Annotated in this window: 49 protein-coding genes and 1 tRNA gene (1 of these 50 only partly in view); 25 read left to right on the top strand and 25 right to left on the bottom strand. The window is 70.5% G+C overall.

Features of this window, described 5'->3' with window-relative positions; translation table 11 throughout:
* Positions 1–132: 132 nt before the first annotated feature.
* Positions 133–951: a phosphate/phosphite/phosphonate ABC transporter substrate-binding protein gene (locus AC3WXD_RS17940; protein ID WP_492324324.1), complete on the bottom strand. Its 819-nt coding sequence runs from the start codon at positions 949–951 to the stop codon at positions 133–135.
* The gene (locus tag AC3WXD_RS17935; RefSeq protein ID WP_454733652.1) at positions 948–1,949 is read right to left on the bottom strand and encodes an ornithine cyclodeaminase family protein; all 1,002 of its coding nucleotides are present in this window, start codon (positions 1,947–1,949) and stop codon (positions 948–950) included. Before AC3WXD_RS17935 ends, AC3WXD_RS17940 begins: the two co-directional genes overlap by 4 nt.
* Positions 1,950–2,226: 277 nt before the next feature.
* Here AC3WXD_RS17935 and AC3WXD_RS17930 point away from each other — a divergent pair, with 277 nt between their 5' ends.
* The 9 genes from AC3WXD_RS17930 to AC3WXD_RS17890 all read left to right on the top strand — a co-directional run bounded on the left by AC3WXD_RS17930 (position 2,227) and on the right by AC3WXD_RS17890 (position 10,356).
* Positions 2,227–3,114, top strand: coding sequence for a LysR substrate-binding domain-containing protein (locus tag AC3WXD_RS17930; protein WP_059412614.1), 888 nt, complete (start codon positions 2,227–2,229; stop codon positions 3,112–3,114).
* 190 nt (positions 3,115–3,304) lie between these two features.
* Positions 3,305–4,390 (top strand): ABC transporter substrate-binding protein, encoded by a 1,086-nt coding sequence (locus AC3WXD_RS17925; protein ID WP_492324323.1) that lies wholly within the window; start codon positions 3,305–3,307, stop codon positions 4,388–4,390.
* A 13-nt stretch (positions 4,391–4,403) separates the two neighbouring features.
* On the top strand, positions 4,404–5,357 hold the full coding sequence (locus tag AC3WXD_RS17920) for an ABC transporter ATP-binding protein (protein WP_492324322.1): 954 nt from the start codon (positions 4,404–4,406) through the stop codon (positions 5,355–5,357).
* A 71-nt stretch (positions 5,358–5,428) separates the two neighbouring features.
* The gene (locus tag AC3WXD_RS17915) at positions 5,429–6,202 is read left to right on the top strand and encodes an ABC transporter permease (protein ID WP_155888001.1); all 774 of its coding nucleotides are present in this window, start codon (positions 5,429–5,431) and stop codon (positions 6,200–6,202) included.
* 13 nt (positions 6,203–6,215) lie between these two features.
* Positions 6,216–7,181: a type 2 periplasmic-binding domain-containing protein gene (locus AC3WXD_RS17910; RefSeq protein ID WP_492324321.1), complete on the top strand. Its 966-nt coding sequence runs from the start codon at positions 6,216–6,218 to the stop codon at positions 7,179–7,181.
* Between the two features lie 149 nt (positions 7,182–7,330).
* Positions 7,331–8,581: a SpoIIE family protein phosphatase gene (locus tag AC3WXD_RS17905; RefSeq protein WP_029043365.1), complete on the top strand. Its 1,251-nt coding sequence runs from the start codon at positions 7,331–7,333 to the stop codon at positions 8,579–8,581.
* Positions 8,582–8,624: 43 nt separating this feature from the next.
* A complete protein-coding gene (locus AC3WXD_RS17900; protein WP_020201916.1) occupies positions 8,625–9,194 on the top strand; it encodes a SiaB family protein kinase in 570 nt (189 codons plus the stop codon).
* Between the two features lie 22 nt (positions 9,195–9,216).
* Entirely contained in the window at positions 9,217–9,606 is a 390-nt protein-coding gene (locus AC3WXD_RS17895) for a DUF1987 domain-containing protein (RefSeq protein ID WP_020201917.1), read from the top strand.
* Between the two features lie 18 nt (positions 9,607–9,624).
* A complete protein-coding gene (locus AC3WXD_RS17890; protein WP_020201918.1) occupies positions 9,625–10,356 on the top strand; it encodes a GGDEF domain-containing protein in 732 nt (243 codons plus the stop codon).
* Between the two features lie 96 nt (positions 10,357–10,452).
* Here the strand turns inward: AC3WXD_RS17890 and AC3WXD_RS17885 are convergent, their stop codons facing one another.
* Together AC3WXD_RS17885 and lhpI are read right to left on the bottom strand one after the other, a co-directional pair.
* Positions 10,453–10,809, bottom strand: coding sequence for a RidA family protein (locus tag AC3WXD_RS17885; protein WP_029043366.1), 357 nt, complete (start codon positions 10,807–10,809; stop codon positions 10,453–10,455).
* Between the two features lie 32 nt (positions 10,810–10,841).
* Positions 10,842–11,795 (bottom strand): bifunctional Delta(1)-pyrroline-2-carboxylate/Delta(1)-piperideine-2-carboxylate reductase, encoded by a 954-nt coding sequence (gene lhpI / locus AC3WXD_RS17880; RefSeq protein ID WP_492324320.1) that lies wholly within the window; start codon positions 11,793–11,795, stop codon positions 10,842–10,844.
* A 232-nt stretch (positions 11,796–12,027) separates the two neighbouring features.
* Between lhpI and leuC the strand changes: the two genes are divergently transcribed.
* The 6 genes from leuC to AC3WXD_RS17850 all read left to right on the top strand — a co-directional run bounded on the left by leuC (position 12,028) and on the right by AC3WXD_RS17850 (position 19,213).
* Positions 12,028–13,464 (top strand): 3-isopropylmalate dehydratase large subunit, encoded by a 1,437-nt coding sequence (gene leuC / locus AC3WXD_RS17875; protein WP_020201921.1) that lies wholly within the window; start codon positions 12,028–12,030, stop codon positions 13,462–13,464.
* Positions 13,451–14,047: a 3-isopropylmalate dehydratase small subunit gene (gene leuD / locus AC3WXD_RS17870; protein ID WP_059412470.1), complete on the top strand. Its 597-nt coding sequence runs from the start codon at positions 13,451–13,453 to the stop codon at positions 14,045–14,047. The genes leuC and leuD overlap by 14 nt, the downstream gene beginning before the upstream one ends.
* Before the next feature lie 29 nt (positions 14,048–14,076).
* Positions 14,077–15,147: a 3-isopropylmalate dehydrogenase gene (gene leuB / locus AC3WXD_RS17865; RefSeq protein WP_492324319.1), complete on the top strand. Its 1,071-nt coding sequence runs from the start codon at positions 14,077–14,079 to the stop codon at positions 15,145–15,147.
* Between the two features lie 151 nt (positions 15,148–15,298).
* On the top strand, positions 15,299–16,378 hold the full coding sequence (locus AC3WXD_RS17860; protein WP_082079576.1) for a putative 2-aminoethylphosphonate ABC transporter substrate-binding protein: 1,080 nt from the start codon (positions 15,299–15,301) through the stop codon (positions 16,376–16,378).
* A gap of 13 nt (positions 16,379–16,391) precedes the next feature.
* Positions 16,392–17,489 carry a putative 2-aminoethylphosphonate ABC transporter ATP-binding protein gene (locus AC3WXD_RS17855; protein WP_492324318.1) on the top strand — a complete coding sequence of 366 codons (1,098 nt, stop codon included), beginning with the start codon at positions 16,392–16,394 and terminating at the stop codon, positions 17,487–17,489.
* On the top strand, positions 17,486–19,213 hold the full coding sequence (locus AC3WXD_RS17850; RefSeq protein WP_020201926.1) for a putative 2-aminoethylphosphonate ABC transporter permease subunit: 1,728 nt from the start codon (positions 17,486–17,488) through the stop codon (positions 19,211–19,213). The genes AC3WXD_RS17855 and AC3WXD_RS17850 overlap by 4 nt, the downstream gene beginning before the upstream one ends.
* Positions 19,214–19,240: 27 nt before the next feature.
* Here the strand turns inward: AC3WXD_RS17850 and AC3WXD_RS17845 are convergent, their stop codons facing one another.
* Positions 19,241–20,230, bottom strand: coding sequence for a LysR family transcriptional regulator (locus tag AC3WXD_RS17845; protein WP_020201927.1), 990 nt, complete (start codon positions 20,228–20,230; stop codon positions 19,241–19,243).
* A 308-nt stretch (positions 20,231–20,538) separates the two neighbouring features.
* Here AC3WXD_RS17845 and AC3WXD_RS17840 point away from each other — a divergent pair, with 308 nt between their 5' ends.
* The gene (locus AC3WXD_RS17840; protein WP_492324317.1) at positions 20,539–21,564 is read left to right on the top strand and encodes a Bug family tripartite tricarboxylate transporter substrate binding protein; all 1,026 of its coding nucleotides are present in this window, start codon (positions 20,539–20,541) and stop codon (positions 21,562–21,564) included.
* Positions 21,565–21,594: 30 nt separating this feature from the next.
* On the opposite strand, the gene AC3WXD_RS17835 is transcribed toward AC3WXD_RS17840, so the two are convergent.
* On the bottom strand, positions 21,595–22,554 hold the full coding sequence (locus AC3WXD_RS17835; protein ID WP_029043371.1) for an ABC transporter substrate-binding protein: 960 nt from the start codon (positions 22,552–22,554) through the stop codon (positions 21,595–21,597).
* A gap of 62 nt (positions 22,555–22,616) precedes the next feature.
* Entirely contained in the window at positions 22,617–23,702 is a 1,086-nt protein-coding gene (locus AC3WXD_RS17830; protein WP_059412465.1) for an LLM class flavin-dependent oxidoreductase, read from the bottom strand.
* 298 nt (positions 23,703–24,000) lie between these two features.
* Here AC3WXD_RS17830 and AC3WXD_RS17825 point away from each other — a divergent pair, with 298 nt between their 5' ends.
* Positions 24,001–24,225, top strand: a complete 225-nt coding sequence (locus tag AC3WXD_RS17825) for a hypothetical protein (protein WP_020201931.1) — start codon at positions 24,001–24,003, stop codon at positions 24,223–24,225.
* Positions 24,226–24,306: 81 nt separating this feature from the next.
* Here AC3WXD_RS17825 and AC3WXD_RS17820 read toward each other — a convergent pair whose 3' ends face one another.
* From AC3WXD_RS17820 to AC3WXD_RS17795, 6 genes are all read right to left on the bottom strand, one after another.
* Positions 24,307–25,077, bottom strand: coding sequence for a ferredoxin--NADP reductase (locus AC3WXD_RS17820; RefSeq protein ID WP_020201932.1), 771 nt, complete (start codon positions 25,075–25,077; stop codon positions 24,307–24,309).
* A 261-nt stretch (positions 25,078–25,338) separates the two neighbouring features.
* Positions 25,339–27,213 carry a family 2A encapsulin nanocompartment cargo protein cysteine desulfurase gene (locus AC3WXD_RS17815; protein ID WP_492324316.1) on the bottom strand — a complete coding sequence of 625 codons (1,875 nt, stop codon included), beginning with the start codon at positions 27,211–27,213 and terminating at the stop codon, positions 25,339–25,341.
* Positions 27,188–28,120, bottom strand: coding sequence for a family 2A encapsulin nanocompartment shell protein (locus AC3WXD_RS17810; RefSeq protein ID WP_020201934.1), 933 nt, complete (start codon positions 28,118–28,120; stop codon positions 27,188–27,190). The genes AC3WXD_RS17815 and AC3WXD_RS17810 overlap by 26 nt, the downstream gene beginning before the upstream one ends.
* Before the next feature lie 174 nt (positions 28,121–28,294).
* On the bottom strand, positions 28,295–28,546 hold the full coding sequence (locus AC3WXD_RS17805) for a helix-turn-helix domain-containing protein (RefSeq protein ID WP_454733660.1): 252 nt from the start codon (positions 28,544–28,546) through the stop codon (positions 28,295–28,297).
* The gene (epsC, locus tag AC3WXD_RS17800) at positions 28,543–29,514 is read right to left on the bottom strand and encodes a serine O-acetyltransferase EpsC (protein WP_059412462.1); all 972 of its coding nucleotides are present in this window, start codon (positions 29,512–29,514) and stop codon (positions 28,543–28,545) included. The genes AC3WXD_RS17805 and epsC overlap by 4 nt, the downstream gene beginning before the upstream one ends.
* A gap of 133 nt (positions 29,515–29,647) precedes the next feature.
* A complete protein-coding gene (locus AC3WXD_RS17795) occupies positions 29,648–30,115 on the bottom strand; it encodes a rhodanese-like domain-containing protein (protein WP_029043373.1) in 468 nt (155 codons plus the stop codon).
* Positions 30,116–30,407: 292 nt separating this feature from the next.
* On the opposite strand from AC3WXD_RS17795, the gene AC3WXD_RS17790 reads away from it, so the two are divergent.
* Positions 30,408–31,271 (top strand): class I SAM-dependent methyltransferase, encoded by an 864-nt coding sequence (locus AC3WXD_RS17790; RefSeq protein WP_020201938.1) that lies wholly within the window; start codon positions 30,408–30,410, stop codon positions 31,269–31,271.
* Positions 31,272–31,406: 135 nt separating this feature from the next.
* Positions 31,407–32,207, top strand: a complete 801-nt coding sequence (hpaI, locus tag AC3WXD_RS17785) for a 4-hydroxy-2-oxoheptanedioate aldolase (protein WP_454733661.1) — start codon at positions 31,407–31,409, stop codon at positions 32,205–32,207.
* A 28-nt stretch (positions 32,208–32,235) separates the two neighbouring features.
* On the opposite strand, the gene AC3WXD_RS17780 is transcribed toward hpaI, so the two are convergent.
* Positions 32,236–33,039, bottom strand: a complete 804-nt coding sequence (locus AC3WXD_RS17780; RefSeq protein WP_020201940.1) for a 5'-3' exonuclease — start codon at positions 33,037–33,039, stop codon at positions 32,236–32,238.
* A 246-nt stretch (positions 33,040–33,285) separates the two neighbouring features.
* Here AC3WXD_RS17780 and AC3WXD_RS17775 point away from each other — a divergent pair, with 246 nt between their 5' ends.
* Entirely contained in the window at positions 33,286–33,528 is a 243-nt protein-coding gene (locus AC3WXD_RS17775) for a hypothetical protein (protein WP_020201941.1), read from the top strand.
* Positions 33,529–33,813: 285 nt separating this feature from the next.
* Positions 33,814–33,889, top strand: a tRNA-Met gene (locus tag AC3WXD_RS17770).
* 113 nt (positions 33,890–34,002) lie between these two features.
* Here AC3WXD_RS17770 and AC3WXD_RS17765 read toward each other — a convergent pair.
* The 5 genes from AC3WXD_RS17765 to AC3WXD_RS17745 all read right to left on the bottom strand — a co-directional run bounded on the left by AC3WXD_RS17765 (position 34,003) and on the right by AC3WXD_RS17745 (position 38,994).
* On the bottom strand, positions 34,003–34,704 hold the full coding sequence (locus tag AC3WXD_RS17765; protein WP_454733662.1) for an RraA family protein: 702 nt from the start codon (positions 34,702–34,704) through the stop codon (positions 34,003–34,005).
* A gap of 40 nt (positions 34,705–34,744) precedes the next feature.
* Positions 34,745–35,947 carry an aspartate transaminase gene (locus AC3WXD_RS17760; RefSeq protein ID WP_492324315.1) on the bottom strand — a complete coding sequence of 401 codons (1,203 nt, stop codon included), beginning with the start codon at positions 35,945–35,947 and terminating at the stop codon, positions 34,745–34,747.
* Positions 35,948–36,009: 62 nt separating this feature from the next.
* Entirely contained in the window at positions 36,010–36,603 is a 594-nt protein-coding gene (locus AC3WXD_RS17755) for a LeuD/DmdB family oxidoreductase small subunit (RefSeq protein ID WP_082079573.1), read from the bottom strand.
* 76 nt (positions 36,604–36,679) lie between these two features.
* The gene (locus tag AC3WXD_RS17750; RefSeq protein ID WP_492324314.1) at positions 36,680–37,975 is read right to left on the bottom strand and encodes a 3-isopropylmalate dehydratase large subunit; all 1,296 of its coding nucleotides are present in this window, start codon (positions 37,973–37,975) and stop codon (positions 36,680–36,682) included.
* A 35-nt stretch (positions 37,976–38,010) separates the two neighbouring features.
* A complete protein-coding gene (locus AC3WXD_RS17745; RefSeq protein WP_029043374.1) occupies positions 38,011–38,994 on the bottom strand; it encodes a Bug family tripartite tricarboxylate transporter substrate binding protein in 984 nt (327 codons plus the stop codon).
* A gap of 221 nt (positions 38,995–39,215) precedes the next feature.
* Between AC3WXD_RS17745 and AC3WXD_RS17740 the strand changes: the two genes are divergently transcribed.
* The gene (locus tag AC3WXD_RS17740) at positions 39,216–40,163 is read left to right on the top strand and encodes a LysR family transcriptional regulator (protein WP_492324313.1); all 948 of its coding nucleotides are present in this window, start codon (positions 39,216–39,218) and stop codon (positions 40,161–40,163) included.
* 53 nt (positions 40,164–40,216) lie between these two features.
* Here the strand turns inward: AC3WXD_RS17740 and AC3WXD_RS17735 are convergent, their stop codons facing one another.
* Both AC3WXD_RS17735 and AC3WXD_RS17730 read right to left on the bottom strand, forming a co-directional pair.
* Complete coding sequence (locus AC3WXD_RS17735) at positions 40,217–40,642, bottom strand: hypothetical protein (RefSeq protein WP_155888003.1); 426 nt, start codon at positions 40,640–40,642, stop codon at positions 40,217–40,219.
* Complete coding sequence (locus AC3WXD_RS17730) at positions 40,630–41,235, bottom strand: peptidoglycan recognition protein family protein (RefSeq protein WP_082079571.1); 606 nt, start codon at positions 41,233–41,235, stop codon at positions 40,630–40,632. Before AC3WXD_RS17730 ends, AC3WXD_RS17735 begins: the two co-directional genes overlap by 13 nt.
* 314 nt (positions 41,236–41,549) lie before the next feature.
* Between AC3WXD_RS17730 and AC3WXD_RS17725 the strand changes: the two genes are divergently transcribed.
* Positions 41,550–42,527, top strand: coding sequence for an aldo/keto reductase (locus tag AC3WXD_RS17725; protein WP_029043375.1), 978 nt, complete (start codon positions 41,550–41,552; stop codon positions 42,525–42,527).
* Between the two features lie 33 nt (positions 42,528–42,560).
* On the opposite strand, the gene AC3WXD_RS17720 is transcribed toward AC3WXD_RS17725, so the two are convergent.
* Positions 42,561–43,913 (bottom strand): MFS transporter, encoded by a 1,353-nt coding sequence (locus tag AC3WXD_RS17720; RefSeq protein WP_454733668.1) that lies wholly within the window; start codon positions 43,911–43,913, stop codon positions 42,561–42,563.
* A 578-nt stretch (positions 43,914–44,491) separates the two neighbouring features.
* Here AC3WXD_RS17720 and AC3WXD_RS17715 point away from each other — a divergent pair.
* The gene (locus AC3WXD_RS17715; RefSeq protein WP_059412456.1) at positions 44,492–44,962 is read left to right on the top strand and encodes a hypothetical protein; all 471 of its coding nucleotides are present in this window, start codon (positions 44,492–44,494) and stop codon (positions 44,960–44,962) included.
* A 316-nt stretch (positions 44,963–45,278) separates the two neighbouring features.
* Here AC3WXD_RS17715 and AC3WXD_RS17710 read toward each other — a convergent pair whose 3' ends face one another.
* From AC3WXD_RS17710 to AC3WXD_RS17700, 3 genes are all read right to left on the bottom strand, one after another.
* Positions 45,279–45,596 (bottom strand): high-potential iron-sulfur protein, encoded by a 318-nt coding sequence (locus AC3WXD_RS17710; RefSeq protein ID WP_029043453.1) that lies wholly within the window; start codon positions 45,594–45,596, stop codon positions 45,279–45,281.
* A gap of 408 nt (positions 45,597–46,004) precedes the next feature.
* Positions 46,005–46,364 (bottom strand): RcnB family protein, encoded by a 360-nt coding sequence (locus AC3WXD_RS17705; RefSeq protein WP_043366126.1) that lies wholly within the window; start codon positions 46,362–46,364, stop codon positions 46,005–46,007.
* Positions 46,365–46,792: 428 nt separating this feature from the next.
* Positions 46,793–47,923, bottom strand: a complete 1,131-nt coding sequence (locus AC3WXD_RS17700; RefSeq protein WP_492324312.1) for a methyl-accepting chemotaxis protein — start codon at positions 47,921–47,923, stop codon at positions 46,793–46,795.
* Positions 47,924–48,806: 883 nt separating this feature from the next.
* On the opposite strand from AC3WXD_RS17700, the gene AC3WXD_RS17695 reads away from it, so the two are divergent.
* On the top strand, positions 48,807–49,897 hold the 5' portion of the coding sequence (locus AC3WXD_RS17695; protein WP_492324311.1) for a gamma-glutamyltransferase family protein. Its footprint extends 919 nt past the window's final position; 1,091 of the gene's 2,010 nt are visible here — the first part of the coding sequence; the start codon lies at positions 48,807–48,809; the stop codon falls past the right edge of the window.

The following is a 49,897-nucleotide window of genomic DNA, read 5'->3' as shown; positions in this document are numbered from 1 at the left end:
GCGAAAGCCGGCTGGGCGGCAGGTGGCCGGCCTAAGTGGTGCCGCTGGTCAGCGAGATCAACAGCCTGCTGGGGCGCATTGCCGACGCGCTGGCGCGCGCGCGCCGGCAGGCCGCCGGCGCGCGCGCGATGGTCAGGGAACGCCAGTGCCGGTCAGCGCGAAGCCGGCGGCGTCGGCCTCGCGCGCGTAGCCGGCGAGCACGGCGTAGTCGGCCTCCTCCACCAGCGCGAAGCGCGCCAGGCACAGGCTGGCCAGCAGCGCCGCGTTGCCGGCGTCGCGGTGCAGGTCGAGCAGCGCCATGCGGATGCGCGCGGCGGCGGTGTCGCCCAGCGCGGGCGAGGCCACCAGCGCCGGCACCGGCGACGCCGGCGTCGCCGCCAGCGTCCTGAGCCGCGCCATGCGCGCGGGCGCGTGCAGGCGCAGCAGGTCCAGCACGTAGCTATCCACCACGCCCACGTCCGCGCGGCCGGCGAGCACGGCATCGATCACTTCGTTGGGCGTCGGCGTGGGCGTGTCGGCCGGGCGGTACGGCGCGCGCGTGCCGGGCGCGGCCTGGCGCAGCAGAAAATGGCGCGGCGCGTTGTAGCCCGAGTTGGACTCCGGCAGCATGTGCGCGAGCCGCATGCCGAAGGTGTCCGCCAGCGCCGCGGCCGGCGCGTCGGCCCGCACGATGAACTCGGTGAAATACACCGGGCACTGCCCGTAGCGCTCGGGCGAGGGCACCGGCGCGGCCAGCAGGCGCGGCCGCACCGCGGCGTTCACGTAGGGGAAGCCGCACATGAACACGCAGCCGCAGTCGGGCCGCGCCCACAGGGCGCTGACCGGCGCCGGCGCGGCATGCTCCAGGTACGGCAGGTCCACGCCGGCGCGTTGCGCCACGCGCGCGAACAGCTCCCGCCACGCCTGCGCCACCGGCGCGGCCACCGAGTACATGCGTGCGTTGGCGATCATGCGTAGACCAGCCTCTGGCCCAGCCCCATGCGCTCGGCCTTCTTCAGGATGGCGTGGCCCAGCGCGATGTCGCTCAGCGACAGGCCGCGGTGCCAGAACAGGTTGGTCTCGGCGTCGCTCTGCCGGCCCGGCTTGCGGCCGGCGACGATCTCGCCGAGCTCGCCGTACAGGGTCTGCTCGGACAGCTTGCCGGCTTCCACGTGCGCGCGCAGCGAGCCGAGCACGCCGCCCTTGCACTGGCCCCAGTCGTCCACCACCAGCTTGTCCATGATGTCGGTCAGCGACAGCTCGACCGCGCTCATGGTGCCGTAGGGCACCACGAACGCGCCGGGCTTGATCCATTCGGTCTTGAGCATCGGCGTGGGGCGCTCCAGGCGCGAGGCTTCCACCACGATGTCGGCGCCGCGCACGCACGACTCCCAGTCCTGCGTGACCACGATCTTCTTGCCGAGGTCGCGCGCCAGGCGCTCGGCGAAGGCGTTACGGCTTTCCGGGCGGCGCGAGTGCACGCGGATCTCGTCGAAGTCATAGAGGCTGTCGAGCAGGCGCACGTTCCAGTACGCGGTGCCGCGCGCGCCGATGTGGCCCAGCACCTTGCTGTCGCGGCGGGCCAGGTGGCGCGCGCCGAGCGCGGTGACGGCGCCGGTGCGCGCGTCGGTGATGAAGGTGGCGTCGATCATCGCCACCGGCATGCCGGTGCGCGGGTCGAACAGGTTGAGCATGGCCATCTCGGACGGCAGCCCCAGCTTGTAGTTGTCGACGTAGTCGCCGACGATCTTCACGCCGGCCAGCCCCAGCGGCGCCACGTAGCCGCGCAGCACGTTGAAGTGCCCGTTGAACGCCGGGTCCGGCGTCAGGTGCACGCGCGGCTCGATCACGGTCTGCCCGTTGCCCTGCGCCAGCAGGCCCTGCTCGACCGCATCGAGGATCTCCGCGTCGGTCATCGCCAGTCTGGCGATGTCGGGACCGTTGATGTAGGTCAGATGAATGTCGCTCATGCCGTCTCCTGTCTTCAGGTTTCAAGTAAGTGAATGCACGCGCCCGGTGCGTCGCGCGCGGCGCCCGGTGCATCGGCGCCCCATCGGCGTGCCCGGCGGAACCACTGTGGTGCGCGTCTGCCGCCGCGGCGGAAATGCCCGGCGTGGGGCGCCTTCGAGAGCAAGTTTAGGTATCGCGGCCATGAATGTCGTATGCTTATTTGTCCATCTGACTTAACACCATGTTATGGACTGGCGGGGCCCGCCGCGGGCCTTCGCCGGCCGCCCCGCGACCACGATGAAACTCAATCTCCGGCAGATCGAAGTCTTCCGCGCCGTCATGCTCACCGGCTCGATCAGCGCCGCCTCCAAGCTGCTCTACGTGTCGCAGCCGGCCATCAGCCGCCTCATGTCGCACACCGAGCAGCGCCTGGGGCTGGCGCTGTTCGAGCGCATCAAGGGCCGCCTCTACCCGACGCCCGAGGCGCGCCGCCTGCTCGGCGAGGTCAATGCCGTGTACGAGGGCATCGAGCGCGTCAACGAGATCGCCGAGGACCTCGCCGCCAAGCGCACCGGCAGTCTGCGCGTGTCGTGCAACCCCAACCTCGGCCAGACCGTGCTGCCGCGCGCGATCGCCGCGTTCCGCGCGGCGCACCCCGACATCCGCATCGTGGTGCGCACGCAGATCCCCGCCAACATGCTGCGCGCGCTGCTGTCCGGCCAGGTCGAGCTGGCGATCTCCAACATGCCGCTGGCGCACCCCAACCTGGCCGCGCGGCTGCTGGTGCGCAACCCCATCGTGGCGCTGGTGCCGGCCGGCCACCGGCTCGCCGCGCGCGCCTCGGTGCGGCCCGCCGAGCTGGCCGGCGAGCCGCTGATCGGCTACGGCGCCGACGTGCCGTTCGGGCTGCTGGTGCGCGAGATGTTCGGCGGCGAGGACGACCAGCCCGACATGCGCGTGCAGGTGGAACAGGCCCACGTGGCGCGCGCGCTGGCGCAGGCGGGCGCCGGCATCGCGCTGGTGGACGCCATGACCGTGTTCGGCCAGGACTGGCCGGGCATCGTGGCGGTGCCGGTCCGGACCAAGGTCAGCGGCTCGGTGCAGATCTTCCATGTGCAGACCGAGCCGCTGTCGCGGCTGGCGCAGGATTTCGTGGAGACGCTCCGGCGGCTGATGAAGAAGTGAGTGAAGACAAATGAGTGAGGACGCGAGGCCGGTCGCGCGCCGGCTGCATCCACCTGATATTCATAGTTGAAAGCCTTCGTTGGTGGCGCGCCCGCGCTGGCCGATACTCCGGGCTGATCCCCGTCCGCCATCGACGCGCAGGATGCATGCGCTCCCGCGCCGGCAGGACATTCCGACAGGACAACTTCGAATGCCAGCGCCCTCCTCCGTCCCCGGCTCCCGCCGCCTCGTTCTCAAGCAACTGGCCTCGCTGGCCGCCGCCGGCGGCTTCGGCTCCCTGCTGGCGGCCTGCTCGCGCGAAGGCGCGCCGCAGGCGGCCGGCGGCGGCGCGGCAAATGGCGCGGCCGGCGGCGCGCCGGCGGTGGTGGCCAAGGTGGGCGACAAGGTGCGCTTCCGCTACCCGGACAACCCGACCTTCGACCTGGTCTACCTGGCCGAGCAGCTCGGCTATTTCGAGGGCACCAACACGCGCCCGCAGTACATCGGCAAGGTCGCCGCGCCGCAGATCATTCCACTGACCGGCACCGGCGAGATCGACTTCGGCTCGCGCATGGTGCCGCTAGTAATTTCCGCGGTGGCCAGCGGCGCCGACATCAAGGTGGTGGCGGCCGGCAACAAGACGCTGCAGGACGCGCCGCACATGAAGTACTTCGTGCGCAAGGCCTCCGGCATCCGCCAGCCCAAGGACCTCGAAGGCAAGACCATCGGCATCAACAGCTTCGGCGCGTGCGCGGAGTTCGTCACCAAGACCTACCTGCGCCAGAAGGGCGTGGACGTCACCAAGATCAACTTCGTGGTGATCCCCGACGACCAGGCCGAGCAGACGCTGGCCACCGGCAATACCGACCTGGCCATCATCCACGCGCCGTTCTCGGGCCGCGCCGACCATGCCGACAAGCTGGTGCGCCTGTGGAGCGACTTCGACCTCGACGGCGGCCTGGGCGGCATGCAGCCGTACAGCGCGCACGGCAAGTTCATCCGCGAGCATCCCGAGTCGGTGCGCGACGTGGTGACGGCGCTGGCCAAGGCCGCCAACTGGGTCAACGCCAACCCGGAGGACGCGCGCAAGCTGGTGTCCGAGCGCATCAAGCTGCAGCTCGACTACGTGGACCGCTATGCCTACGTGGACAACCTGGTGGTGACCGAGCCGCCGATCCAGTACTACATCGACGTGCTGGAAGCCGAGGGCAAGCTGGCCAAGGGCAAGGTGACGGCCGCCAGCATCTACACCAACGAGTTCAACCCGTTCGCGGCCAAGGCCCAGGCGAAGGCCTGAGAGGCAGCGCATCATGACCGACAAGATCCTCGCGCGCGGCGTGCAGATGGACTACGCCGTGCGCGGCGAGAACGGACGGCCCGAGAACGTGGCCGTGCTGCAGGACTTCAACCTCGCCATCCGCAACGGCGAGTTCCTTTCCGTGCTGGGCCCGTCCGGCTGCGGCAAGTCCACCTTCCTGAGCATCCTGGCCGGGCTGACCGAGCGCACCGGCGGCCACATCGCCATCGACGGCAAGCCGCTGGCCGGCATCAGCCGCGACCAGGGCGTGGTGTTCCAGGGCTATGCGCTGTTCCCGTGGCGCACGGTGCTGCAGAACATCGAGGTCGGGCTGGAGATCCGCGGCGTCAAGCGCGCCGAGCGGCGCCGCATCGCGCAGGAGCATCTGGAACTGGTCGGGCTGGAAGGCTTCGGCGAGCGCTACCCGCACGAGATCTCGGGCGGCATGAAGCAGCGCGTGGCGATCGCGCGCTCGCTGGCCTACAAGCCCGAGGTGCTGCTGATGGACGAGCCGTTCGCCGCGCTCGACGCGCAGACGCGCGAGATCCTGCAGGGCGAGCTGCTGCGGATCTGGGAGCAGTACCGCAAGACCATCGTCTTCATCACGCACAGCCTGGACGAGGCCATCTTCCTGTCCGACCGCATCGCCGTGATGACGCGCCGGCCCGGCGCGGTCAAGGCCATCATCGACGTGCCGCTGCCGCGCCCGCGCCAGCCCGAGCTGCGCAACTCCGAGGCATTCGTGCGGCTGCGCCAGCAGGCCTGGGACATCCTCAAGGACGAGGTCCAGTTCAGCGCCGCAGTGCCGCGCCCGCTCGGCGCCACCGCGAACCCGGGCGAGCGCGTGGCGGGCGAGCCTGCCGCGTCCCTTGCGTCCGCTACGTCCGCCGCGTCCACCACATCCGCCGCGCGCGCCGCCACCCCGGCGCCGCTGGCGGCCACCACCGAAGCCAAGGCCGTCCTGTGAGCGATCCCGCCGTCAGCACTTCCGCGGCGCGCCATCCGGCCGCCGCCATCCGCCGGCTTGCCGGCCCTTCGCTGGCCGCCCGCCTGGGCGACCGCGCGCTGGGCCTGGTCGGCATCGTCGGCTTCCTGCTGCTGTGGGAGCTGGTGCCGCGCGCCGGCATCGTCAGCGAGGCCTACCTGAGCCCGCCGTCGCAGATCCTGCCGGCCATCTGGCAGATGGCGCAGAGCGGCGAGCTGCTCAAGCACGTGGGCGCGAGCCTGCAGCGCTCGCTGTGGGGGCTGCTGCTGGCGATCGGCCTGGGCGTGGCGCTGGGCCTGCTGATGGGCTGGTTCAGCCGGCTCGAAGCCATCGTCGACCCCATCCTGCAGCTGTTCCGGCAGACCTCGGCGTTCGCGCTGTTCCCGGTCTTCATCCTGTTCCTCGGCATCGGCGAGCTGTCCAAGGTAGCGATCATCTTCTGGGCCTCGTTCTGGCCGGTGCTGCTGAGCACCATCAGCGGCGTCAAGCAGGTGGACCAGCTGCTGATCAACTCGGCGCGCTCGATGGGCGCGTCGCGCCTGTTCGTGTTCGGCAAGGTGGTGCTGCCGGCGGCGTCGCCGTCCATCTTCACCGGCATCCGCCTGGCCGGCACCTACTGCATCACGGCGCTGGTCGCCGCCGAGATGATCGGCGCGCATTCCGGGCTGGGTTTCCTCACGCTGAATTCGCAGGAGGTGTTCCAGATCCCGGCCATGTATGCGGGCATCCTGCTGCTGGCGCTGCTGGGGCTGGCGCTGAACTTCATCCTGGCCCGCATCGAGCGCCGCCTCACGCGCTGGCGCCGGGGGCTGACCCTCAATGCCTGACGTGTCTTCCACCATGCCGCCGCTCCCGCGCGCGGCGTCACGCGGCGGTCATCCGCGGCTGCCTATACTGGCTGCCGCGCTGGCCGCTGCCGTGACGGTGCTGGCGCTGGCCTGGCTCGGCCTTCCCGCCGTGCTCGGCCGCCTGCCGCTGCGGCTGCCGGTGGAGAGCCTGCCCGCGCCGGCCCTCGACCTGCTGCAGCGGCTGCAGCCCGAGCCGCGCTGGGACGCGCTGCCGCAGGGCCCGGTGCTGGCTGGGGCGCGCCGCCGCGGCGTGCTGGTCGTCGGCGTGCGCGAGTACGCCCGGCCGGCGCCGCCCGGCGCGCCCAACCCGCCCGGGCCCGACGATTTCGACGCCGGCCTGGCCCGTTTCCTGGGCGAGCGCCTGCGGGTACCGGTGAAGCTGGTCGGGCTGGACGCGGACGGCCGCGCGCACGGCGCCGGCGCGCCGGCGCCGGACCTGGTCATCGCCGGCGCCCGCCCCGGCGCCGCCGGCGAGCCGCGCGTGGCAAGCCCCTACGCGGGCGGCAGCGGCCGGCTGATCGCGCTGCGCGGCAGCCCCTACCGGCGCGCCGGGGACCTGGCGCGCCGGCCGGTGTGCGTGGCGCAGGGCAGCCCGTATGCGCGGGAACTGGCCAGCCGCTATCATGCGGCCCCGGTGGTCTATGCGTCGGCGATCCGCGCGGTCGCCGCCTTCATGGCCGGCGAATGCCAGGCGCTGGCCGAGGACAAGCTGGCGCTGGCGCGGCTGGCGGGCCTGCCGGAATGGCGCTTCTACCGGGTGCTGGACCAGGACCTGGACGGCGACGGCGGCGCGCAGATCGGCCTGCGCCAGCCCGACCCGGACTCCGCGGCCTACCTGGACCGCGCGGTGCGCTACTGGGTCGGCGGCGGCGGCCTGGCGCGGGCGCGCGAGCAGCGCGCCGGCGACCTCGCCTACCAGGCAGGCGAGCTGCAAAGCGGCCTGGTCTGCCACGCCTGAACGGCCGCACTGCCGGCGGCGGCCGGCGCGCGCCCGTGCCATTCGCGAAAGTTACCCCCCTTAATCCCCTCTTTTCTTGAAACTGTCACATAGAAGACATACGCCACTTCTAAAATCAGCGACTTCGAAATAATCCGGATACCTTGGCGATGTCTGACGCTCCGGCCGATACCAGCAGGGTCGAATCCCGCGCGGCGCGTTCCCGCTTCCGCCAGCCTTGCGCGGAAGACTTGTGCGTTGCCACGCCGTCGGTGACAACGGAACAGACCAACCAGGACGTGCTGGACGTCTTCGGCAGGCACCGCGACCTCGACAGCCTGCCGGTGACCGAGGACGACCGGCCGATCGGGCTCATCAACCGCGCGATTTTCATGTCGCAGATGAGCAAGCCCTACCACCGCGAGCTGTACAACCGCAAGAGCTGCATCGCCTTCATGGACAAGGAGCCGCTGGTGGTGGACGCGGCCATGAGCATCGAGGCGCTGACCTTCAAGGCGGTGGAATACGGCGAGAAGGCGCTGGCGGACGGCTTCATCGTCGCGCGCGAGGGCCGTTTCCTCGGCCTGGGGCGCGGCCTGCAGCTGATGCGGGTGGTGGCCGACATGCAGGCCGAGAAGAACCGCCAGATCATGCACAGCATCGACTACGCCAGCATCATCCAGCGCTCGATGCTGCGGCCCTCGCGCGAGGCGATGGCCCGCACGCTCGGCGACGCCGGGCTGGTGTGGGAGCCGCGCGACGTGGTCGGCGGCGATTTCTATCACTTCGCGGCGTTCGAGGACGGCTGGTTCGCCGCGCTGGCCGACTGCACCGGGCACGGCGTGCCGGGCGCCTTCATGACGCTGATCGCCTCCTCCATCCTGACCCAGGCCATCGAGCAGCGCGGCCCGCGCGACCCCGGCGCGCTGCTCATGGCGCTCAACCGCGGCATCAAGCAGATGCTCGGCCAGGAAGAGCGCTACGGCGACACCGCGGAATCCAACGACGGCCTGGACGCGGCCTTCTTCTGGTTCGACAACGCCAGCCGGCACCTGTCCTTCGCCGGGGCGAAGAGCGCGCTGTTCGTGCTGCACCCCGGCGACGAGGACGGCGAGATGGTGGAAGGCGAGCGCATGGGCGCCGGCTACCTCGACACGGGCATGGATTTCGCTTGGCGGAACCGCGTGGTGCCGACCGTGCCCGGCAGCGTGGTGTTCGTCACCACCGACGGGCTGGTCGACCAGATCGGCGGCCCCAAGGAGATCGCCTTCGGCAAGCGGCGCATCCGCGAAGCGGTGCGCGCCAGCCGGCATGAGCCGGCCGCGCGCATCAATCAGGCCGTGCTGGAGCAATACAGCGCCTGGCAAGGGCAGCAGAACCGCCGGGACGACCTGACCTTCTTCTGCTTTCGCGTTCAGTAAGCGGGCAGCAAGTCCTGACAACAACGCCAACGACACCACGCCGATGAACGGTACTTCGATTGACAACGAATATGGGGCCTTCTTCAAAATGGCCCGGGAACGCAACGTGATCTTCTACTACGTCGGCTATTTTTCCCAGAACATCATCGCCGCCATGTCGGACGCGGTGCGGCTGCAGCTCGCCGTCAGCGGCGTGGACAACTCGACGCGGCGCAAGCTGTTTTCCTCGTTCGTGGAAATGGCGCAGAATATCGTCCATTACTCCTCGGACGCGCTGACGCCGCCCACCCAGGACACCGACCAGCTCCGCCACGGCTCCGTATGCATCAGCATGATCGACGACCGCTACCGCCTGATGTGCTCCAACCCCGTGGCGATCTCGCGCGTGGCGCAGCTGCGCGCCGCGCTCGAGCCGCTGCGCACGATGACGCTGGACCAGATCAAGCAGGCCTACCGGGAGACCATGCGGTCGGAGTCGCCCGAGGGCAGCAAGGGTGCCGGCCTGGGCTTCCTGACCGTGGCGCGCGACGCCAGCGCTCCCCTGGAGTTCAACTTCCAGCCGATCGATGCGGACCCGGCGTCGACCATGTTCCACCTGGTCGCCACGATCTGAGCAGGACGAGAAAAACAACGTCATGGAAAACCTGTTCATTGCCGCAACCCCGTCCTCGCCCGAGGTGAATTTCGACTTCGCGCAGCATACGCTGTCGCTCAGGGGCGAGTCCTACCCCGAGAACGCCGCCGTGTTCTACGGCGACGTGATCGTGCGCATGCGCAAGTACCTGGCCGCGTGCGAAGACACCGAGGTCACCGTCCACGTGGCGCTGACCTACTTCAACAGCTCCAGCACCAAGGTGCTGTTCAGCATGTTCGATGCCATGAACGACGCCGCCGAGAAAGGCAACCGCGTGATCGTGAACTGGTACCACGACGTCGACGACGACACCATCCTGGAATTCGGGCAGGAGCTGCACGCCGACTTCCCGGCCATCGAGTTCATCGACCACGCCACCACCGCCACCTGAACCGCGCCGATCCGCCGAATGTCCGAGCCCGATCTTTTCGAGTTGGAGAACAGCGCCGTGGCCGGGGCCCGCGCGGTCTTCTGCAATCCGGATGCCGGCGCGCAGGCGTATCGCCGCACGCTCGGCGAGCTGATCGGCCACTACGAGCGGCTGATGCGCGAGACGCGGCGCCTGATCCGGCGCAGCGACCGCGAAGAACTGGAAATGAACCGGCTCAACCAGCGCCTGCAGGAACTGGCGCGCGAGCTCGAGTTCCGCGCCACGCGCGACACCCTGACCGGCGCGCTCAACCGCGGCGCGGTGATCGAGCAGGCCGGCCTGATCCTGGCCGGCGGCAGCCTGGCGCTGATCGTGCTGGACATCGACCACTTCAAGCGCGTCAACGACACGCTGGGCCACCCGGTGGGCGACGCGGTGATCCGCGGCGTCACCGAATGCCTGACGCAGACCGTGCTGGACGCCGGCATGGTCGGCCGCGTGGGCGGCGAGGAGTTCGCCGCGCTGCTGCCGGCGCGCCCGCTCGGCGCCGCGATGGAGCTGGCCAACCGCATCCGCGTGCGCATCGCCGACCACACCTTCTCCGAGGCGCCCGACCTGCAGGTGACGGCGAGCTTCGGCGTGAGCTGGAACCCGCGCGGCACCAGCTTCGAATATGCCTACGGGCGCGCCGACGAGGCCCTCTACGAGGCCAAGCGCAGCGGCCGCAACCGGGTGGTCAGCGCCCAGGCGTCCGAGGCGGCGCTGCCTTAAGCGCTGCCGCGGGGGCTGCCGCAGGCACCACCTTCAAGCGCCACCCTCAAGCGCCACTCGGGCGCTGCCCGATGGCCGGGCGCGCGCCCCGCCGCGTCAGCCGAGCGCCGCCGTGACGATGAATTCCACCAGCACCCTGGGGTCCGCCATCTCCGCCTGGCAGGTGGCCCGCGCCGGCGCGTGGCCGGCCGGCACCCACGCTTCCCACACCGCGTTCATCGCGGCGAAATCGCGCGGCAGGTCCTTCAGCCAGATCTGCGCCGTCAGCAGGCTGGACTTGTCGCTGCCGGCCAGCGCCAGCACGCGCTCGATCTCCGCCAGCGCTTCGGCGGACTGGGCGGCGATGTCGCCGTCGAGGTCGGCGGCGATCGCGCCGGCCAGGTAGACGGTATCGCCGTGCACCACCGCGTGGGACATCCGGGCGCTGGTTTCGAACCGTTGAATGCGAGTCATGCGTTTTTGCTCCGTGGTTGGTATCAGTGACATTATCCGCGCGGCGCCGCGCTCAGCTGCTGGCAGGCCAGCCGCGCGGCGGCCAGGTCCTCCAGCGCCGTCCCGACGGCCTTGAACACCGTGCGCTCGCGCGCCGCGCCGCGTCCGGCGGCGGTGCCGCGGGCCAGGCCCGCGAGGTCGCCGCGGATCGCTTCCGGCGCGAGGCAGCCCGCCGCGAAGGCGTTGATCAGGTCGCCGGACTTCGCCGTTGCCTCCGCCGTGTCGACCCATACGCCCGCGCCGGCGAAGCAGGCCGGCTCGGCCTCGGTCATGCGCGGCGTGAAGCTGCCGATCAGGTCCAGGTGGCTGCCCGGCGCCAGCCAGTCCGCGCGGATCAGCGGCGCGGTGGCCAGCGTGGCGCAGCTGACGATGTCCGCGGCGCGCGCGGCCGGCTCCAGGTCAGCGGCCGCCACGGCCGGATAGCCCTGTTCGCGCAGGCCGTGCGCGCAGCGCTGCGCGGCCTCGGCATCGACGTCCCACACCGCGATGCGCTCCAGCGGGCGCACGCAGGCCATCGCGGGCGCCACCAGGCTGCCCACGCGGCCGGCGCCGACCACCAGCAGCGCCTGCGCGTCGGGCCGCGCGAGGAAGTCGGCGCCGAGCGCCGCCGCCGCCGCGGTGCGCCGCGAGGTGATCTCGTTGCCGTCGAACATGGCCAGCGGCACGCCGGTGCGCGCGTCGTAGAGCATGTACGTCGAGTGCAGGCCCGGCAGGCCGCGCGCGGCGTTGCCCTCGTAGATGTTGACGATCTTGACGCCGTAGAAGCCTTCGGCGTCCCACGCCGGCATCAGCAGCGAGATGCCGGCATCGGGCGCGCCGGCCTCGCCGATGGCGTGCGTGTGCCGCAGCGGCACCGTGGCGCCGGCGACGAATGCCTCGCGCAGGGCCCGGATCAGCAGCGGAAACGGTAGCAGGGATTTGAGCAGGGCGGCATCGGGTTGCAGCAACGGGGACTCCTGGCGGCGAGGGGTGAAAGCAGGGGATGAAAACCGGGGATGAAAGCCGGGGCGAGGCGCTGCGCGCGCCCCACGCCGGACCGGGACTCATCGTAATCACCGCCGCGCCGGCCTGCCATCGTCATTCGCGTTGGCAGCCTCGCGAATCGGCAATATACGAAGCCGGAGCCGCTATGCATGATGCTGGCCATACACATGTCCCACGAGCCCTCCGATTCGCCCCATGCCGCTCCCCTCCCCTGCCGCGCAGCCGCTGTCGCTGTTCGAGAAGATCTGGCAAGCCCATGTGGTCCTCGAGCAGGCGTCCGGCCAGACCCTGCTCTATGTCGACCGCCACTATCTCAGCGACGACCTGCCCGCCGAGTCGTACCACACGCTGAGCCGGCGCGGCATCCCGATCCGCCGGCCGGCGGCCACCGTCGCCATCCCGGACCACTACGCGCCGTCGCACAGCACCCGGCTCGCCGACGTCATCGATGACGACCGCCGCGACATGGTGGCGGGGCTGGCGGCGCAGGCCGCGCGCAACGGCATCGTCCACTTCGGCCTCGGCGACCGGCGCCAGGGCATCATCCACGTGGTGGGCCCCGAGCAGGGCATGACGCTGCCGGGCATGACCGTGGTCTGCGGCGACAGCCATACCTCCACCCACGGCGCGTTCGGCGCGTTCGGCTTCGGCATCGGCGCCAGCGAGGTCAGCCACGTGCTGGCCACGCAGACGCTGTGGCAGGCCAGGCCGAAGACGCTGCTGGCGCGCTTCACCGGCATGCCCGCGCCGGGCGTGACCGCCAAGGACCTGGCGCTCGCGTTCATCCGCCAGGTCGGCGTGGGCGGCGCGGCCGGGCACGTCGTCGAGTATGGCGGCGCGGCGGTCGAGGCGCTGTCGGTCGAGGGCCGCATGACGCTGTGCAACCTCTCGATCGAGGCCGGCGCGCGCGCCGGCATGGTCGCGCCCGACGCCACCACCCTCGCCTATCTGCGCGGCCGGCCCTTCGCCCCCGCGGGCGCCGAGTGGGCGGCCCGCAGCGCGGCCTGGCTGGCGCTGCGCGGCGACCCCGGCGCGGTCTTCGACCGCACCGTGACGATCGCCGCCGACGCCATCGTGCCCCTGGTGTCCTGGGGCACCGACCCGTCGCAGTGCTGCGGCATCGACGAGCGCATTCCCGAGCTCGCGCAGATCGCCGACGCGGACCGCCGCGCCGCGGTGGACCGCGCGCTGGCCTACATGGGGCTGGAAGCCGGCAGCGCCCTGCTCGGGCTGCCGGTCGACCGGGTCTTCATCGGCTCGTGCACCAACGGCCGCATCGAGGACATCCGGCTCGCGGCCAGCGTCGTCCGCGGGCGCCGCGCGAAGGTGCCGGCGCTGGTGGTGCCCGGCTCCGGCCTCGTCAAGGCGCAGGCGGAGGCCGAGGGCCTGGACCGCGTGTTCACCGCGGCCGGCATGCAGTGGGGCACGCCGGGCTGCTCGATGTGCCTCGGCGTGAACGGCGACATCGGCCGCCCGGGCGAGCGCTGCGTCTCCACCACCAACCGCAACTTCGTCGGCAGGCAGGGGCCGGGCGTGCGCACCCATCTGGTCAATCCCGGCATGGCCGCCGCCGCGGCCGTGCACGGCTGCCTGGCCGACTATCGCGAGGAGCTGATCCATGCAGCCGTTTGAGCACGTCCACGGCATCGCCGCGCCGATGCGCGAGGCCGACATCAACACCGACCAGATCGTGCCGGGCCGCTTCATGCACAAGGTGCGCGAAGACTACGGCCGCTACTGCTTCCACGACCTGCGCTTCGATCCGCAGGGCCGGCCGCGCGCCGGCTTCGTGCTCAACCAGCCCGCGTTCGCCGGCGCCTCGGTGCTGGTGGCCGGCGCCAACTTCGGCTGCGGCTCGTCGCGCGAGCATGCGGTGTTCACGCTGGCCGACTATGGCTTCCGCGCCATCCTGGCGCCGGGCTTCGGCGACATCTTCTTCAACAACTGCTTCCAGAACGGCGTGCTGCCGGTGGTGTTGCCGGCGGACTTCGTCGAGCACCTGTTCGCGTGCATCGAGGCCATCCCGCGCGCGCGCATCGCCGTGGACCTGCCGCGCCAGCAGGTGACGGCGCCCGACGGCCGCGCGTGTGGCTTCGACATCGACGCCTTCCGCAAGCACTGCCTGCTCGAAGGCCTCGACGACATCGACGTGACGCTGTCGATGGCCGGCGCGATCGACCGCTTCGAGCAGACCCGGCAGACCCGCTTTCCCTGACCTCCCAAATCCACAGCGAGCCTTTTGACATGAAAATTGCAGTACTTGGCGGCGACGGCATCGGACCCGAAGTGACCGCGCAGGCGGTGAAGGTCCTGCGCGCGCTGGCATCCCGCGGCCTTTCCTTCGAACTGACCGAATGCCTGGTCGGCGGCGCGGCGTACGACCAGACCGGGCATCCGCTGCCCGCGCAGACGCTGGCGGCGGTGCAGCGCGCCGACGCGGTGCTGTTCGGCGCCGAAGGCGGCTTCCAGTACGAGACGCTGCCGCGCGGCCTGCGCCCCGGCGACGCGCTGCTGACGCTGCGCAAGGCGCTGGACCTGTTCGCCAACTACCGGCCCGTGGTGGCCTTCCGCGAGCTGGCGGGCGCGTCGTCGTTCAAGCGCGAGGTCGTCGAGGGCCTCGACCTGCTGATCGTGCGCGAGCTGACCTCCGACCTGTATTTCGGCGAGCCGCGCGGCATCGTGACGGAAAACGGCCGCCGCGTGGGCATCAACACCATGCGCTACACCGAGGACGAGATCGCGCGCGTGGTGCGCGCGGGCTTCGAGGCGGCGCGCCGGCGGCGGCGCAAGCTGTGCTCGGTGGACAAGGCCAACGTGCTGGAAAGCATGGAGCTGTGGCGCGCGGTGACGGAAGAGGTGGCGCGCGACTACCCGGACGTCGCGCTGACGCATCTCTACGTGGATGCGGCGGCGATGGCGCTGGCGCGCAACCCGGGCCAGTTCGACGTGATCGTCACCGGCAACCTGTTCGGCGACATCCTGTCCGACGAGGCCTCGATGCTGACTGGCTCGATCGGCATGCTGCCGTCGGCCTCGGTCAACGCGCAGGGCAAGGGCCTGTACGAGCCCGTGCACGGCTGCGCGCCCGACATCGCGGGCAAGGACATCGCCAACCCGCTCGGCTCGATCCTGTCGGCCGCCATGATGCTGCGCGACAGCGCCGGCCAGCCCGAAGCCGCCGCGCGCGTGGAAGACGCGGTGCGGCGGGTGCTGGCCGACGGCCTGCGCACCGCCGACATCCACGAGCCCGGCTGCACGCTGGCCGGCACCGCGGCGATGGGAGACGCCGTGGTGGCCGCGCTGCTCGACCACTGACACGGCCAACGACGCCGGCGGCCCGCCCGGCCGCGACCACGATCCCTTCCTGCCAACGCCGTACAAAACCAGAGGATCCACTGCCATGCACATGCTGAACCCGACCCCCGAACGGCGCCCCGCGCGCCCGGCCTTGCGCTTGACTTCGCGCTTGGCTTCGCACCTCACGTCGCGCCTCACATCGCGACTGGCCTCGCGCCTGCTGCTGGCCGCCTCGGTCCTCGCCGCCGCCGCGGGCGCCGCCCACGCGCCGGCCGCGCTGGCCCAGGCCAGGACCACGCTGACCGTGTACACGACGCTGGAAAAGGAGCAGCTCGCGCCCTACAAGGCCGCCTTCGAGAAGGCGCACCCCGAGATCCAGATCGCGTGGCTGCGCGACAGCCCCGGCATCATCCTGGCGCGCCTGATCGCGGAGAAGGACGCGCCCAAGGCGGACCTGCTGTGGGGCGTGCCGTCGATGCACATCCTGGCGCTGAACAAGCTCGGCCTGATCCAGCCCTACGAGCCCAAGGGCTACGCGCAGCTCAAGCCGCGCTTTCGCGACACCGCCAACAAGCCGCCCGTCTACACCGGCAACGAGGCGTGGATGACCATGATCTGCTTCAACACCGTGGAGGCCAAGAAGCGCAACCTGCCGGCCCCGGTCACGTGGTCGGACCTGGCCAAGCCGATCTACCGCGGCCAGATCACCATGCCCAACCCGGTCTCGAGCCAGACCGGCTATCTCGGCGTCAACCACTGGGTGCAGAGCATGGGCGAGGACGCGGCGTGGAAGTACATGGACGGCCTGCACGCCAACATCGCGCTCTACACGCACAGCGGCTCCAAGCCGTGCAAGCTGGCGGCCACGGGCGAATACGTGATCGGCATCTCGACCGACATCACCGCGCCGCAGCTCAAGAGCAAGGGCGCGCCGATCGACATCATCGTGCCGGCGGACAAGCTCGGCTGGGACATCGAGTCGACCGCCATCATGAAGGGCACGCCCAGGCTGGCGGCGGCCAAGGTGGTGGCGGACTGGATGACCACCCGGGAGGCCAACGAGCAGTTCAACAAGTTCATGGCCGTGGTCTCGCACCCGGACGTGCGCCAGGTGCCGCCCAACTATCCGCCGAACGCCGAGGCGATGATGGCCGACGACAACGTCGCCAGGGCCGTGGAGAACCAGACCCGGCTGACCAACGAATGGACCCGGCGCTACGACGGCAAGTCCGAGCCGAAGCCCAACTGAAGCGGAGCGCATCATGAACCCAGCCTCCGCCGGACCGATGCTCTCGCTGGAGCGCATCGCCAAGCGCTTCGGCAGGACCGACGTCCTGCACGACATCAACCTGGCCGTCGCCGACGGCGAGTTTCTCTGCTTCCTCGGGCCGTCCGGCTGCGGCAAGTCCACCCTGCTGCGCATCATCGCCGGGCTGGAGGCGCACAGCGGCGGGCGGCTGTTCAAGCGCGGCGTGGACATCTCGCGCCTGCCGGCCGCCGCGCGCGACGTCGGCATCCTGTTCCAGTCCTACGCGCTGTTCCCGAACCTGACGGTGGCCGAGAACGTCGCCTACGGCCTGGTCAACCGGCGCATGGCGCGCGCCGACATCGCGCGGCGCGTGGAGGAGCTGCTGGCGCTGGTCGGCCTGCCCGGCATCGGCGGCAAGCACCCGGGCCAGCTGTCGGGCGGTCAGCAGCAGCGCATCGCGCTGGCGCGGGCGCTGGCGCCTTCGCCGGGCATCCTGCTGCTCGACGAGCCGCTGTCCGCGCTCGACGCCAAGGTGCGGGTGCACCTGCGCCAGCAGATCAAGCAGCTGCAGGCCGCGCTGCGCCTGACCACCATCATGGTCACGCACGACCAGGAAGAGGCGCTGACGATGGCCGACCGCATCGTGGTCATGAACCACGGCGCGATCGAGCAGATCGGCACCCCGGCGGAAATCTACCGCCACCCGGCCTCGCGCTTCGTCGCGGATTTCGTCGGCAAGATGAACTTCCTGCCGGCGCGGCGCACCGGCGACGCGCAGGCGCTGGCCGGGCAGACCGTGCTGCGCCTGCCGCCGCGGCCGGGCGCGCGCGAGGGCGAGCCGGTCACGCTCGGCTTCCGCCCCGAGGAGGTGTGTTTCCGCGGCCTGGGCGAGGACGCGCCCAACAGCTGCGGCGCGCGCGTCGCGCAGGTCGAGTTCCTCGGCGCGACGTGGCGCGCCACGCTGGCGTGCCCGCAGCTCGGCGACGTGCCGGTGATGGCCGATTTCTCCAGCGACGACGCCCGCACGCTGGGCCTGCACGCCGGCCAGCACCTGCGCGTGGCGATCCGGCCCGAGCACCTGCACCTGTTTCCCGCGGGAGAGCCGGCATGACGTTCGCCTCACGACTCGACGGCGCGGCGCCGGCCGCGCGCGCCCGGCCGCGCCCGCGCGGCCTCCCGGAGCGGGCCGTCGCCGGGCTGCTGCTGGCGCTGCTGTGCGCGGTCGCGCTGGTGCTGATCGGCATGCCGCTCTACGCGGTGTTGTCGAAGAGCCTGCAGGATGCCGCCGGCCGCTTCGCCGGGCTGGCGAACTTTGCCGCCTACGTCTCCAACCCGGGGCTGGTGGCCTCGCTCGGCAACACGCTGATCGTGTGCGCGCTGACCACCGCCATCACGCTGCCGCTCGCGTTCCTGTACGCGCTGGCGCTGGTGCGCAGCCGGCTGCCGTGCAAGGCGCTGTTCAAGGGCATCTCGCTGCTGCCGCTGCTGGCGCCGTCGCTGCTGCCGGCGATCGCGCTGACCTACATGTTCGGCAACCAGGGCTATCTCAAGTCCTGGCTGGGTGGCCATCCGGTGTACGGGCTCATCGGCATCGTCGCCGCGCAGGTGTTCTACTGCTTCCCGCACGCGGTGCTGATCCTCGCCACCGCGCTGGGCCTGTCCGACGCGCGCATGTACGAGGTCGCGCGCTCGCTGAACACCCGGCCGCTGCGCGCGTTCCTCACCATCACGCTGCCGTCGGCGCGCTACGGCCTGATCAGCGCGGCGTTCGTGATCGTGACGCTCTCGGTCACGGACTTCGGCATCGCCAAGGTCATCGGCGGGCAGTTCAACGTGCTGGCGATCGACATCTACAAGCAGATCATCGGGCAGCAGAACTTCCAGATGGGCGCGGTGGTGGGCGTGGTGCTGCTGGTGCCGGCCGTGCTCTCGTTCGTGATCGACGCCGTCGTGCGCCGCCGCCAGCGCGCGCTGCTGAACGCGCGCTCGGTGCTGTACCGGCCCGAGGCGCGCCCGCTGTTCGACGGCGTCATGGGCGCGTTCGCGGTGGTGGTGGCGCTGGCGATCCTGTCCATCGTCGGCACCGCGGTGTTCGCCTCGCTGGTCAAGCTCTGGCCCTACGACCTGAGCCTGGCGCTGGGCAGCTACGATTTCGCCGCCTACGACAGCCTGGGCTGGGGCGCCTACTACAACAGCCTGGCGGTCGCGGCCTGGACCGCGGCGGCGGGCACGGTGCTGGCCTTCGGCGGCGCGTACCTGGTCGGCAAGATCAAGGCCTTCCGCGCGCTGCGCCAGTTGCTGCATTTCCTGGCGATGCTGCCGCTGGCGGTGCCCGGGCTGGTGCTGGGGCTGGGCTTCGTGTTCTTCTTCAACGACCCCGCCAATCCGCTGTCGGCCATCAAGAGCAGCCTGTGGCTCATGACGATGTGCTGCGTGGCCCATTACTACACGGTGCCGCATCTCACCGCGCTGACCGCGCTGCAGCAGATCGACGGCGAGTTCGAGGCGGCCTCGGCCTCGCTCGGCGTGCCGTTCTGGACCACCTTCCGCCGCGTCACGGTGCCGATCTGCCTGCCCGCCATCCTCGACATCGCCACCTATTTCTTCGTCAATGCCATGACGACGGTGGCGGCGGTGATCTTCCTCTACGAGCCGCTCAGCATGGTCGCCTCGGTGGCGGCGGTGGCGATGGACGATACCGGCGACACCGCGGCGGCATGCGCGATGGCGGTGATGGTGCTGCTGACCTCGGCGCTGGTCAAGTTCGCGCAGTCGATGCTGGCGATGCTGCTGGGGCGCCGCGCCCAGGCCTGGCGCCACGCGGGCCGGGACTGACGCGCGGCGCGCCGGCCTTGCGGCGGATCAGGTGCCGCCGGTCAGGTGCTGGAACATCAGCCGCGTCGCCACCGGCTGCTGTTCCAGGTCGCGCACGCACACCTTGTAGTGCCGGTCCACCCAGTTCTCCAGCAGGCCGAGCGCGACCACGCCGGCCTGCGGCGACAGCCGCACCGCGTAGCTGTGCGGCACGATGCCGACGCCGAGCCCCGCCTGCACCATGCGGCACACCGCGTCGTAGCCCTCCACGCGCACGTGCGTGCGCGGGGTGATGCCGAGCTCGGCCGCCTGGCGCAGCAGCAGCGCCTGCAGCGCGCTGGTGGCCTCCTGCTCGACCATCTCGTGGTCGAGCACGTCGACGTAGCGCACCGCCTCGTGCGCGGCCAGCGGATGGCCGGCCGGGACCACGGCGACGAGCCGGTCCGAATAGCACGGCACCACCTTGAGATGCGGCGCCGGCACGTCGCCCCAGAAGATCCCGATGTCCGTCGCGCCGTCCGTGACGGCCTGCACCGACGCCGCGCTGGTGGCCGCGGCCAGGTCGATGCGGATCTCCGGATACAGCCCGGTGAAGGTCTTCAGCGCGTCGGGGAAATAACCGAACAGCGCCGACTCGCTCGCCAGCATGCGCACGTTGCCGCGCACGCCGTCGGCGTAGTCGAACATCTCGCTCTCGAGCTCGGCGAGATTGCGCAGCATGGTGCGCGCGTGGTTGAGCATGGCCAGCCCCGCCACGGTCGGCTCCACGCCCTTGCGATGGCGGATGAGCAGTTGCGTCTGCGTGGCATGCTCCAGGTCGGCGATGCGCTTGCTGACGGCCGAGGGCGCGATGAATTCCCGCTCGGCGGCGCGGTTGATGCTCTGCTCCTCGACGATCGCCACGAACAGCTTCAGCGTAACGAGGTCGAGGCGCGACACCAGACCGCCGTGATGCCGGCCGCGCGCGGCCGGCCGGCATTGGCCCGGCGGCCTGGCGGCATCGGTCTGGGTATGGGTGGGCTTGACTGGCAGGTTCATGTTGGGCGAACACGGAGCAAGGTCCGTGCCCGGGCTCCGTGGGAGGTGACGCCGTGCGAATGGCTGCACGATCCGACGATGTGCGGGCCGCCGTCAATCCGGGTTCCTACCAAGCGCCACAGGACACGCCAACAGGCACGTCATCGCGCGCGTCACCATTGCGGTGCACTCGCGGTTGACGATGCCACGCTCGCGAAACACGTATTTGCGCCGGCCACCGATGCGACGATCATTGATCACCGACCGCGCGCCACGGAGCGCGCGGCGCGCATCGTCCCGTCATGTCCTCTGCCATAGGAGCCAAGCCAATGCACCACGCCGTGTCCGAATCCTGCCCCACCCGCCTCGCCCGCAGGCGGCGAGCGCTGCGCCGCATCGGCGCGGGCGCGCTGCTGGCCGCGGGGCTGGGCGCGGCGCCCGCCGGCACGGCATGGGCACAGAGCGACAACACCGGGCCGCTGCGCCTGATCGTGGCCTATCCGCCCGGCGGCTCGGCCGACATCCTCGCGCGCATGCTGGGGCAGAAGCTCGGCCAGCTCCTGAACCGCACCATCGTCGTCGACAACCGCGCCGGCGCGGGCGGCATGATCGGCCTCAACGCGGCGGCGCAGGCCGCGCCCGACGGCAACACGATCTACCTGTGCGCGCTGACCACGCAGATCATCGGCACGCTGCTCAACAAGAACGCGCGCTACGACGTGGTGCGCGACCTCGAGCCGGTCGCGCTGATGGCGAGCGCCCCGCACGTGCTGGTGGTGCACCCGTCGGTGCCGGCCAGGGACTTCAAGGAATTCGCCGCGTGGCTGAACAGCCGCAGCGGCAAGGTGGACTATGCCTCGGGCTTCGGCACGCTGTCGCACCTCGAAGGCATCCTGCTCGGGCAGAAGCTCAACGTGAAGCTCAACAACATCCCCTACAAGGGTTCGTCGCAGGCGGTCACGGACCTGCTCTCGGGCACGGTGTCGTTCATGTTCGACAGCATTCCGTCGTCGCTGCCGCTCATCAACAGCGGCAAGGTGCGCGCGATGGCGGTAGCGTCGACGCAGCGCATGCCCGCGCTGGAACAGCTGCCGACGCTGGTCGAGGCCGGCATCCCGGGCTACGACGTCAACAACTGGTTCGGCCTGTTCGCGCCGAAGGGCACCGCGAAGCCGATGATCGACGCGGTCGACCGCGCCGTCGCCGAGGTGCTGAAGGACAAGGACTTCACCGCGAAGATGGCGCAGAACGGCTACACGCCGAAGTACGGCTCGAGCGCGGAGCTGGCGCGCGTGGGCGCCAGCGACGTGAAGCGCTGGGGCGGCGTCATCCGCGCGGCCAACCTGTCCTTGTGACCAGGCCCCGCCCCGCGCCGCCTACGCCGCCTACGCCGCCAGCGGGAAGCCCGTGTCGAACGTGGTGCGCACGTCCAGCCGCTGCTTGAGCAGGCCGGCCTTGAGATAGAAGTCGGCGGTGCGCTGCTGCTCGGCGATCAGCGCGGCATCGATGTTGCGCCACTGCGTGCGGCGCCGCTCGAACTGCAGCCGCGCGGCCTCGGGCGGAATGCCGATGATGCGCGCCAGCGCCGCGGAATAGCTGTCCACGTGCTGGTACGACCATACCTGCGCGCGCGCCGCGCGCTGCAGGAAGTCGCGCAGCACCTCGCGCTTGGTGGCCAGCGCGCTGTCGGTGGCGGCCAGGTAGCTCAGGCCCGACCACAGGCCGCGGCCGCTGACCAGCACGCGCGCGTGGCCGCTGGTCTCGGCCAGCGCGGTGTAGGGTTCCCAGGTCGCCCAGGCGTCGATCGAGCCGTTGACCAGCGCGAGCTTGGCGTCGGCCGGCGGCAGGAAGCGGATGTTGGCGTCCTCGGGCTTCAGCCCGGCCGACTCCAGCGCCTTGAGCGTGACGAAGTGGCCGATGGAGCCGCGGTTGGTGCCGATGTTCTTGCCGCGCAGGTCGGCCGCGCTTTTCCACGGCGAATCCGCGCGCACCAGCACCGCGGTGCCGAACGGGTCCGAGCGGTTGGCGCCGATGATCTTGATGGGCGTGCCGGCGGCCAGCGCGAAGATGGCCGGCGCGTCGCCGATCGGGCCGGAGTCCACCGCGCCCGCGTTGAGCGCCTCGGCCAGCGGCGCGGCGGCCGGGAACTCGGTCCACTGGATGTCGTAGGACAGGTTCTTGAGCTCGCCGGCGTTCTCCAGCAGGGCGCGCAGCCCGCCCTTCTGGTCGCCGGCCTTGAGCACCGGGCGCGCCTGCGCGCGCGCCGCGAACGGCAGCGCGCCGCTGGCCGCCGCCGCGCCCGCGGCCACACCGTAGCGCAGGAATCGCCGCCTGGATGCCGTCATGTCCTGCTTCGCCGTCTCCGTCTGCTGTGCCATCTGCCGTGCCATCCTCCGCGTCATCGTGTTCATGCCGCCTTGCGGCCGGCTTCGCGCTGCGCCACCAGTGCGCGCACGCGCGGGATCAGTTCGCGGCCGTAGTCCACCGCGTCTTCCAGCGGATCGAAGCCGCGGATCAGGAAGGTGGTGACGCCGAGGTCGTAGTAGTCCAGCAGCGCGTCGGCCACCTGCTCCGGCGTGCCGACCAGCGCGGTGGAGTTGGAGCGCGCGCCGGTCAGCTTCGCGATCTCGGTCCACAGGCGCTTGTCCACGCGCGCGCCCTGGTCGGCCGCGGCCAGCAGGCGGCGCGCGCCTTCGCTCTGCTGCGGGCCGCCCGGCGCCAGGCCGGCCACCTCGCGCAGGTGGCGCGTCCGCGCCAGGATGCGCTCGGCGCGCGCCCAGGCCTGCGCCTCGGTGGCCGCCAGGATCGGGCGGAACGACACCGAGAAGCGCACCTGCCGCCCGTTCCTCGCCGCCTCGGCGCGCACGCGCGCGGTGAGCTCGCGCACCTGGTCGAGCGATTCGCCCCACAGCGCGTACACGTCGGCATGGCGCCCGGCGACCTCGATGGCGACCTGCGACGCGCCGCCGAAGAAGACCGGCACGTGCGGGCGCTGGGCCGGCTTGACCTCGGAGAAGCCCTGCGTGAAGCGGTAGTACTTGCCCTCGTGGTCGAACGGCTTGTCCTCGGTCCAGATGCGCCGCAGGATGCCGAGGTACTCGTCGGTGCGCGCGTAGCGCTCGTCGTGGTTGAGGAAATCGCCATCGCGCTGCTGCTCCGCATCCGAGCCGCCCGAGATGAAGTGCACGCCGAGCCGGCCGCCGCTGAACTGGTCGAGCGTGGCGATCTGCCGCGCGGCCAGCGTCGGCGCGGTGAAGCCGGGGCGGTGCGCCAGCATGAAATGCACGCGCTCGGTCACGGCCGCCGCGTAGGAGATGGCGAGCGTGGCCGAGGGGCCGGTGGAATGGTGCGGCACCAGCACGCGGTCGAAGCCGCCCTGCTCGTGCGCCTGCGCGAACGCGCGCACGTAATCGCGATCCACCGCCGGCCCGCTGGCCGGATGGATCTCCGACTGCTTCTGGGTCTGGATCATGCCAATGATTTCCACGCTCATCGAAGACTCCCCTGTTGCTGGTTTGCGGATGCGGCGGCGGCGCGCAACGCGCCCGCGCCGCGCGGACAAGCCATGAACATACGCCGCGCGGGCGCGGTTCTTAACGAATAAGAACGACGGTGAATATGCGGTTCACGCCGTGGCGGCCGATGGCGCCGGCCGCATGCCGACCGCATCCCTGGCCGCATCCCTGGCCGCATATCCACAAGCGGTTTTCTTCTTTGCGCGCCCGCGCGCCCGCGCGTTAGCCTGCGCGGGCGCGGGGCATGGCAGCCCCGCCGGCACGGCGGGAGTCACGATGGAACGAGTCAGGGAGCCGGCGCGCGCGCGGGCGGACCGGCAGGCCGGGACGCGGCGCGGCGAATGGCATGAAGGATGGCGCGGCCGCGCGGGCGCCGCCGCCACGGTGGCGGGGCTGGGCCTGGCGCTGGGAACGGAGACGGGCTGGCTGCAACTGGCGGGTGTCTTCCTGACCACCCTGGGCGTGCATTTCTGGGTGATGTCCCGCCAGCAGGGCGGCTAGGGCCGCCGGCAGGAACGCGCCGCGAACGGGCGAGTCAGGCTGGCAAGCGGTGGCGGCATCGCGCCGCCGCCGGCGCGAGCCTCAGTCGACGAAGGCCTTTTCCAGCACAAAGTGGCCGGGATGGCTCATGTTGCCTTCGGTGAACTGGCGCTCGATCAGGATGTTGCGCACGTCCTTGAGCATGTCGGGGCTGCCGCACAGCATGATGCGGTCGTTCTCGAGCGAGAACGGGGGCACGTCCAGGCGCTCGAACAGCTCGCCGGAGGCGATCAGGTCGGTGATGCGGCCCTTGTTGTCGAACTCTTCGCGCGTCACGGTGGGGAAATACACCAGTTTCTCGCGCACCAGCTCGCCCAGGTACTCGTGCTGGGGCAGGTGTTCCTGGATCAGCTCGCGGTAGGCCAGCTCCTCGACGAAGCGGCAGGTATGGGTCAGCACGATCTTGTCGTAGCGGTCATACACTTCCGGGTCGCGGATGATCGACAGGAACGGCGCCAGGCCGGTGCCGGTGGCCAGCAGCCACAGGGTCTTGCCGGGCAGCAGGTTGTCGACCAGCAGCGTGCCGGTGGGCTTCTTGCCGACGAAGATCTGGTCGCCTTCGCGCAGATGCTGCAGGCGGGAGGTCAGCGGGCCGTCGGGCACCTTGATGCTGAAGAACTCCAGCGTTTCCTCGTAGTTGGCGCTGGCGATGCTGTAGGCGCGCAGCAGCGGGCGGCCGTTGACTTCCAGGCCGACCATCGCGAACTGGCCGTTCTCGAAGCGGAAACCGGGGTCGCGGGTGCAGGTGAAACTAAAGAGCGTGTCGGTCCAGTGATGGACGGAAAGGATGCTTTGCTGGTTCAGATTGCTCATGAAAAAAGCGCTGGAAAGCGCTGTATTGCGCCGGCGTCGGGGGGCCTGGTGCCAGTGGCGGGCGGGAAGCGTGCCGGTTGCGTTCAACAAGGCGGCTCCGGTCCGAAGGCAGGAAGGCGCGCCGATTCAAGGTGAGAAGATAGCGGATTTTAGGAGAAAACGCAGGCCGCGTGCCAATTCATGCCCGATGTCATGGTTTTATGCGGGTTTCGCGGCCGTTGTGCCTGCGTTTTCAGCGGCTGGTCTCCACTTGCGCCGGCTTCAGCGCCGCCCGGACAGGCGCCTGACCACCGAAATCAGCCGGTCGACCTCCTCCGTGGTGTTGTAGAAGGCCAGCGAAGGCCGCACCGTGGCTTCCAGCCCGAAGCGCCGCAGGATCGGCTGCGCGCAGTGATGCCCGGAGCGCACCGCGATGCCTTCCTCGTTGAGTGCCTGCCCCACCTCTTCGGTCTCGTAGCCCTTGAGCACGAACGACAGCACGCTGGCCTTGTCGCGCGCCGTGCCCACCAGCCGCACGCCCGGAATGGGCTGCAGCAGATGGGTGGCGTACTCCAGCAGGTCGTGCTCGTAGCGGGCGATGTTCTCGATGCCGACCCGCTCCACGTAGTCCAGCGCGGCGCCCAGCCCCACCGCGTCGGCGATGTTGCCGGTGCCGGCCTCGAAGCGGTTGGGCGGCGGCTGGAACACCGTGCGCTCGAAGGTCACGTCGGCAATCATGTTGCCGCCGCCCTGCCAGGGCGGCATGTCCTCGAGCAGCGCGCGCTTGCCGTAGACCACGCCGATGCCGGTCGGGCCGAACACCTTGTGGCCCGAGAACACGAAGAAATCGGCGTCGATGGCCTGCACGTCCACGCGCATGTGCGAGACCGACTGCGCGCCGTCGACCAGCGCGCAGGCGCCGGCGCGATGCGCCATCTCGACGATCTCCGCGACCGGCACCACGGTGCCGAGCGCGTTCGAGACCTGCGTCACCGAGACGATGCGGGTGCGGTCGTTGAGCAGCTTGCGGTATTCGTCCAGCAGCACCTGGCCCGAATCGTCCACCGGGATCACCCGCAGCCGCGCGCCGGTCTGCGCGGCAAGCTGCTGCCACGGCACGATGTTGGCGTGGTGCTCCAGGTGCGAGACGACGATCTCGTCGCCCTCGCCCACGTGCTTCGCGCCCCAGGTCTTGGCGATCAGGTTGATGGCCTCGGTGGTGCCGCGCACGAAGACGATCTCCTCCGGCGAGGCCGCGCCGATGAAGCGCTGCACCTTGCTGCGCGCAGCCTCGTAGGCGTCGGTGGCGCGCCCGGCCAGCGCATGCGCGGCGCGGTGGATGTTGGAGTTCTCGTGCGCGTAGAAGTACGCGAGGCGGTCGATCACCGACTGCGGCTTGTGGGTGGTGGCGGCGTTGTCGAACCACACCAGCTGGCGGCCGTTGACGCGCTCCTGCAGGATCGGGAAGTCGCGGCGGATGGCGTTGACGTCGAACGGCACGCGCGCCGACGACGCGGCCCACGGCAGCGCTTCCTTGCCGGCGCGGTCCTGTCCGTAGCCCTGCGCGCCCGGCCCCTGCTGCGGCAGGTGCAGCGCGAGCGGATCGCCGAACGTGGCGATCTCGCGCAGCTCCGCCGCGCCGCCGTGCGGGGCGCGGCCCGCGCCTTCGAGGAAGTAGTAGGCGGGCGCGGCCGAAGCATGGGGCGACGGCGCGGCCGCGTGCGGCACGCCCAGCGCCTGGCCGCCGAAGCGGCTTTCCAGCGCGGGCGCCACCGTCACCACCGTGTCCGGCAGGCCGTTCTGCGCCGCCGCGGTGGGCGCCAGGGACGGCGCGCGGTTGGGCAGCGACAGCACGTGCGTGGGCGCGGCCGGCAGCAGGTTGGCGCCCGGCACGTGGCCTTGCGGGATGGCCGCGCCGGGCACGCCGGTGCAGGTGCCGCCGGGGCCGGCCACGGGCGAGCCCGGCGGCGCGGGGTTGTTCACCAGCGGCGGCGACTGCACGGCGGCCGGCGAGGTGCCCGGCAGCGCCGAGAAGAACGCGCCCGCCAGCCGCGCCAGCGCGGCGGGATCGGGCAGGCCCGGCGGCACCGACGGCGCGCCCGGCAGGCCCGCGGGAGAACCCGCCGCCGGATTACTTGTAGGTGTCAGGGTAGTCATGGTACTTGCCGATCTCCACGTCATCGAGAACCGCCAGCGCGTCCGGCGAATGCACCGCCAGCGAGCAGTACAGCGAGATCAGGTACGAGGCGATCGCCTGGTCGTTGATGCCCATGAAGCGCACCGACAGGCCCGGCCCCTGCTCGCCGGCCACGCCGGGCTGGTACAGGCCGACCACGCCCTGGCGCTTGTCGCCCACGCGCAGCAGCAGGATCTTGCTCTTGCCGTCGGCCACCGGCACCTTGTCCGACGGGATCAGCGGGATGCCGCGCCAGGTGATGAACTGCGAGCCGAACAGGCTCACCGTGGGCGGCGGCACGCCGCGGCGCGTGCACTCGCGCCCGAACGCGGCGATCGCCAGCGGATGGGTCAGGAAGAAGGCCGGTTCCTTCCACACCTTGGCGAGCAGCTCGTCGAGGTCGTCCGGCGTGGGCGCGCCGGTCAGCGGGAACACGCGCTGCTCCTCGGCCACATTGGCCAGCAGGCCGTAGTCGGGGTTGTTGATCAGTTCGCCTTCCTGGTGCTCCTTGATGGTCTCGATGGTCAGGCGCAACTGTTCCTTGATCTGGTCGTGCGGGCTGCTGTAGAGATCCGACACCCGGGTATGCACGTCCAGCACGGTGCTCACCGCGTTGAGGAAATACTCGCGCGGGTGCTCGTCGTAGTTGACGAAGGTGCGCGGCAGCTTGCCCTCGTCGTCGCGCTGGGTGCAGGCCACCTTGACCGACTCGGGGTCCAGCACCTGGTTCAGGCGGTAGATGCCGGCTTCCACCGGCACCCACTGCAGGAAGTGCGTCAGCCAGCGCGGCGTGATGGTCGCAAGCTGGGGGATGGTCTTGGTGGCATTGGCTAGTTGCCGTGCTGCGTTATCGCCGAGCGCCGTGTGGCTGCTCCCGTGTACCGACATGTGCTGCTCCGTGGCTGATGGACAAAAGTGGGTGGGGGCTTATGACAAAAACGAGAATGCTTATTACCGCAGCGATTATCTGGAGCCGGCACGGGCCGTTCAACATGCTATAGACGGCAATCCGCCAACGGCCATCGCGGGCCGCGCCGCGGCGGCTTTCGCGGCGGCGCGCGCTCAGCGCTCGGCCGCCGCCGTGCCGGACTGCGCGGCGGCGCCGGGCGGGCGCAGCAGCCAGGAGATCGGCACGCCCAGCGCCGCGGCCAGCTTCTCCACGGTGACGATGGAGGCGACGGCGCTGCCGCGCTCGATCTCGCCGATGTAGGAGCGGTTCAGGCCCGCATGCTCGGCCAGTTCCTCCTGCGACCACGCATGCGCCTCGCGCAACTGGCGCACCGCCGTGCCCAGGCTCCGCACCAGGTCCGTCATGGCAGGCTGCCCTCGGCGGCAAGCGGCGCGCCGCCGCGCGCGCTCTCGCCGGGCGCGCCGCCGCTGCGGGCCGTCTCGTTGCGGGACACGGCCTGCGTCACGTGCGCGCCCGCCGGCACGTCCTGCGTGACCCAGACGTTGCCGCCGATCACCGCGCCGCGCCCCAGCGTGACGCGCCCGAGGATGGTGGCGCCGGCATAGATGACCACGTCGTCCTCGACGATGGGATGGCGCAGCAGGCCCTTCTCGAGCTTGCCGGTGGCGTCGCGCGGAAAGCGCTTGGCGCCGAGCGTGACCGCCTGGTACAGGCGCACGCGCTCGCCGATGATGGTGGTCTCGCCCACCACCACGCCGGTGCCGTGGTCGATGAAGAAACCGCCGCCGATCCGCGCGCCGGGATGGATGTCGATGCCGGTCTCGGCATGCGCCAGCTCGGCCACGATGCGGGCCAGCAGCGGCAGCCCCAGCCCGTACAGCGCATGGGCGATGCGGTGGTGGATCATGGCGAGGATGCCGGGATAGCACAGCAGCACCTCGTCCACGCTGCCGGCGGCGGGGTCGCCGTGGAAGGCGGCCAGCACGTCGCTGTCGAGCAGCTCGCGGATGCGCGGCAGGCGGTCCGCGAACTCGCGCACCGCGGCCAGCGCCCGCGCCCGCTCGCCGGCCTCGTCGCGCTCGCCGTGGCGCGCGGCGTAGTGCAGCTCGAGCCGGGCCTGGGCCAGCAGGCCGTGCAGCGCGGCGTCGAGCGAGTGCGCCACGTACAGGTTCTCGCTTTCCTGGCGCAGGTCCGGCGGCCCCAGCCGCATCGGGAACAGCACGCCCTTGAGCGCGGCCACCACCTGCGCCAGCGCATCGCGCGAAGGCAGGTCGCGCCCGCCCGGCTCCAGCAGCCGCTGCTGGCCCTCGCGCCAATGCTGGCGCACCTGCTGCAAGGCGAGCACGATCCCGCCGATCTCGAAGTCAGCCACTGTGATGCTCCCCGTTCTGCGTTGTGTTGTTCTGTCGCTCTGTCGCTCTGTCGCTCTAACGTTCTGGCGCTCTGTCGCTGCGCCGCCGTCCCGCGCGGCGTGGCCGGGCATGCCCGGCCCCTGCCCGCCCCGGCTAGTCCTGCACCCAGGGCAGGTCGTGGAAGCGCCAGCCGCCGCTGCGGCCGCGCCGCTGCCGCTCGTCGAGGTCGCCCTCGAAGCCTTCCAGCACGTTGAACACATTGGCCAGCCCCGCCTTGGCGGCGGCCTCGGCGGCCAGCGCGGAGCGGTTGCCGCTGCGGCACAGCAGCAGCACCACGGCGTCCTTGCCGGTCTTGGCTTCCAGCTCGCGCACGAAGCGCGGATTGCGGGTCAGGCTGGTGCCGGTGGCCCAGGGCACGTGCACGCTGTCCGGCACGTAGCCGACGAACTTGCGCTCCTCGGCCGTGCGCACGTCCACCAGCACGGCGTCGCCCGCGCTGAACAGCGCCCAGGCCTGCTGCGGCGTCACGCGGCCCGCGTAGGGCAGGCCGGACGAACGTGCCACGCCGCGCGCGGCTTCCAGCACGGCATGGCTGGTCTGGTTTTCCAATGCAGTCGTCATGTGTCGTGTTCTCCTTGTGGCGCGCGGGCCGTGCGTTGCGCCGGCACGCTGCTCGCCTGTCATCCGCGCCCGTGGCACGGTTTCCGGTGGCCGGCAACCGCCTATAGCCATCACGTCTGCACTATGAAAGCGGGCGCGGAGATTGAAAACGAATAAAAACGCATTTCCAAAGACGGCGGCGGCACGCCGGCGCGCCGGCTTGACAGGCGGCGGCGCCGAGTCCAGATTCGAGTCCGGCCCGCGGCGGCGCGCGATGTGCCGCCACCGCCCCCTCACACCGGCAAAGGACGCCATGACCCCGAAGTCTTCACCGCACCGCCTCGCGCGGCGCGCCCTGCTGCTGGCCTGCGCCGGCACGCTCGCCCTGGCCGCCACCGCGGCGGGCGCCCAGGCCGGCAACGACGAGGCCGCGCTGGCCGCGGCCATCGCCGGCCCGCAGCGCAGCGCCGCCAACAAGGCGCGCGACGCCTACCGCCACCCGCTGCAGACGCTGCGCTTCTTCGGCCTCGCGCCGGGCCAGACCGTGGTGGAGATCGCGCCCGGCGGCGGCTGGTACACGGAGATCCTGGCGCCGCTGCTGCGCGAGCGCGGCAAGCTCTACGCCGCGCACTACGACGCGGGCGCGGCCGGCGAGGAAAGCGCGAAGGCGCGCGCCAACTACGCGCAGAAGCTGGCGCGCGACCCGGCCAGCTACGGCAAGGTGGTGGTCGGCACGCTGCCACTGCGCCAGCCCGCCGATTTCGCCCCGCCCGGCAGCGCCGACCTCGTGCTGACCTTCCGCAACATCCACAACTGGATCCAGGACGGCCACCTGGACGACAGCCTGCGCGCCTTCTACGCGGTGCTCAAGCCGGGCGGCGTGCTCGGCGTGGAAGAACACCGCGCCACGCCGGGCACCTCGCTGGACCAGATGATCGCCACCGGCTACGTCACCGAGGACTACGTGATCGACCACGCGCGCGCGGCCGGCTTCGCGCTGGCCGGCCGCAGCGAGATCAACGCCAACCCGCGCGACGGCCACGACCACCCGGACGGCGTGTGGTCGCTGCCGCCCACGCTGCGCGGCGGCGAGCGCGACCGCGCCGCCTTCCTCGCCATCGGCGAGTCCGACCGCATGACGCTGAAGTTCGTCAAGCCGCCGGCGAGCCAGCCGTAGCCGCAGGCGCCGCGCGAACATGCCGGGACGCGGGCATCTGGACCGCGCCACCGGCTGCCCGTATATTCGGCAGGTTCCGCCGCGCCACGCGGCGCCCGCGCACGACAGACCACAACGGCAAACCCGGAGACCCCCATGCCCGCAAACAATCCCTTCAAGGCCGCGCTGTCGGCCGGCAAGCCGCAGATCGGCCTCTGGGTCTCGATGGCCTCGCCCTACCTGGCGGAAGTCTCGGCCACCGCCGGCTTCGACTGGCTGCTGATCGACGGCGAGCACGCGCCCAACGAGCTCGGCGGCATCCTGCACGCGCTCCAGGCCGTCGCGCCCTACCCGTCGCAGCCGGTGGTGCGCGCGGTGGCCGGCGAAGCGCCGCTGATCAAGCAGTTGCTGGACATCGGCGCCAGGAGCCTGCTGGTGCCGATGGTGGACACCGCCGCACAGGCCGCCGCGCTGGTGGCCGCCACGCGCTATCCGCCGCACGGCATCCGCGGCGTGGGCAGCGCGATTGCGCGCGCCTCGCGCTGGAACGCGCGCGCCGACTACCTGGCGGTGGCCGACGACGAAATCTGCCTGCTGGTGCAGGCCGAGACGGCGACGGCGCTGCAGAACCTGGAAGCGATCTGCGCGGTGGACGGCGTGGACGGCGTGTTCATCGGCCCGGCGGACCTGGCCGCGTCGATGGGCCACCGCGGCAACCCCGGCCACCCCGAGGTGCAGGCCGCCATCGAGGGCGCCATGCGCACCATCGTCGCCAGCGGCAAGGCGGCCGGCACGCTGACCTCCGACAACGGCCTCGCGCGCCGCTACCTGGAACTGGGCTGCACCTTCGTCGCCACCGGGGTGGACGTGCTGGTCTATGCCAACGCCGCGCGCAGGCTGGCCGCGGAATTCACCGGCGCCGCCGCGCCGGCCGGCGGGCCCTCGGCGGCGTACTGAAGCACTGCCACCGCCCTCGCGCCCGCGCCTAGGCCGGCTCGGGCAGCCGCAGCATGTTCCACGTCAGCCCGAGCTGCGCATCGGTCCTGAGCGACAGCAGCTGGCGCGACAGCCGCGCCAGATGGGCCTGCTCGGCCAGGTTCTTGCCGATCACGCCCTTCTCCCCGGCCGCGTTGGCGAGCACGCCTTCGAGGTCGCCGTACTGCCCCAGCAGCCGCGCGGCGGTCTTGGCGCCGATCTTCTCGACGCCGGGAATGTCGTCCGAGCTGTCCCCCAGCAGGGCCAGGTAGTCCGCCAGCTGGTGGCTGGCCACGCCGAACTTGTCCATCACGTAGGACTCGTCGAACCACGCGCGCTCGCCGTTCTTCGCGGTGGCGAAGTGGTTGCGCACCACGGCGCCGTCGGCGATCAGCTGGAGCACGTCCTTGTCGGTGCTCACCGGGATCGCCGCGCCGTCCTTGGCGGCGGTCCAGCGGTAATAGGCGGTGCCGATGATGTCGTCGGCCTCGAAGCCATCGATGGCGACGGTCTGCAGGCCCAGCACCTCGGTCAGCGTCAGGCGGAAATCCGGGATCACCTCGGCCAGCTCCGGGTCCATCGGCTTGCGGTGCTGGCGGTACGGCGGATAAAGCTCGTGGCGCCAGGTCTTGCCGCCGGTGTCGAACGCCGCCAGCGCATGCGTGGTGCGGCACTCGGCGAGCGCGCGCCGGAACGAGGCCAGCGCCGAGATCACCGCGCCCTCGACCTTGGCCGGGATGTCTTGCGCCGGGTTGGCCTCGTAGACGCGGCGCAGGATGTTCAGGCCGTCGATCAGCAGGAGTGTTTGCGTCATGGTGCGTGCGGTGCGACTTCTCGTCAGACCCTCTATTCTGACGTGCCGGGCCGCCGGCGCAACCGTGGCGCAACCGCGGCGCGGCGCCGGCGGCCGGCCGCGCGCGGCAAAGTGGGCAAGACGGCGGGCGCGAAAGGCAACGGCGGCGATGGCCGCGGCGCTTCAAGCGGCGCGATTGGCGAGAACCCGGGGTTGCGCGCGCGCCCCACTCCGTCTAGTCTGACCACATCCAACCCGCGCCCGGAAATGAACAACAATCACGACACCCGCCAGGCAGTACTCGACGCCCTGCAGAAAGCGGGCACCCCGATGGATGCATACCAGGTCGCCAAAGCCGCGGGCGTCAGCCCGATCCAGGCCGCGCGCACCCTGACCAAGCTCAGCGCCAAGGGCATCGTGCAGCCCCAGGACCCGCTGAGCGACGAAGCCGACCTGTCCGCGCGCTTCACGCTGGCACCGGCGCAGAAGGCGGACGGCAGCACCGGCTGACGACTTCCCGGGCCGTTCCGCGCGCCCATGCCTCCCGGCACGCCGCCGGGCCGCCGGCATTATTGCGCCGGCAGGAACGATGCGAAGCCCCGCCGGCGCCGCTCCGATCACGTCAGAGGATGGCCGTGAATACGGTTTTTCCCACTTCATAGCACGAAGATGCGCAAACTTGCGCGATCTTTCCACCACCCAGCCCCGTATCGAGCACCCGGCTCCCACCGACAATGGAAAAAGAAAATCCAATCAGGACTTTCCATTACGCATCAATCCGGGTATATTTCGTTTCGCGGGGTGGAGCAGTTGGCAGCTCGTCGGGCTCATAACCCGAAGGTCGCAGGTTCAAGTCCTGCCCCCGCAACCAGGATTCCAGCAAAGCCCGCACGGTTCACGCCGCGCGGGCTTTGTGCTTTCCGGCGGCCGCCGCGCGCCCGCGCATGCCCGGCCCGCCGGCCAGGCATGCGCGGGCGTGGCCGTTCAGACCGGCAGGCCCTTGGCCCGCAGCACGGCGTCGAAGCGCTCGCGGTCGGCGGTGCCGGTGCGGTTGGATTCGCGGATCTGCGCTTCCTTCTCCAGGTGGGCGCGGGTCCTGCGCAGTACGTCGGCCGCCTCGGCCGCCGGCACCGCGATCACGCCGTCGGCGTCGCCGATCACGAGGTCGCCCGGCATCACCACCAGCCCGGCGCACGACACCGGCACGTTGATCTCGCCCGGGCCGTCCTTGCTCGGGCCGCGGTGGGTGTGGCCCCTGGCGAAGATCGGCATGCCCTCCTCGGCCCACTCGCACAGGTCGCGCACGGCGCCGTCGATCACCAGGCCGCCGAGCTTGCGGGCCACGCAGGTGGTGCGCATCAGGCCGCCGACCAGCGCCTGCGTCACGTCGCCGCCGCCGTCGATGACCAGCACGTCGCCGGCCTCCACCATCATCAGCGCCTTGTGGATCATCAGGTTGTCGCCGGGCCGCACGCGCACCGTGACGGCCGGGCCGCACAGCACGGTATCGAGCCGCGCGTGGTACTGGCGCAGGCCGATGGCGCCCACGTTGCGGCTCATGGCGTCGCCCACGGCGGCCACCGGCATGTCGCGGAAGGCCGCCACGAGGTCGGCCGCGGGGCCGGCCGCGCGCGGGTTGATGCGGTAGCCGGCGGGCCACTGGACGGGTTGGGATTCGGTGCTCATGGGCGTCTCCAGGTTCGGTTTTCGGTTGGGCCGGGGCGGATCAGCGCAGCGCCTCGCAGGCCGCGCGCAGGCGGCGCATGCCTTCGCGCAGCTGCGCCTCGGAGGTGGCGAACGAGATGCGGAAGAACGGCGACATGCCATACGCGGCGCCCTGCAGCACGGCCAGGTTCTGCGACTCCAGCAGGTAGAGCACGAAATCGTTGTCGGTCTCGATGACCTTGCCCTCCGGCGTGCGCTTGCCGATCACGCCCGCGCACGACGGATAGACGTAGAACGCGCCTTCGGGCGAGTGGCAGGTGATGCCCGGCATGCTGGACAGCTCGGCCACCACCATGTCGCGCCGCGACTGGAAGATGCGCGTGCGCTCGGCGATGAAATCCTGCGGGCCGTTCAGCGCCTCGAGCGCGGCGGCCTGGCTGATCGAAGACGGGTTCGACGTGCTCTGCGACTGCAGCTTGACCATCGCCTTGACCAGCTCAGCCGGCGCGCCACCGTAGCCGATGCGCCAGCCGGTCATCGCATACGCCTTGGAGACGCCGTTGATGGTCAGCGTGCGCGCCTTCAGGGCCGGCTCGACCTCGGCGATGGTGCAGAACTTGCGGCCGTCGTAGAGGATGTGCTCGTAGATGTCGTCGGTCATCACCCACACGTGCGGATGGCGCATCAGCACCTCGGCCAGCGCCTTGAGCTCGGCATGGGTGTAGGCGGCGCCGCTGGGGTTGTTGGGCGCGTTGAGCACCAGCCAGCGCGTGCGCGGCGTGATGGCGCGCTCCAGGTCCTCCGGGCGCAGCTTGAAGCCGCTCTCGGGCGGGCACGGCACGAACACCGGCGTGCCGTCGGCCAGCAGCACGATGTCCGGGTACGACACCCAGTACGGCGCCGGGACGATGACCTCCACGCCCGTGTCCACCGTGCACATCAGCGCGTTGAAGATGATCTGCTTGCCGCCGGTGCCGACGATGATCTCGCTGGCGGCGTAGTCGAGGTTGTTGTCGCGGCGGAACTTGGCGGCGATGGCCGCCTTCAGCTCGGGCGTGCCGCCCACGTCGGTGTACTTGGTGCGCGAGGCGGCCATCGCGCGCGTGGCGGCTTCGCAGACATGCTGGGGCGTGTCGAAGTCGGGCTCGCCGGAGGTCAGGCCGACGATGTCGCGGCCGGCGGCGCGCAGTTCACGCGCGCGTTGTCCGGCCATCGAGCTCGGCGACGGTTTGATGCGGTTGAGGCGGGCGGCAATGAAAGTCATGATGCGGGCGGTTCCAGGTTGAGAGGGCGATCGAGGTTCGGGGTTCGGGGTTCGGGGCGGGCTCAGGCCAGCTTGCGGTGGTGGCGCAGGTACGGCACCAGCCCGCCGGCCGCGCGGATGGTCAGCACGATGTCTGGCACGGGCTCGCACGCGATGCGCCGCGCCGGCGCCGCGTGCGCTGCATGCGCCGGAGAGCCGACCAGCAGCTCGGCGCTGGCGCCGTCCAGGCGCAGCGCCAGGGCATCGCCTTCGGCAATGCCCGCGGTATCGGCGGTGATCAGCAGCAGGCCGTTGTTGATGGCGTTGCGCCAGTAGGTGCGCGCGAAGCTGCGCGCCACCACCACGCGGATGCCCGCGGCCAGCACCACCGTGACCGCGACTTCCATCGCGGAGCCGCAGCCGAAGTTGTGGCCGGCCACCAGGATGTCGCCATCGGCGACGCTGGCGGCGAAGGCCGGATCGAGGTCTTCCAGCAGGTAGCGGCGCAGCACCCGCGGATCGAGGCTGTCCTTCTTGCGGCTGGAGGCGATCAGGTAGTCGGTGTTGATGTCGTCGCCGAGCAGGCGCGCGCGGCCGTGGATGCGCTCGGCGCCGTCCGGCGACCGCCGCGATTGCTGCTGTTCTTGCTGCTGCTGTTGTTGCGCTATCTGCTGCATCGTCTGCTGCTCGGTTTGCTGCTCGGTTTGCTGCTGCGTTCACTGCATGGCTGGCATCGGGGGCCGCACCTGGGCCTCACGGCGCGAGGTCGCGCGGGTCCACCAGGTGGCCGGTGACGGCCGCGCCCGCGCACGCGCGCGGCGACGCCAGGAAGATCTCCGACTGCCGGTTGCCCATGCGCCCCTTGAAATTGCGGTTGGCGGTGGAGATCACGCGCATGCCGTCGGCGGGAATGCTGCCGCAGGTGCCGCAGCACGCGCCGCAGCCGGGCGGCTGGATCTGCGCGCCGAGCGCCTCGAACTCGGCCAGCATGCCGCTGCCCGCCAGCTCGGCGCGCACCGTCTCGGAGGCCGGCGTCACCACCAGCCGCACGCCGGGCGCCACACCGCCGCCGGCGCGCAGCACGTCCAGCGCCTCGCGGTAGTCCTTGCTGCGCCCGCCCGTGCAGGTGCCGAGGTAGACCATGTCGACGCGGGTCGCCGGCGCCTGGGCGAGGTCGATCACGCCGTCCACGCGGTGCGGCAGCGCCACCTGCGGGACGACGGCGCCGAGGTCGAAGTCGAGCGTGCCGGCATAGGCCGCGTCCGGGTCCGCCGCGGCCGGCTCGTAGGGCTCGCGCGCGCGGCCCGACAGCCAGGCCGCGGTGCGCGCGTCGAACGGAAACAGGCCCGCCTTGGCGCCCATCTCCACCGACATGTTGGCCAGCACGATGCGGTCGTCCATGTCGAGCGCGGCCACGCCGGGCCCGGCGAATTCCAGCGCCAGGTAGTTGGCGCCGCCCGCGCCGATGCGCCGCGCCATCGCCAGCGCGAGGTCCTTGGCCGAGGCATGGGCCGGCAGCGCGCCATGCAGACGGATGCGCAGCGAGCCCGGCACCTTCAGCCACAGCTGGTTGCATTGCAGGATGCCGGCCAGGTCGGAAGAGCCGATGCCCGAGCCGAAGGCGTTGAGCGCGCCGTAGCTCACGGCGTGCGAGTCGGCGCCCACCGCCAGCGTGCCCGGCAGCACCCGGCCGCGTTCCAGCATCAACTGGTGGCCGATGCCCTCGCCCGCTTCGAACAGGCCCACGCGGTGCGCCAGCGCATAGGCCCGCGCCACTTCCTGCAAGGCCAGCGCACGCGCGCCGGAGGTGGCGCCGTAGTGGTCCAGCGCGAACACCAGCCGCTCGGGCGCCGCCGGCGGCGGCAGCGGCTCGCCCTCGGGCTGCATCTGGCGGAAGTAGTCCAGCGCCATCGGGATCGAGCCGTCGGTGCCCATGACGGCATGCGGCGCGCAGATGGCGAGGTCGCCGGCGCGCACGTCGCGGCCGGCGGCGCGCGACAGCAGCTTCTCGGCCAGCGTGCGGCCCGGGGATTGGTCGGTGTTCGCCATCGTGTCGGTCGGGAGGAAGGGGCGGCGGCGCGGGGTCAGTTGAGCTTGATGTTGGCGGTCTTGACCACCTTGCCCCACTTCTCGTGCTCGGACTGGATCAGCCGCGCGAACGCCTCGGGCGGGCCGCCGACCGGCTCCACGCCCAGCTGCACCAGCTTCTCCCTGACCTCGTCGGTGGCCAGGATGCGGTCGATGGCGCGGTTGAGCTTGAGCACGATCGCGCGCGGGGTGCCGGCCGGCGCCACGATGCCGCACCACGACAGCGACTCGTAGCCCTTGAAGCCGGCCTCGTCCACGGTCGGCACGTTGGGCAGGCCGGGCAGGCGCTTGCGGCTGGTCACGGCCAGCGCGCGCAGCTTGCCCTGCTGCACGAAGCCGATGGAGGACGGCGCGTTGTCGAACAGCATCGTCACCTGTCCGCCCAGCAGGTCGGTCAGCGCGGCGGAACTGCCCTTGTAGGGCACGTGCAGGATGTCCACGCCCGACATCGCCTTGAACAGCTCGCCCGACAGGTGGGTGGAACTGCCCGGGCCCGACGAGGCGAAACTCAGCGTGCCCGGCTTGCTCTTGGCCAGCGCCACCAGCTCCGGCACGGTGGTGGCCGGCAGGCTCGGCGAGACCACCAGGATGTTGGCGTTCTGCGTGACGTAGCTCACCGGCACGAAATCCCGGGCTACGTCGTAGTTCATGCGGCTGTAGAGATGGTCGTTGATCGAGAGCACGCCGGTGGCGCCCATCAGCAGCGTGTAGCCGTCCGCGGGCGACTTGGCCACCAGCTCGGCGCCGATGTTGCCGCTGGCGCCGGCGCGGTTGTCCACCAGGAACGGCTGCTTGAACTGCTGCGCCAGCTTCTCGGCGACGATGCGCGCCACCACGTCGGTCGAGCCGCCCGGGGCGAACGGCACCACGATGCGCACCGCCTTGTTGGGATAAGCGTCGTCGGCGGCGCCGTCGGCCGCGGCGGCCAGGCATGGCAAACAGGCAAGCAGTACTGCGCTAAGGCGGATCAGGCGCTTCATCGGGGGTCCTTGGTGGGGGAAGAAGGTGTCGCTGTGCTGGCTTCGGGCTTTCTTGTCTTTTTGTCGTTCGCCACGCAGTACCGCCGCCGTGGATGAAGAACGATTCTAGGGACGCCGATTAATCCAGACAAACGAATTTATCTTGCCGATTTTTCTGAAAAGCTGAAAAATAGGCTGACGCGCCACCCCCGCGCCGCCACCTACGCTCCGGACCCCGCCCCATGCGCCACAACGTCACCCTCAAGCAACTGCGCTGCTTCCTCGCCGTGGCCGATACCGGCTCGTTCACCGCGGCGGCGCTGCGCCTGTGCATGACCCAGTCCGCGCTCACCGCCACCATCCAGCAGCTCGAAGAAGCGGTGGACCTGAAGATGTTCGACCGCACCACGCGGCGCGTGGCGCTGACCCAGCACGCCGAGCGCTTCCGCCCCGAGGCGGAGAGGGTCGTCAACGGCTTCGACAGCTCGGTCTACGACCTGATGGCGCTGGCGCAGGGCAACCGCGGCCACCTGCGCATCGGCGCGGCCACCTCGGTCATCAACCTGTTCCTGGTCAGCGCCATCCCGCGCTTTCGCGAGACCTACCCCGAGATCACCATCTCGCTGCGCAACCCCGCCGCGCGCCAGGCCGAGCGGCTGGTGCTCGAAGGCGAGGTGGACTTCGCCATCGACAGCAAGTACCAGGGCCACGAAGGCCTGCACTACACCCCGCTGCTGTCCGACTGCTACGGCGTGGCCTGCCACCGCGACCTGCCGCTCGCGCACCTGGGCCGGCCGCTGCGCTGGGCCGACCTGCCACCCGCGCAGTACATCGGCTTCAACGCCGACACCGGCATCGGCCACTTCCTGCGCAGCCACGCCACGCACTGGCCCGTGCTGGGCGGCGCGCACGACGAGGTGGAAAGCACGGGCGCGCTGTTCGCCATGCTCGGCACCGGCAAGCAATACTCGGTGCTGCCCGCGCTGGCCTACCAGGGCCACGCCTATCCGGGACTGGTCTTCCTCGAACTGCACGAGCCGCGCCTGTCGCGCGAGATCTGCGTGATCACCCGGCCGCTGCGCTCGCTGTCGCCGAGCGCGCAGCGCCTGCTCGGCGTGCTGCTCGACGACATCCGCCGCCAGCCGCTGCCGCCCGGCGTGACGCTGGCGGCGCCGGTGGCGCAGGAGTGAGGTGATTGCCGGCCGACTGCGCGCATGTCGCCACATGCATTTCCGCACGGGCGCTAGCAATCGCCCTCATCGCAGAGTCCATACATGCCGGCAAATGGATCGTGCCATTTATATTTCCCGTAGAACAGGCTAACCACATCACCGGTATCCCAGAACAGGGTCGCCGCGCCTCCCGAGGATAGCTTCCACGTTCCACGCGTGTTGTCGCTGAAGGCAACCGTTCCTTTTGCATGGCACGGCGAGTAGCGATCATGCGCGCCCAGCTTCGCCGGGACAGGATAAGCCCTGGAAAAATACTGGCGCACCTGTGCCGCTGTCGGCCGGAATGCTCTGCACCCCCCGGACGGCGGGTCATCCTGTATGTCGCTCGCCCCGGCTAGTTCGACCGAGACATTTTTTACCGTCCGAGAAAAGGCCGATGGTGGCATACAAGCCAGATAAACAAGAACAGCCCAGGTCAAATATTTCAACGATCCCATTTTGCTGTCCTTGCCTCCGATTTCACTTTGTATGAAAGATCCGGATGCCGATAAACTTCCTGCATAGAAGTACCCAGCGTCTCGGATAACTCCCTGACCAACCATTCCAGAGATGCATTCTGCTGACTTGTCACTGGCTCATAGATTGCATCCTCGCCTTCGCCGGATATTGCTTTTCCAACCAGTTCGATGCCAACAGAATCGAAATTGGATGGGTATCTTTCTGGAAATTTCTTTTTGTGCTCTCGTCTCGACAGCTTCTTGTACTTGTTTCGCATTGAATATGCGGTCTTGAACTCCTCTGGCGAACAAGCCTTCGTGGCGACGCACCGGGACTTCAATTTCCCAACGTGACTGGTACCCCTGAGTAGTGAAGCCGTCTGATAGATAACACCACTTTTGTCGATCAGGAAATGGGCTCCATTGGCACCCGCTTCCTTATAGCTTTCAAACGCACTATTCGCTGTAGACCCTCCGGTTTGATGGACGACAATGCCATTGACCTTCTCCATTGGCCCGTTCTCGATTGCCGGAAAGATCTTCACGATGACGCGCTCCGCGTCCACATGGCCCTGCTTCGATATGAACAGCATGAAGTCTCCTATTCCATGATTCCTTCTATGTTGATCCGATCTGCGTCGTGAACGCTGCCTCATGCGCGATCCCGACGGCCAAACCTATCAAACATCAGAAATTGGATATATTGGACCCGTCTGATTTTCAATCGCGGCTTGCTTTTGCCATTCCCACGCGGTGAAACCGCTGCGACAAAATCGAAGATGCCGGTCCGCTGTTCGCGATAGCGCGCGGAACAGGCCAATCTCCGCCGCGCGCGCCGCCTGCAGCCGCGCGGGGATTGGCCTACCATGCAACCCTCACCAACCACCGATCACCAAGGAGCGGCAAGATGGATTACGTGCGGTTTGGCTCGACAGGACTGAAGGTTTCGCGGCTGTGCCTGGGTTGCATGACCTACGGCGTGCCCGAGCGCGGCAACCACCCGTGGACGCTGGGCGAGGAAGCCAGCCGTCCGCTGCTCCGCCAGGCGCTGGACGCCGGCATCAATTTCTTCGACACCGCCAACGTCTACTCGGACGGCACCTCGGAGGAAATCGTCGGGCGCGCGCTCAAGGATTTCGCGCACCGCGACGACGTGGTGATCGCCACCAAGGTGCACGGACGCATGCGGCCCGGCCCCAACGGCGCGGGGCTGTCGCGCCGGGCCATCCTGGCGGAGATCGACCACAGCCTGCGCCGGCTCGGCACCGACTACGTGGACCTGTACCAGATCCACCGCTGGGACCCGGCCACGCCGATCGAGGAAACGCTGGAGGCGCTGCACGACGTGGTCAAGGCCGGCAAGGCGCGCTATATCGGCGCCTCGTCGATGTTCGCGTGGCAGTTCTCGCGCGCCATCCACACCTCGCGCCAGCGCGGCTGGACGCAGTTCGCCAGCATGCAGGACCACGTGAACCTGCTCAACCGGGAAGAGGAGCGCGAGATGCTGCCGCTGTGCGCGGCCGAGGGCATCGCGGTGATGCCGTGGAGCCCGCTGGCGCGCGGCCGGCTGACGCGGCCGTGGCATGCCGGCAGCGCGCGCGAGGCCAGCGACGAGTTCGGCAAGACGCTGTACCGCGGCGCCGAGGATGCGGACCGCGCCGTGGTGGAGCAGGTGCACGCCATCGCGCGGGCGCGCGGCGTGCCGGCGGCGCAGGTCGCGCTGGCGTGGCTGCTGCAGAAGCCGGGCATCACCTCGCCCATCGTGGGCGCGTCCAAGCCGCATCATCTCGAAGACGCCGTGGCCGCGCTGTCGCTCGGGCTGAGCGCCGAGGAAATCCAGGCGCTGGAAGCGCCCTACGTGCCGCACGAGCCGGTCGGGTTCTAGCCCCGGAGCAGCCCGCGGCGGCAGATCAAGGCATCAGGGCTTGCCGGCCGCCGCCGGCTCGCGCGCGACCAGCCGCAGCCCGCTGGCGATGCTGGCCACGCCGGCGAAGCCCGCGCCCAGCGCCAGCGCCAGCGTCGGCCCGTGGTGCCCGGCGATGCTGAAGCACAGCGCCACCAGCGCGGCGCCGGTGGCCTGGCCCAGCAGGCGCACGGTGGCGATGGTGCCGCTGGCGCCGCCGGCGCGCTCGCGCGGCGCGCTGGACATCAGCGCCTTGAGGTTGGGCGACTGGAAGAAGCCGAAGCCGGCACCGCAGATCGCCATGCGGATGCCGATGTCGAGCGCGCTCGGTTGCGCCGGCATCAGCGCCAGCGAGGCCATGCCCGCGCTCAGCACCGCCAGCCCCACGCCGCCCAGCAGGCCCGGCGGATAGCGGTCCGACAGCCGCCCGGCGATGGGCGCCATCAGCGCCACCACCGCCGACCACGGCGTCATCAGGAAGCCGGTCTCGATCGGGCTGCGCCCCAGCACGCTCTCGAAGAAGAACGGCAGCGACACGAAGGCCAGGCCCTGCGCGGCGAACGAGCACACCGCGGTCATCGCCGACAGCGCGAACATCGGCCGCTTCATCAGGTCCACCGGCAGCATCGGCGCGGGATGGCCGCGCTCGCGGCGCAGCAGCAGCACGAAGGCCACCGCGAACACCGCCAGCGCCGTGAGCGACTGCGCCGCCGGCGCGCGCTGCGCGCCCTCGCCCAGCGCGAAGATCAGCGAGGCGAAGGTAAGCACGTTGAGCCCGGCCGCCACGCGGTCGAAGCGGTGCGTGCTGCGCGCGGTCTGTGGCAGCGTGGGCCACGCCGCGGCCAGCGCGAGCAGGCCGATCGGCAGGTTGACGGCGAACAGCCAGGGCCACGGCCCCAGCGAGAGGATCAGCGACGCCACCGTGGGCCCGACCGCGAACGACACGCCCACCACCAGCGCGTTCAGCCCCACGCCGCGCCCGAGCCGGTGCGGCGGGAAGATCGCGCTGACCAGCGCCGCGTTCACGCTCATGATGGCGCTCGCGCCCACGCCCTGCAGCAGGCGCGCGGCCGCCAGCGAGGGCAGCGACCACGACAGCGCGCACACCACCGAGGACACGATGAACAGCATCAGCCCGCCCAGGTAGACGCGCCGGTGCCCGATGATGCCGCCCAGCGCCGCGAACGGCAGCACCGTGGCGACCATCGCCAGCTGGTAGGCATTGATGATCCAGACGGAGGCCGCCGGCGTGGCGTGCAGGTCGGCCGCGATGGCCGGCAGCGCAGTGTTGGCGATCGCCGTGTCCAGCGTGGCGAGCGATACCGCCAGCAGCATGGCGGCCATGCCGCGGCGTTCGATGGATGTCATGGGCGCGTCTGCGGCGCGCGCTGCCAGGTTGGAGTCCGCTGTGTTCGACACTGTCTTTACCGGTAACCGCTTCGGGCGTGCCGCGCGTGCGTCGCGTGCCATGCGCCCGCCATGTCTGATACATGGACCGCGGCTCGGCGCTGGGGGCCGGCCGAAAGCCGCGGCAAGCCGACACGATAAGGGAAAACGCGAATATCTGCTGGCTTGCCGGCCGCGCCGGCGCCGCGAGGCGGTCCGCGCGGCCCCGGCGCGCGCGCCGGCCGGCCCGGGAACCCGCGCTTCGCCCGCGGCCCCGCGCCGCGGAGCCAGTCCGTCGCCACGCCCGGCGGGAGCAGCGCGAGCCGCACCGGCCATCCGGCGCCGCCTGGGATTTTCCCTTGGTTTGCGGCCGCAAGCGCAGTCCCCTGCCTTTTCCGGCCCGCGCCGCGCCGCGCGCGCTTCGCCGGTGCCACCTTTGTCTGCTAATGTCTGACCCGCAGGAAAACCGGGGGAGGAGAGACCGCCGGTCCCGCGCCGCCCGGGCCGGCCAAGCACCGGCCCCTGGCCTGCGGCAATGCCCAAAGACAGGAGACAAGACAATGCGGCCCAAGGCTCTAGAACCGACCGAATCCGTGCTGCTCGCCCTCATGGCGAGCGTGCGCGAATGGCAGCGCGCGCTCGACCAGACCCTTTCGGAGGTCGGCCTCGACTATCCCGGCTGGCTGCTGCTGCGCGCCATCCGCCAGGAGGAGTTCGTGCGCCACGCACCCTATGCCGGCCTGATGCCGATCCCGGTGGCGCAGTCCGAGTCCATGCTCGGCCCGCTGCAGGCGGAAGGCTGGATCGCGCTCGACGCGGCCGGCACGCCCTTCATCCCCGACACGGCGCTGCCGCGCATCGACCGCGTGTACAGCGCGCTGAAGGCGCTGCACTCGGTTTCGCTGGCGCCGTTCAGCAGCGAGGAGCGCGCCGTGCTCACCGCGTCGCTGCTGCGCATGAAGGCCACCCTGCACGACCACTGCGTGCGCCGCGGCCGCCAGGCCGTGCGCCAGGTCGAGATGCAGTTCTGACCGCGGCGGGAAATACGATGACGGCTGGAGGATCGGCGCGACAGGATCCGCGCGGCAGCGTGACCGGCGTGACCGGCGTGCGGAACGATGTCCGCGTGGCGCGAAATGGCGGCCCAGGTGATCCGGCAACCGCGCCGGCAGCGAACGGCACCGTCGGCGAGGTGGCGGCACCAGCCGCCACGCCCGCGAAAACCGTGAAAACGGCCGGCCCGAAGACCCGGAAACCGGATCGGGCAGGCCGTCGCGGCGGCGGCGGGAATGCCCCGCCGGCGGCGCCGCGCTCAGGCACACTCAGGCGCGCCGCATCCGGCCTTCCTCAGGCCTTCTTCACCCATGCGCTGCACCAGCCCTTGCTGGCGACCTGCTTGCCGGCGAACAGCGGGCAGGCGCCGCTGGCGTCGGTCGCCTTGCCCTGGAACAACTGGCAGTTGCCGCAGTGCTGGGTGGCGTCGTGCTTGGGATACTTGGCCTTGTCGACCTTGCTGGAGTCGGCCTTGTAGCCGAGCCCGACCGCTTGCGGGTCCTTCTCGTCCACCAGCGGCCCGCTGCCCTGCGCGCGCGCGGGGAGGGACAGCACCAGCGCACCGGCGGCGACGATCGGGATGCCTTTCAAGAAATGACGGCGTGATGACATCTTTTAATCCTTTTTTCTGTGGGGGAACAACCTGGGCAGACCACGCGCGCAAGACGCGGCAAGGCCGGCAGCCATCGGCGCGCCATGCGGCACGCCCGATACCGGCTCGGCCGCGCGGCAGGCCGCCGCGGGCGCCAGACACACCCGCCACGGACCCACGCCGGCGCCTGAAGCCGGTACCCGATAGATTCTAGGCCAACGCGGCCGCGCGGCGCCGCGCGCGTGATGCGCGCGGCGGCCGCGCTTGACGCAGGGCAACATAACGCCGGGAAACCGCACGCCGGCGGCAAAAAACGGGTAGAGGAAAGAAAACGGCCGGCGCGCGGCAACACCGCGCGCCGGCCGCGCGCCCATCCGCGCGTGGCGCGTGGGCAGCAGAGAAAGACGGCGGGATGAGCGGGACGCCGCCTAGCGGCCCGGCCCCATGTCCACGATCGCGCCGTTGGGCGCCACCAGGTAGAAGTCCGCGCCCACGCCAACCCAGTGGCGTCCCTTGGGCGGCGCCGGCAGGTTGTACCCGCGCCAGTCGTCCACCACGTACTGGCGGTCGCGGTATTCGGCCGGGAGCCGGTCGCCCTTGTGCCAGCGCGGCGGCGTCATGCGGTCGTTGTTGCGGTCGTCGCCCGGCCCCGGGCCACCCGCCTGGGGCTGGTACTGATAGCCGCGCCCGCGGTCGGGCCCGGGCTGCGCGCTGCCCTGCGCCGAGGCCAGCAACCCCGCGGCGAGCAACAGGCCCGCCAGCAATCTGCTTTTCACGGTTTTTGTCATCGAGCACTCCTTTGGTCGGCCACGATAGCCGCGGTGGCCGCGCGGTGGCGGCGCGTCGACACGTCGATCCGGGCACGCGCCATGCCACGAGCCGGCCACGCGCGCGGCAATCCGTCGCAATGGCGTGGTTCGCAACTTCGATGCCCGCTTCAAGGATAGTGGCTGCGGCGCATGGCGCCGGCGCCATGCGCCCGGACCGCCGCGCGCGGGCCACGGAAAGGCCACGGCAAGGATGGGCGGGGAGGTCGGTAAGAATTGCAACGGGCGCACAAACTGCACGGGCGGCCGGGAAGGCGCCGTGAAATCCGGGACGCTTGTGTTCTCCCCTCTCCCGCGCGCGGGAGAGCAACCGGGGGAGGGCCGGCGCATCGGCGAAGTGATGGTCTGCGCCGTTCGCGGGCGCTTGTCCTCTCCCCCGCCCGGCCGCCTCAGTCCAGCTTGAACTCGCCGACCGCGCCCTGCAGTTGCTGCGCCTGCTCGGCCAGCGCGGTGGACGCGGCGGCGGCCTGCTCCACCAGCGCCGCGTTCTGCTGCGTGACCGTGTCCATCTGCATCACCGCCTGGCTGACCTGGTCGATGCCGCTGCTCTGCTGCGCCGAGGCCACCGAGATCTCCTTGAGGATGACCGTCACCTGGCGCGAGGCCTCGACGATCTCGCGCATGGTCTCGCCGGCGTGCTCCACCCGCACGGAGCCGGTGCGCACCTGCTTGGCCGAATCGCCGATCAGGCCGCGGATTTCCTTGGCCGCCGCCGCGCTGCGCTGCGCCAGCGTGCGCACCTCGCCCGCCACCACGGCAAAGCCGCGGCCCTGCTCGCCGGCGCGCGCCGCTTCCACGGCCGCGTTGAGCGCCAGGATATTGGTCTGGAAGGCGATGCCCTCGATCACGTCGATGATGTCGACCACCTTCTTCGAGCTGGCGCTGATCGCATGCATGGTCTCCACCACCTCGCCGACCACGGCGCCGCCGCGCTCGGCGATCTGCGAAGCATTGGCCGCGAGGTCGTTGGCGGCATGCGCGCGCTCGGTGTTCTGGCGCACCATCGTGGTCAGCTCGCCCATGCTGGAGGCGGTTTCCTGCAGCGCCGCGGCCTGCTCCTCGGTGCGCTGCGAGAGGTCGGTGTTGCCCACCGCGATCTGCCGGGAGGCATCGGTGATGGAATCGGTCGATCCCTTGATGCGGCTGACCAGGTCGGTCAGCATGTCTTCCATCTCGCCCATGCCGCGCAGCAGGCGGCCGAACTCGCCGCCGCGCTCGGTCTCGAATTCCTGGCTGAGGTCGCCGGAGGCCACGGTCTCGGCGATATAGACCGCCTCGCCGAGCGGCTGCTCCACCCCGCGCGCGATGACGAAGGTGAAGACCACGGCGGCCAGCAGCGCGGCCCCCCACAAGCCGTACATCCACGCGCGGGCGGAAGACACGGCCTGCTCCAGGCCGCCCCCGGCGGCGTCCGGCAGGCTGCCCAGCCCCGCCACGATCCCCGCCGCCGCCAGTACCAGCACCACCGCGAAACCGGCGCCCAGGCGCGCGCGGATGCTCAGGTTGCCAAAGAACGCCATCGTTTCATCTCCCCGTTATCATGGACTTCGCCCGTTTCGTCACCCGGTTAACGACCGGACCGGAGAAGAACTTTAGGAAAATATTCGCGCGCCGCGGTGACAGGCCATTGCCACGGGACCCGCGCGGGGCGCGGGATGATAGCGGACGATCGCCACGCCGGGAATCTCCACCGGCAGAACAGTGAAATCCACTGGTGGACATAATGGCCGCGGCGCGCTGCCATGTCCTTCGCGCCAGTCCCGGATTCGCGCCGCCGCGGCACCCGGAAAATCGGAATCTCCCGACGCATTCCGGTTAATGTATCGACATTGGAAAATCCAATGTAGCAAGACATTATTGCAATGGGAATTGCCGCCCCGATTATTGCCGCACTCATCAATCGATCGCACCGGAATCGCGGCAGATGACATGAAATGGCGCCAGCGCGCCTCACGGAAAACCGGCGCCGGCAGCCATGCCGACGCACGGATTCCGGCGCGCATCCGCCATCGCGCGGCACCCGCGGCAATGCGCGATTCCGCCCGGAACGCCCGCGCCGGCGCGCTCCGCGCCCGCCTCCCACACCGCGCCGCGGCACCGCGGAAAAACCTCGCGGTCCGTCTTCCGATTTGCGTGGTGGTACGCATGTTGCATATGCCAGCACTTCGATATGAGGCCAGAGCATATTGGCCATCGCTTTATTGCCACCCGCTGGCTTGAACAACTTGTCGGATTTAAAGACCGCGGCGCAGGGCCATGAATCACGCAGCCGTTCCTGATTTAAAGGGAAAGGGAACGGATCGCGGGCATCCTGCACCACCGGAAAAACATGATTCCCTCTTGTGGTGCCCCCCCAGGCTCCCCACGAGGGCCATCTTTATAGTCCCCCAGGGAGAAATCACGATGTACAAGAACAAACCGGCGCTTACAGCGTTGGCCGCGGCCGTCCTGGCCGCCGTCATGCTGGCTTCGTGCGGCGGAGATGATCCGAGCCCGCCCGTTGCCGTCACGCCCGCGCCTCCCTCCCAGCCCGTCGTGCCGGACACCAGCTGCCAGATCCTCTCCAGCGACGGCAACGCCGTGGTGGTGGGCTCCGACCAGCCGGGCGACCCCGCGCTGCCCGAGCCGGCCTCCGGCTACCGCACCGGGCTCAAGCCCGTGTACGCGAAGAAGTTCATGGTCTCCAGCTCGAACGCGCTGGCCAGCGTGGCCGGCTGCACGGTGCTCAAGCAAGGCGGCACCGCGGCCGACGCGGCGGTGGCCGTGCAGGCCGTGCTGGGCCTGACGGTGCCGGAAGCCACCGGCCTCGGCTCGGGCGGCTTCATGATCTATTACGATGCCGCCGCCAAGACGGTGCAGGCCTACGACGGCCGCGAGTCCGCGCCCGCCGCGGCCACCGCCAACTACCTGCGCTACGTCGACGACGTCGCCGACCAGACCGCGCCCAAGCCCAGCGCCCGCGCCAGCGGCCGCTCGATCGGCACCATCGGCGTGCCGCGCCTGATCGAACGGGTGCAGAAGGAACACGGCACGCTGGCCTGGAAGGACCTGTTCGGCGACGCCATCTCGCTGTCCACCAACGGCTTCAAGATCGGCGGCCGCCTGGCCCAGGCGATCTCGTCGAACGCCGCCGCGCTCAAGCGCGACCCCGAGGCGCTGGCCTACTTCTTCGAGGCCGACGGCACGCCCAAGGCACTCGGCACGCTGCTGAAGAACCCCGCCTACGCGCGCACCCTGACGGCGATGGCCGCCGGCGGCGCCGACGTGCTCTACACCGGCCAGATCGCCGCCGACATCATCGCCAAGATCGGCTCGACGCAAGGCGCCGACGGCAATCCCACCACCCCGGGCAAGACCACGCTGGCCGACCTCGCCGCCTACCAGGCCAAGCTGCGCGACCCGGTCTGCACCACCTACCGCGCCTACTGGGTGTGCGGCACGCCGCCGCCGTCATCGGGCGGCATCACCGTGGCCTCGGCGCTCGGCATCCTGGA

Source organism: Cupriavidus sp. FW216-B1 (assembly GCF_058789195.1).
This window is presented reverse-complemented; position numbering and strand designations above follow the sequence as displayed.

Bases quoted from the DNA above. Each gene is read 5' to 3' on its own strand.
- AC3WXD_RS17715 (WP_059412456.1), top strand. From the start codon at position 44,492: ATGCGGCCCAAGGCTCTAGAACCGACCGAATCCGTGCTGCTCGCCCTC.
- AC3WXD_RS17840 (WP_492324317.1), top strand. From the start codon at position 20,539: ATGCACCACGCCGTGTCCGAATCCTGCCCCACCCGCCTCGCCCGCAGG.
- leuC (WP_020201921.1), top strand. From the start codon at position 12,028: ATGCCGCTCCCCTCCCCTGCCGCGCAGCCGCTGTCGCTGTTCGAGAAG.
- AC3WXD_RS17850 (WP_020201926.1), top strand. From the start codon at position 17,486: ATGACGTTCGCCTCACGACTCGACGGCGCGGCGCCGGCCGCGCGCGCC.
- hpaI (WP_454733661.1), top strand. From the start codon at position 31,407: ATGCCCGCAAACAATCCCTTCAAGGCCGCGCTGTCGGCCGGCAAGCCG.
- AC3WXD_RS17705 (WP_043366126.1), bottom strand. From the start codon at position 46,364: ATGACAAAAACCGTGAAAAGCAGATTGCTGGCGGGCCTGTTGCTCGCC.
- AC3WXD_RS17710 (WP_029043453.1), bottom strand. From the start codon at position 45,596: ATGTCATCACGCCGTCATTTCTTGAAAGGCATCCCGATCGTCGCCGCC.
- AC3WXD_RS17810 (WP_020201934.1), bottom strand. From the start codon at position 28,120: ATGTCGGTACACGGGAGCAGCCACACGGCGCTCGGCGATAACGCAGCA.
- AC3WXD_RS17935 (WP_454733652.1), bottom strand. From the start codon at position 1,949: ATGAGCGACATTCATCTGACCTACATCAACGGTCCCGACATCGCCAGA.
- AC3WXD_RS17725 (WP_029043375.1), top strand. From the start codon at position 41,550: ATGGATTACGTGCGGTTTGGCTCGACAGGACTGAAGGTTTCGCGGCTG.
- AC3WXD_RS17845 (WP_020201927.1), bottom strand. From the start codon at position 20,230: ATGAACCTGCCAGTCAAGCCCACCCATACCCAGACCGATGCCGCCAGG.
- AC3WXD_RS17745 (WP_029043374.1), bottom strand. From the start codon at position 38,994: ATGAAGCGCCTGATCCGCCTTAGCGCAGTACTGCTTGCCTGTTTGCCA.
- AC3WXD_RS17805 (WP_454733660.1), bottom strand. From the start codon at position 28,546: ATGACGGACCTGGTGCGGAGCCTGGGCACGGCGGTGCGCCAGTTGCGC.
- AC3WXD_RS17730 (WP_082079571.1), bottom strand. From the start codon at position 41,235: ATGCTGTTCATATCGAAGCAGGGCCATGTGGACGCGGAGCGCGTCATC.
- AC3WXD_RS17925 (WP_492324323.1), top strand. From the start codon at position 3,305: ATGCCAGCGCCCTCCTCCGTCCCCGGCTCCCGCCGCCTCGTTCTCAAG.
- AC3WXD_RS17700 (WP_492324312.1), bottom strand. From the start codon at position 47,923: ATGGCGTTCTTTGGCAACCTGAGCATCCGCGCGCGCCTGGGCGCCGGT.
- leuB (WP_492324319.1), top strand. From the start codon at position 14,077: ATGAAAATTGCAGTACTTGGCGGCGACGGCATCGGACCCGAAGTGACC.
- AC3WXD_RS17815 (WP_492324316.1), bottom strand. From the start codon at position 27,213: ATGACTACCCTGACACCTACAAGTAATCCGGCGGCGGGTTCTCCCGCG.
- AC3WXD_RS17790 (WP_020201938.1), top strand. From the start codon at position 30,408: ATGACCCCGAAGTCTTCACCGCACCGCCTCGCGCGGCGCGCCCTGCTG.
- AC3WXD_RS17750 (WP_492324314.1), bottom strand. From the start codon at position 37,975: ATGGCGAACACCGACCAATCCCCGGGCCGCACGCTGGCCGAGAAGCTG.
- AC3WXD_RS17780 (WP_020201940.1), bottom strand. From the start codon at position 33,039: ATGACGCAAACACTCCTGCTGATCGACGGCCTGAACATCCTGCGCCGC.
- AC3WXD_RS17895 (WP_020201917.1), top strand. From the start codon at position 9,217: ATGGAAAACCTGTTCATTGCCGCAACCCCGTCCTCGCCCGAGGTGAAT.
- AC3WXD_RS17760 (WP_492324315.1), bottom strand. From the start codon at position 35,947: ATGACTTTCATTGCCGCCCGCCTCAACCGCATCAAACCGTCGCCGAGC.
- AC3WXD_RS17890 (WP_020201918.1), top strand. From the start codon at position 9,625: ATGTCCGAGCCCGATCTTTTCGAGTTGGAGAACAGCGCCGTGGCCGGG.
- AC3WXD_RS17740 (WP_492324313.1), top strand. From the start codon at position 39,216: ATGCGCCACAACGTCACCCTCAAGCAACTGCGCTGCTTCCTCGCCGTG.
- AC3WXD_RS17755 (WP_082079573.1), bottom strand. From the start codon at position 36,603: ATGCAGCAGATAGCGCAACAACAGCAGCAGCAAGAACAGCAGCAATCG.
- AC3WXD_RS17735 (WP_155888003.1), bottom strand. From the start codon at position 40,642: ATGGGATCGTTGAAATATTTGACCTGGGCTGTTCTTGTTTATCTGGCT.
- leuD (WP_059412470.1), top strand. From the start codon at position 13,451: ATGCAGCCGTTTGAGCACGTCCACGGCATCGCCGCGCCGATGCGCGAG.
- AC3WXD_RS17825 (WP_020201931.1), top strand. From the start codon at position 24,001: ATGGAACGAGTCAGGGAGCCGGCGCGCGCGCGGGCGGACCGGCAGGCC.
- AC3WXD_RS17910 (WP_492324321.1), top strand. From the start codon at position 6,216: ATGCCGCCGCTCCCGCGCGCGGCGTCACGCGGCGGTCATCCGCGGCTG.
- AC3WXD_RS17795 (WP_029043373.1), bottom strand. From the start codon at position 30,115: ATGACGACTGCATTGGAAAACCAGACCAGCCATGCCGTGCTGGAAGCC.
- AC3WXD_RS17905 (WP_029043365.1), top strand. From the start codon at position 7,331: ATGTCTGACGCTCCGGCCGATACCAGCAGGGTCGAATCCCGCGCGGCG.
- AC3WXD_RS17920 (WP_492324322.1), top strand. From the start codon at position 4,404: ATGACCGACAAGATCCTCGCGCGCGGCGTGCAGATGGACTACGCCGTG.
- AC3WXD_RS17775 (WP_020201941.1), top strand. From the start codon at position 33,286: ATGAACAACAATCACGACACCCGCCAGGCAGTACTCGACGCCCTGCAG.
- AC3WXD_RS17900 (WP_020201916.1), top strand. From the start codon at position 8,625: ATGAACGGTACTTCGATTGACAACGAATATGGGGCCTTCTTCAAAATG.
- AC3WXD_RS17765 (WP_454733662.1), bottom strand. From the start codon at position 34,704: ATGAGCACCGAATCCCAACCCGTCCAGTGGCCCGCCGGCTACCGCATC.
- AC3WXD_RS17830 (WP_059412465.1), bottom strand. From the start codon at position 23,702: ATGAGCGTGGAAATCATTGGCATGATCCAGACCCAGAAGCAGTCGGAG.
- AC3WXD_RS17855 (WP_492324318.1), top strand. From the start codon at position 16,392: ATGAACCCAGCCTCCGCCGGACCGATGCTCTCGCTGGAGCGCATCGCC.
- AC3WXD_RS17930 (WP_059412614.1), top strand. From the start codon at position 2,227: ATGAAACTCAATCTCCGGCAGATCGAAGTCTTCCGCGCCGTCATGCTC.
- AC3WXD_RS17720 (WP_454733668.1), bottom strand. From the start codon at position 43,913: ATGACATCCATCGAACGCCGCGGCATGGCCGCCATGCTGCTGGCGGTA.
- AC3WXD_RS17820 (WP_020201932.1), bottom strand. From the start codon at position 25,077: ATGAGCAATCTGAACCAGCAAAGCATCCTTTCCGTCCATCACTGGACC.
- AC3WXD_RS17940 (WP_492324324.1), bottom strand. From the start codon at position 951: ATGATCGCCAACGCACGCATGTACTCGGTGGCCGCGCCGGTGGCGCAG.
- AC3WXD_RS17885 (WP_029043366.1), bottom strand. From the start codon at position 10,809: ATGACTCGCATTCAACGGTTCGAAACCAGCGCCCGGATGTCCCACGCG.
- AC3WXD_RS17835 (WP_029043371.1), bottom strand. From the start codon at position 22,554: ATGACGGCATCCAGGCGGCGATTCCTGCGCTACGGTGTGGCCGCGGGC.